This window comes from Arenimonas alkanexedens (assembly GCF_054781355.1).
The window spans coordinates 1-55,981 of the sequence record NZ_BAAGUO010000004.1; the positions used below are offsets into that span (position 1 = coordinate 1).

The 55,981-nt window shown below is 66.9% G+C and carries 50 protein-coding genes, 1 tRNA gene and 1 pseudogene (1 of these 52 cut by a window edge); 32 read left to right on the forward strand and 20 right to left on the reverse strand.

What is annotated here, in order from left to right; all coding sequences use genetic code 11:
- From ACYVGY_RS09725 to ACYVGY_RS09735, 3 genes and pseudogenes are all read left to right on the forward strand, one after another.
- Positions 1–121: pseudogene (locus ACYVGY_RS09725) on the forward strand (IS3 family transposase); the annotation flags it as partial.
- A gap of 42 nt (positions 122–163) precedes the next feature.
- Positions 164–1,471, forward strand: coding sequence for a glycosyltransferase family 2 protein (locus tag ACYVGY_RS09730; protein WP_460457298.1), 1,308 nt, complete (start codon positions 164–166; stop codon positions 1,469–1,471).
- Complete coding sequence (locus ACYVGY_RS09735) at positions 1,468–2,376, forward strand: hypothetical protein (RefSeq protein WP_460457299.1); 909 nt, start codon at positions 1,468–1,470, stop codon at positions 2,374–2,376. The genes ACYVGY_RS09730 and ACYVGY_RS09735 overlap by 4 nt, the downstream gene beginning before the upstream one ends.
- Before the next feature lie 62 nt (positions 2,377–2,438).
- Here the strand turns inward: ACYVGY_RS09735 and ACYVGY_RS09740 are convergent.
- A tRNA-Pro gene (locus ACYVGY_RS09740) sits at positions 2,439–2,515 on the reverse strand.
- A 129-nt stretch (positions 2,516–2,644) separates the two neighbouring features.
- Between ACYVGY_RS09740 and hisS the strand changes: the two genes are divergently transcribed.
- The gene (gene hisS / locus ACYVGY_RS09745) at positions 2,645–4,033 is read left to right on the forward strand and encodes a histidine--tRNA ligase (RefSeq protein WP_460457300.1); all 1,389 of its coding nucleotides are present in this window, start codon (positions 2,645–2,647) and stop codon (positions 4,031–4,033) included.
- Position 4,034: 1 nt separating this feature from the next.
- On the forward strand, positions 4,035–5,933 hold the full coding sequence (locus ACYVGY_RS09750; protein WP_460457301.1) for an HAL/PAL/TAL family ammonia-lyase: 1,899 nt from the start codon (positions 4,035–4,037) through the stop codon (positions 5,931–5,933).
- A gap of 9 nt (positions 5,934–5,942) precedes the next feature.
- On the opposite strand, the gene ACYVGY_RS09755 is transcribed toward ACYVGY_RS09750, so the two are convergent.
- On the reverse strand, positions 5,943–7,763 hold the full coding sequence (locus ACYVGY_RS09755) for a sensor domain-containing diguanylate cyclase (protein WP_460457302.1): 1,821 nt from the start codon (positions 7,761–7,763) through the stop codon (positions 5,943–5,945).
- Between the two features lie 101 nt (positions 7,764–7,864).
- On the opposite strand from ACYVGY_RS09755, the gene ACYVGY_RS09760 reads away from it, so the two are divergent.
- Genes ACYVGY_RS09760 through ACYVGY_RS09805 form a run of 10 tightly spaced genes read left to right on the forward strand, consistent with a single transcriptional unit; the run spans position 7,865 to position 16,929 of the window.
- Positions 7,865–8,188 carry a YerC/YecD family TrpR-related protein gene (locus ACYVGY_RS09760; protein ID WP_460457303.1) on the forward strand — a complete coding sequence of 108 codons (324 nt, stop codon included), beginning with the start codon at positions 7,865–7,867 and terminating at the stop codon, positions 8,186–8,188.
- 30 nt (positions 8,189–8,218) lie between these two features.
- The gene (gene hisG, locus ACYVGY_RS09765) at positions 8,219–9,118 is read left to right on the forward strand and encodes an ATP phosphoribosyltransferase (protein WP_460457304.1); all 900 of its coding nucleotides are present in this window, start codon (positions 8,219–8,221) and stop codon (positions 9,116–9,118) included.
- Positions 9,115–10,413: a histidinol dehydrogenase gene (hisD, locus tag ACYVGY_RS09770; protein WP_460457305.1), complete on the forward strand. Its 1,299-nt coding sequence runs from the start codon at positions 9,115–9,117 to the stop codon at positions 10,411–10,413. Before hisG ends, hisD begins: the two co-directional genes overlap by 4 nt.
- Complete coding sequence (gene hisC, locus ACYVGY_RS09775) at positions 10,410–11,492, forward strand: histidinol-phosphate transaminase (protein ID WP_460457306.1); 1,083 nt, start codon at positions 10,410–10,412, stop codon at positions 11,490–11,492. The genes hisD and hisC overlap by 4 nt, the downstream gene beginning before the upstream one ends.
- Complete coding sequence (gene hisB, locus ACYVGY_RS09780; protein WP_460457307.1) at positions 11,489–12,577, forward strand: bifunctional histidinol-phosphatase/imidazoleglycerol-phosphate dehydratase HisB; 1,089 nt, start codon at positions 11,489–11,491, stop codon at positions 12,575–12,577. Before hisC ends, hisB begins: the two co-directional genes overlap by 4 nt.
- The gene (gene hisH / locus ACYVGY_RS09785) at positions 12,574–13,173 is read left to right on the forward strand and encodes an imidazole glycerol phosphate synthase subunit HisH (protein WP_460457308.1); all 600 of its coding nucleotides are present in this window, start codon (positions 12,574–12,576) and stop codon (positions 13,171–13,173) included. Before hisB ends, hisH begins: the two co-directional genes overlap by 4 nt.
- The gene (gene hisA, locus ACYVGY_RS09790; protein WP_460457309.1) at positions 13,170–13,919 is read left to right on the forward strand and encodes a 1-(5-phosphoribosyl)-5-[(5-phosphoribosylamino)methylideneamino]imidazole-4-carboxamide isomerase; all 750 of its coding nucleotides are present in this window, start codon (positions 13,170–13,172) and stop codon (positions 13,917–13,919) included. The genes hisH and hisA overlap by 4 nt, the downstream gene beginning before the upstream one ends.
- Positions 13,913–14,689: an imidazole glycerol phosphate synthase subunit HisF gene (gene hisF / locus ACYVGY_RS09795; protein ID WP_460457310.1), complete on the forward strand. Its 777-nt coding sequence runs from the start codon at positions 13,913–13,915 to the stop codon at positions 14,687–14,689. Before hisA ends, hisF begins: the two co-directional genes overlap by 7 nt.
- Positions 14,679–15,290 carry a bifunctional phosphoribosyl-AMP cyclohydrolase/phosphoribosyl-ATP diphosphatase HisIE gene (gene hisIE, locus ACYVGY_RS09800; RefSeq protein ID WP_460457311.1) on the forward strand — a complete coding sequence of 204 codons (612 nt, stop codon included), beginning with the start codon at positions 14,679–14,681 and terminating at the stop codon, positions 15,288–15,290. Before hisF ends, hisIE begins: the two co-directional genes overlap by 11 nt.
- 43 nt (positions 15,291–15,333) lie before the next feature.
- The gene (locus ACYVGY_RS09805) at positions 15,334–16,929 is read left to right on the forward strand and encodes a calcineurin-like phosphoesterase C-terminal domain-containing protein (RefSeq protein ID WP_460457312.1); all 1,596 of its coding nucleotides are present in this window, start codon (positions 15,334–15,336) and stop codon (positions 16,927–16,929) included.
- On the opposite strand, the gene ACYVGY_RS09810 is transcribed toward ACYVGY_RS09805, so the two are convergent.
- Genes ACYVGY_RS09810 through ACYVGY_RS09825 form a run of 4 tightly spaced genes read right to left on the reverse strand, consistent with a single transcriptional unit; the run spans position 16,886 to position 19,758 of the window.
- Positions 16,886–17,872, reverse strand: a complete 987-nt coding sequence (locus ACYVGY_RS09810; protein ID WP_460457313.1) for a C13 family peptidase — start codon at positions 17,870–17,872, stop codon at positions 16,886–16,888. The genes ACYVGY_RS09805 and ACYVGY_RS09810 overlap by 44 nt on opposite strands.
- Positions 17,869–18,567, reverse strand: a complete 699-nt coding sequence (gene mtnC / locus ACYVGY_RS09815) for an acireductone synthase (RefSeq protein ID WP_460457314.1) — start codon at positions 18,565–18,567, stop codon at positions 17,869–17,871. The genes ACYVGY_RS09810 and mtnC overlap by 4 nt, the downstream gene beginning before the upstream one ends.
- Position 18,568: 1 nt before the next feature.
- A complete protein-coding gene (locus ACYVGY_RS09820; protein WP_460457315.1) occupies positions 18,569–19,126 on the reverse strand; it encodes a 1,2-dihydroxy-3-keto-5-methylthiopentene dioxygenase in 558 nt (185 codons plus the stop codon).
- On the reverse strand, positions 19,123–19,758 hold the full coding sequence (locus ACYVGY_RS09825; RefSeq protein WP_460457316.1) for a methylthioribulose 1-phosphate dehydratase: 636 nt from the start codon (positions 19,756–19,758) through the stop codon (positions 19,123–19,125). Before ACYVGY_RS09825 ends, ACYVGY_RS09820 begins: the two co-directional genes overlap by 4 nt.
- Positions 19,759–19,879: 121 nt before the next feature.
- Between ACYVGY_RS09825 and ACYVGY_RS09830 the strand changes: the two genes are divergently transcribed.
- The 3 genes from ACYVGY_RS09830 (at position 19,880) to ACYVGY_RS09840 (ending at position 23,308) form a co-directional block, all read left to right on the forward strand.
- Complete coding sequence (locus tag ACYVGY_RS09830; protein WP_460457317.1) at positions 19,880–20,194, forward strand: high-potential iron-sulfur protein; 315 nt, start codon at positions 19,880–19,882, stop codon at positions 20,192–20,194.
- A gap of 78 nt (positions 20,195–20,272) precedes the next feature.
- Complete coding sequence (locus ACYVGY_RS09835) at positions 20,273–21,661, forward strand: DNA recombination protein RmuC (protein ID WP_460457318.1); 1,389 nt, start codon at positions 20,273–20,275, stop codon at positions 21,659–21,661.
- An 84-nt stretch (positions 21,662–21,745) separates the two neighbouring features.
- Complete coding sequence (locus ACYVGY_RS09840) at positions 21,746–23,308, forward strand: alanine/glycine:cation symporter family protein (RefSeq protein WP_460457319.1); 1,563 nt, start codon at positions 21,746–21,748, stop codon at positions 23,306–23,308.
- A gap of 94 nt (positions 23,309–23,402) precedes the next feature.
- On the opposite strand, the gene ACYVGY_RS09845 is transcribed toward ACYVGY_RS09840, so the two are convergent.
- Positions 23,403–24,773: a sodium-dependent transporter gene (locus ACYVGY_RS09845; RefSeq protein ID WP_460457320.1), complete on the reverse strand. Its 1,371-nt coding sequence runs from the start codon at positions 24,771–24,773 to the stop codon at positions 23,403–23,405.
- 31 nt (positions 24,774–24,804) lie between these two features.
- Entirely contained in the window at positions 24,805–26,292 is a 1,488-nt protein-coding gene (nhaC, locus tag ACYVGY_RS09850) for a Na+/H+ antiporter NhaC (protein ID WP_460457321.1), read from the reverse strand.
- 94 nt (positions 26,293–26,386) lie between these two features.
- Here nhaC and ACYVGY_RS09855 point away from each other — a divergent pair, with 94 nt between their 5' ends.
- The gene (locus ACYVGY_RS09855) at positions 26,387–26,929 is read left to right on the forward strand and encodes an NUDIX hydrolase (RefSeq protein ID WP_460457322.1); all 543 of its coding nucleotides are present in this window, start codon (positions 26,387–26,389) and stop codon (positions 26,927–26,929) included.
- Between the two features lie 74 nt (positions 26,930–27,003).
- Here ACYVGY_RS09855 and efpL read toward each other — a convergent pair whose 3' ends face one another.
- The 6 genes from efpL to ACYVGY_RS09885 form a co-directional block, all read right to left on the reverse strand.
- Positions 27,004–27,567, reverse strand: coding sequence for an elongation factor P-like protein EfpL (gene efpL / locus ACYVGY_RS09860; RefSeq protein ID WP_460457323.1), 564 nt, complete (start codon positions 27,565–27,567; stop codon positions 27,004–27,006).
- Between the two features lie 97 nt (positions 27,568–27,664).
- Positions 27,665–28,435, reverse strand: coding sequence for an SDR family NAD(P)-dependent oxidoreductase (locus ACYVGY_RS09865; protein WP_460457324.1), 771 nt, complete (start codon positions 28,433–28,435; stop codon positions 27,665–27,667).
- Between the two features lie 79 nt (positions 28,436–28,514).
- Positions 28,515–31,103: a sensor domain-containing protein gene (locus ACYVGY_RS09870; RefSeq protein WP_460457325.1), complete on the reverse strand. Its 2,589-nt coding sequence runs from the start codon at positions 31,101–31,103 to the stop codon at positions 28,515–28,517.
- A 65-nt stretch (positions 31,104–31,168) separates the two neighbouring features.
- Complete coding sequence (locus ACYVGY_RS09875) at positions 31,169–32,062, reverse strand: hydroxymethylglutaryl-CoA lyase (protein WP_460457326.1); 894 nt, start codon at positions 32,060–32,062, stop codon at positions 31,169–31,171.
- The gene (locus ACYVGY_RS09880; protein WP_460457327.1) at positions 32,059–34,059 is read right to left on the reverse strand and encodes an acetyl/propionyl/methylcrotonyl-CoA carboxylase subunit alpha; all 2,001 of its coding nucleotides are present in this window, start codon (positions 34,057–34,059) and stop codon (positions 32,059–32,061) included. Before ACYVGY_RS09880 ends, ACYVGY_RS09875 begins: the two co-directional genes overlap by 4 nt.
- The gene (locus tag ACYVGY_RS09885) at positions 34,059–34,850 is read right to left on the reverse strand and encodes an enoyl-CoA hydratase-related protein (protein ID WP_460457328.1); all 792 of its coding nucleotides are present in this window, start codon (positions 34,848–34,850) and stop codon (positions 34,059–34,061) included. The genes ACYVGY_RS09880 and ACYVGY_RS09885 overlap by 1 nt, the downstream gene beginning before the upstream one ends.
- Before the next feature lie 123 nt (positions 34,851–34,973).
- Here ACYVGY_RS09885 and ACYVGY_RS09890 point away from each other — a divergent pair, with 123 nt between their 5' ends.
- From ACYVGY_RS09890 to ACYVGY_RS09900, 3 genes are read left to right on the forward strand one after another with little or no spacing between them, the layout of a single operon-like run.
- Positions 34,974–35,216: a FeoA family protein gene (locus ACYVGY_RS09890; protein WP_460457329.1), complete on the forward strand. Its 243-nt coding sequence runs from the start codon at positions 34,974–34,976 to the stop codon at positions 35,214–35,216.
- Complete coding sequence (gene feoB / locus ACYVGY_RS09895) at positions 35,217–37,049, forward strand: ferrous iron transporter B (RefSeq protein WP_460457330.1); 1,833 nt, start codon at positions 35,217–35,219, stop codon at positions 37,047–37,049. It begins immediately after the preceding gene.
- Positions 37,046–37,285, forward strand: coding sequence for a DUF6587 family protein (locus ACYVGY_RS09900; RefSeq protein WP_460457331.1), 240 nt, complete (start codon positions 37,046–37,048; stop codon positions 37,283–37,285). The genes feoB and ACYVGY_RS09900 overlap by 4 nt, the downstream gene beginning before the upstream one ends.
- Before the next feature lie 78 nt (positions 37,286–37,363).
- Here ACYVGY_RS09900 and ACYVGY_RS09905 read toward each other — a convergent pair whose 3' ends face one another.
- The 5 genes from ACYVGY_RS09905 to ACYVGY_RS09925 all read right to left on the reverse strand — a co-directional run bounded on the left by ACYVGY_RS09905 (position 37,364) and on the right by ACYVGY_RS09925 (position 43,292).
- Positions 37,364–38,971 (reverse strand): carboxyl transferase domain-containing protein, encoded by a 1,608-nt coding sequence (locus ACYVGY_RS09905; RefSeq protein WP_460457332.1) that lies wholly within the window; start codon positions 38,969–38,971, stop codon positions 37,364–37,366.
- Between the two features lie 127 nt (positions 38,972–39,098).
- Positions 39,099–39,482: a hypothetical protein gene (locus ACYVGY_RS09910; RefSeq protein WP_460457333.1), complete on the reverse strand. Its 384-nt coding sequence runs from the start codon at positions 39,480–39,482 to the stop codon at positions 39,099–39,101.
- A 155-nt stretch (positions 39,483–39,637) separates the two neighbouring features.
- Complete coding sequence (locus ACYVGY_RS09915) at positions 39,638–40,813, reverse strand: thiolase family protein (protein ID WP_460457334.1); 1,176 nt, start codon at positions 40,811–40,813, stop codon at positions 39,638–39,640.
- 150 nt (positions 40,814–40,963) lie between these two features.
- Complete coding sequence (locus ACYVGY_RS09920) at positions 40,964–42,121, reverse strand: acyl-CoA dehydrogenase family protein (protein WP_460457335.1); 1,158 nt, start codon at positions 42,119–42,121, stop codon at positions 40,964–40,966.
- Positions 42,122–42,191: 70 nt separating this feature from the next.
- Positions 42,192–43,292, reverse strand: coding sequence for a Glu/Leu/Phe/Val dehydrogenase dimerization domain-containing protein (locus ACYVGY_RS09925; RefSeq protein WP_460457336.1), 1,101 nt, complete (start codon positions 43,290–43,292; stop codon positions 42,192–42,194).
- A 457-nt stretch (positions 43,293–43,749) separates the two neighbouring features.
- Here ACYVGY_RS09925 and ACYVGY_RS09930 point away from each other — a divergent pair, with 457 nt between their 5' ends.
- The 8 genes from ACYVGY_RS09930 to ACYVGY_RS09965 all read left to right on the forward strand — a co-directional run bounded on the left by ACYVGY_RS09930 (position 43,750) and on the right by ACYVGY_RS09965 (position 52,476).
- Positions 43,750–44,307, forward strand: a complete 558-nt coding sequence (locus tag ACYVGY_RS09930) for a sigma-70 family RNA polymerase sigma factor (RefSeq protein WP_460457337.1) — start codon at positions 43,750–43,752, stop codon at positions 44,305–44,307.
- The gene (locus tag ACYVGY_RS09935; protein WP_460457338.1) at positions 44,304–44,777 is read left to right on the forward strand and encodes a cupin domain-containing protein; all 474 of its coding nucleotides are present in this window, start codon (positions 44,304–44,306) and stop codon (positions 44,775–44,777) included. Before ACYVGY_RS09930 ends, ACYVGY_RS09935 begins: the two co-directional genes overlap by 4 nt.
- 77 nt (positions 44,778–44,854) lie before the next feature.
- Positions 44,855–45,385, forward strand: a complete 531-nt coding sequence (locus ACYVGY_RS09940; protein ID WP_460457339.1) for a COG4315 family predicted lipoprotein — start codon at positions 44,855–44,857, stop codon at positions 45,383–45,385.
- A complete protein-coding gene (locus ACYVGY_RS09945; RefSeq protein WP_460457340.1) occupies positions 45,385–46,275 on the forward strand; it encodes a DUF3034 family protein in 891 nt (296 codons plus the stop codon). The genes ACYVGY_RS09940 and ACYVGY_RS09945 overlap by 1 nt, the downstream gene beginning before the upstream one ends.
- Positions 46,276–46,292: 17 nt before the next feature.
- Entirely contained in the window at positions 46,293–46,847 is a 555-nt protein-coding gene (locus ACYVGY_RS09950; RefSeq protein WP_460457341.1) for a group I truncated hemoglobin, read from the forward strand.
- A 99-nt stretch (positions 46,848–46,946) separates the two neighbouring features.
- Positions 46,947–47,588 (forward strand): hypothetical protein, encoded by a 642-nt coding sequence (locus ACYVGY_RS09955; protein WP_460457342.1) that lies wholly within the window; start codon positions 46,947–46,949, stop codon positions 47,586–47,588.
- Positions 47,589–47,895: 307 nt separating this feature from the next.
- Positions 47,896–51,639 (forward strand): methylmalonyl-CoA mutase family protein, encoded by a 3,744-nt coding sequence (locus ACYVGY_RS09960; protein WP_460457343.1) that lies wholly within the window; start codon positions 47,896–47,898, stop codon positions 51,637–51,639.
- 273 nt (positions 51,640–51,912) lie between these two features.
- The gene (locus tag ACYVGY_RS09965; protein ID WP_460457344.1) at positions 51,913–52,476 is read left to right on the forward strand and encodes a hypothetical protein; all 564 of its coding nucleotides are present in this window, start codon (positions 51,913–51,915) and stop codon (positions 52,474–52,476) included.
- Positions 52,477–52,688: 212 nt separating this feature from the next.
- On the opposite strand, the gene ACYVGY_RS09970 is transcribed toward ACYVGY_RS09965, so the two are convergent.
- Complete coding sequence (locus ACYVGY_RS09970; RefSeq protein ID WP_460457345.1) at positions 52,689–52,832, reverse strand: hypothetical protein; 144 nt, start codon at positions 52,830–52,832, stop codon at positions 52,689–52,691.
- A 70-nt stretch (positions 52,833–52,902) separates the two neighbouring features.
- Here ACYVGY_RS09970 and ACYVGY_RS09975 point away from each other — a divergent pair, with 70 nt between their 5' ends.
- Both ACYVGY_RS09975 and ACYVGY_RS09980 read left to right on the forward strand, forming a co-directional pair.
- A complete protein-coding gene (locus ACYVGY_RS09975) occupies positions 52,903–53,964 on the forward strand; it encodes an HNH endonuclease (protein WP_460457346.1) in 1,062 nt (353 codons plus the stop codon).
- Positions 53,965–54,987: 1,023 nt separating this feature from the next.
- On the forward strand, positions 54,988–55,981 hold the 5' portion of the coding sequence (locus ACYVGY_RS09980; RefSeq protein ID WP_460457347.1) for a hypothetical protein. It continues 128 nt past the right edge of the window; 994 of the gene's 1,122 nt are visible here — the first part of the coding sequence; the start codon lies at positions 54,988–54,990; the stop codon falls past the right edge of the window.

The following is a 55,981-nucleotide window of genomic DNA, read 5'->3' on the forward strand; positions in this document are numbered from 1 at the left end:
AGCGCGTGCCGACCTGTTCGACTACCTGGAGCGGTTCCACAATCCGCGAATGCGTCGTAGAGTTGCCCGGCGTGATCGGGAGTTTCAGACCTTAATCAAACCGTCCGCGGAAACGGGGTAGAACCCAACCGGTGTCCCTGCGCCTGAAAGGCGACGGTTCTACGTGCCGCTGCTGGCCAAGTACTTCCTCGGTGTCGGGCTCGCTACGGGCTGGATGTGCCTGAGTGTTTGGCTCTCGTTGCCCTGGCTGCGCGAGCTGGGCAGCGTGTTCGGCATGCCGCTGGCGCTTCTTTCGATCGCCTTCATTGCCTATGTGCCGGGCTTCATGAATGCGTTCCTGATCGGTTCGATCCTCAGTGATCGCCGGCCAAGCCGGGCGTCGCTGCAAAGGCATCCACCGATTTGCGTATTGGTTGCCTGCTACAACGAGGAGCAGAACGTCGCCGATACGCTCCTGAGCCTGTCCCTGCAAAGCTATTTCGGGCCGATGGAAGTCGTGGTGATTGACGATGGCTCCACCGACGACACGCTGGCCATTGCGCGTCGCGAATCAGAACGGCTTTCCGCTGGCGAATTCAGCATCCGTGTGCTGACCATGCCCCAGAACGGCGGCAAGGCGCGTGCGCTCAATCACGGGCTGGCCCAGACCCGTCAGCGCTTGGTGATCACCGTGGATGGTGATTCGTACCTGCGCCCCGACGCCGTCGCAAAGCTGGTCGAGAGATTCCTGGCCGACCCGCCCAATACGGTGGCGGTTGCTGGCGCCGTGCTGGTGCGTAACTCCCGCAAGAATTGGCTTACCCGCGCCCAGGAATGGGACTACTTCCACGGCATCGCCGCGGTAAAGCGGATGCAAAGCATGTACCACGGTACGCTGGTCGCGCAGGGCGCATTCTCGCTCTACACCCGCGAAGCGCTGGAGCAAGTGGGCGGCTGGCCGGAGTGCGTCGGCGAGGACATCGTGGTGTCCTGGGCACTGCTCGAGACCGGAGCGCGGATTGGTTACTGCGAAGACGCCTGCCTTTTCACCAAAGTGCCCGACCGGCTGGTGCAGTTCTCGCGCCAGCGCCAGCGCTGGTCGCGTGGCCTCATGGAGGCCTTCGCCCGCCACGGGCGGCTGCTTTTCAAGCCGCGCATGAGCACGCTTTTCATCTGGTGGAATCTGTTGTTCGTACCGATGGACCTGGTCTATACGCTGGTCTTTATCCCCGGCGTGATCGCGGCGTTTTTCGGCTACTTCTGGATCGCCGGCCTGATGACGCTGCTGGTGCTGCCGCTGGCGGCGCTGTGGAATATCATCATCTTCAGGGTTCAGCAGCGAATGTTCAAAGATCAAGAAATGCAGGTGCGCCGAAACATAGCGGGCTTCATCTTCTACACCTTGGGTTACACGATGATCCTGCAGCCGGTCTGCGTGATGGGCTACGCCTCCGAACTCCTGCGCCTGCGCAAGACATGGGGTACCAAATGAGGTCGCTGCTTCACGGTCTGGGTATGGTCTTCGCGGCCGCACTGGCCCTGCCGGCCCTCGCTGAGCCTGGCCCGGCGCTGCGGCCCGAACTGTTCGCATCGTCTGATTCGGACGGCAACCGCGGCCTGCGCACTGCCTTGGGCTGGGACGTGCAGCGCCAAGACATCGAGCATTGGTGGGGTTTCAAGGCTGAGCGCGCCCGGTTTTCCGGCGAAGGCTGGCGCGAGGCAGACGAGCGGCTGTTCGTTCGCGCCGCAGGTAGCCAGGGTCATTGGCGCTGGAAAGCTGAGGCCGGCACGGACGGCGATGACCTGTTGGGCAGCGCGAGCCTGTACAGCGACGAGGCTCGGCGGAAAGAGTTCTTCGTCGAGCGCGACGTCTTGGAGACCCGCGAAGGCCTGCGGCTGGGCCGGGTGCATACGTTTGCCGGCGCGGCCCTGGACTGGCCGATCACGGACCGCTGGAGCGCCAGCGGCTTGGCGGGGCTGCAGGACTTTGGCGATGACAACCTGCGCCGGCACCTGCGCGCGAACCTCGTCTACGCCCTGGTCCCGGAGCTGGGCCTGAGCCTGCAGCTGCGTCTGCGGCAGTTCAACGACAGCGACCCGCGCGAGCTCGACTACTTCGCCCCTGGCCGGTACTCGCAGGCGCTGGGCGTCGTGTCGCTGCGGCGCTTCGTGGGCGGCTACCAGTGGCGCGTGACGGCCGGGGCCGGGCGGCAGTCCTTCACGGGCGCGGCCTCCCAGGCTTCACGCCTGGTGGAGCTGGACTTCCAGACGCCCCAGAACCGGGGTCACTACCTGCGCGCCAGCGCCGGTTTCTCGGATGCTCCCGCCAACAGCGGTACGGGCGGGGATGGGTACAACTATCGCTACGTTCGGCTCGAGGCGGTCTGGAGCCTCTGACCGGGGCGGCGGCCAAAGAAAAAGGCCGGCTTTTGGGGCCGGCCTTTTGCTTTTGAATCGAGTGGTCGGGGAGACAGGATTTGAACCTGCGACTTCTACGTCCCGAACGTAGCGCTCTACCAGGCTGAGCTACACCCCGAGGGATCCGAGCCCGGCATTCTAGTGGTTAAGGGAGGAGCCGGCAAGCCCACGCTTGAGCCTTGTTCCCGGGGGCGGCTGTGGGCCGCGCCAGCCGCTAGAATATGGCATCACTCTGGAGTTGCCCGCCTTGATCAAGCCCCGTACCACGCCCGGGGTCATGGAGCTGCTGCCCCGTGACCAGATCGCCTTCCAGCGCATGCTCGACGTCATTCGCCGCAACTACGAGCGTTTTGGCTTCCTGCCGGTGGAAACGCCGGTCTTCGAACTGTCCGAGGTGCTGCTGACCAAGACCGGCGGTGAGACCGAGCGGCAGGTCTACTTCGTGCAGTCCACGGGCGCGCTTCAGAACGCGTCCGAAAGCGGCGGCGGCCAGCCCGAGCTGGCCCTGCGTTTCGACCTCACCGTGCCGCTGGCGCGCTACGTCGCCGAGCACGAGCACGACCTGGCCTTCCCGTTCCGGCGCTACCAGATCCAGCGCGTCTACCGCGGCGAACGCGCCCAGCGCGGCCGCTTCCGCGAGTTCTACCAGTGCGACATCGACGTCATCGGCAAGGACGCGCTCAGCGTGCGCCACGACGCCGAGATGCCGGCGGTGATCCACGCGGTGTTCTCCGAGCTCGAGGTCGGGCCGTTCACCATCCAGCTCAACAACCGCAAGCTGCTGCGCGGCTTCTTCGAAGGCGTGGGCATCGCCGACGGCGAGCGCCAGGCGCTGGTGCTGCGCGAGATCGACAAGCTCGACAAGCGTGGCGCCGAGGCCGTGCGCGCCACCCTGGTCGGCGACGACTTCGGTCTGGCCGCCGACGTGGCCGACCGCATCATGAGCTTCGTGCAGTCGCGTTCAAGCTCGCATGCCGACGCACTGGCCAAGTTGGCCGCGCTCGGCGACGGCAACCCGACCCTGGTCGAGGGCGTTGCCGAGCTGCGCGAGGTGGTCGAGCTGCTCAAGTCCTACGGCGTGCCGGAGAAGAACTACGCGATCAACTTCTCGATCGCCCGCGGGCTCGACTACTACACCGGCACGGTCTACGAGACCACGCTGGACGAACACCCGCAGATCGGTTCGGTCTGCTCGGGCGGCCGCTACGAAAACCTGGCCAGCCACTACACCAAGTCGAAGCTCCCCGGCGTCGGCATTTCCATCGGCGCCACCCGTCTGTTCTGGCAGCTGCGCGAAGCGGGCATCGTGTCCACCGCCGAAAGCTCGGTGCAGGCCCTGGTCGGCCTGATGGACGATGCCCGCCTGCCGGACTCGCTCGACATTGCCCGCCGCCTGCGCGCCGCCGGCATCAACGCCGAGGTGCAGCTGGAGGGCAAGAAGCTCGCCAAGCAGTTCCAGTACGCCGATCGTGCTGGTATCCGCTTCGTGCTGCTCTACGGTGAGGACGAGGCCGCGCGCAACGTAGTCAAGGTCAAGGACATGGTGTCCCAGGACCAGTACGAACTGGGTCGCGAGGAATTGGCGGCCGTACTCAAGGTCGAACTCGAACAGCAGCGCGCCATGGGGATCCGCTGACATGAAGCCCATCACCCTCGACGGCAGCAGCCTCAACCGCGCCCAGTTGGCCGAGATCGCGCTGGGCGCGCCGGTGCGGCTGGACCCGGCGCAGATGCCGGCCGTTCAGCGCGCCGCTGACTTCCTCGCCGAGCAGGTTCGTCGTCAGGAGCCCATCTACGGCGTCTCCACCGGCTTCGGCAGCAACGCCGACAAGCTGCTCGGCGCGCACCGCCTTCGCAGGGGCCTGCCGGGAGCGTCGGACTCGTCCGACAGCGTGCTCGAGGAGCTGCAGCACAATCTGATCATCACCCACGCGGTGTGCGTCGGCGAGCCGTTCGCGGCCGACGTGGTGCGGGCGATGATGGCGATTCGCATCAATACGCTGATGCGCGGTCACTCCGGCATCCGCGCCTCGGTGCTCGAAGCCATGGCGGCGCTGCTCAATGCCGGCGTGGTGCCGGTGGTGCCGCGCAAGGGCTCGGTCGGCGCCAGTGGCGACCTGGCGCCTTTGTCGCATCTGGCCATCGTGCTGCTGGGCGGCGGCGAAGCCTTCTACGGCGGCGAGCGCGTGTCCGGCGCCGAAGCCCTGCGCCGCGCTGGCCTGACTCCGGTGAAGCTGTCGCACAAGGAAGGCCTGGCCCTGAACAACGGCACCGCCCAGATGCTGGCCACCGCCGTGCTGGCGATCGAGCGGCTGGAAGAACTGCTGGACACCGCCGACCTGGCCGCGGCGATGACCCTGGATGCCTTCGCCGGCCGCCTGGGCGCCTTCGATCCCCATGTGCACGCCCTGCGGCCGCATCCCGGCCAGGTGCAGGTGGCCGCGAATCTTCGCGACCTGCTCAAGGGTTCGAGCCTGTCGAACATCGCGTATCACCTGGTGCCGCGTTTCGAGCAGTGGCAGCCGGAAAGCTGGGCCACCGCGGACCAGCAGGCGCTGGGCTTCGACATTGGCTGGGACTGGGTGCCGTTCAGCCAGCGCCACGGCCGCGAGCGCTTCTACCAGCGCTTCCGTCCCTTCCGTGGCGGCAAGAAGCACCAGCCGCAGGACAGCTATTCGCTGCGCTGCATCCCGCAGGTGCATGGCGCCGTGCGCGATGCGCTGGAACAGGCCAAGCGCGTGGTCGACGTCGAGCTCAATGCCGTCACCGACAACCCGCTGCTGTTCCCTGACCTCGCCGACGCCCGCGAGATCGAAGACCAGGTGGTCTCCGCCGGCCACTTCCACGGCATGCCGCTGGCGCTGGCGATGAGCTACCTCAAGGCCGCGATTCCTGTGCTCGCCTCCATCTCCGAGCGCCGCTTGAACAAGCTCGTCGACCCGGCCACCAACGACGGCCTGCCGCCGTTCCTGATCGGCAACGAGGACGGCACCGAAAGCGGCTTCATGATCGTGCAGTACACCGCCGCTGCCTTGGTGAACGACCTTTGCAGTCGCGCGCACCCGGCCAGCGTGTACTCGATCCCGACCAGCGCCAACGCCGAGGACCATGTGTCCATGGGCGCGAACGAAGGTCGCCATGTGCTGGAAATGACGACCGACCTGGCCCAGGTCTTGGGCCTGGAGCTGTACACCGCGGCACAGGCGCTGGACTACCGCCGCGACATGATCAACGCCGCCCGCCAGCTGGCCCGCGAGGCCGACGCCGAAGCGCTGGCGGCCAAGGTGCAGGGCGCACCGCTGCCCGGCCATCCGGACCGGCCGGCCTTCCTGGCCGAGGTCGAGGCGCTGCGCGCTGAACTGGCCGCGGCGGGGGAGTTCCAGCCCGGCCGCGCGGTGCAGGCGGCCTGGGCCGCGCTGCGCGAAACGATTCCCTTCATGGGTCGCGACCGCGCCATGGATGGTGATGTCGCCAGCGCCGTGCGGCTGGTCGAGGAAGGCCTGTTGCTGTCGGCGGCGCGCGCCGCGCAAGACTGACCGGGCCGCTCAGTCGGCGTCTTCGGCGGCGTGCACGCAGTTTCGGCCGCGGTTTTTGGCGGTGTAAAGCGCGTCGTCGGCCTTGTGCAGCACTTCGTCGGCGCCCATCCCGCTGCCCGGGCGCAGCAGGAATACGCCAATGCTGGCGCTGATACGGATGCTGTTGCCGGCGTAGCGCACCGGCTCGCCGCAGATCTTCAGCCTTAGCTGTTCGGCTACCTGCACCAGGCGGTCGGCCTGGATGTCGGGCAGGGAGACCACGAACTCTTCGCCGCCAAAACGGGCCAGCAGGGCGCCGTGCTCCAGCAGGTTGGCCCGCAGGCATCGGCCCAGCCAGCGCAGGCATTCGTCGCCGGCCAAATGCCCGTAGGTGTCGTTGACGTCCTTGAAGTGATCAAGATCCATCAGCAGCACGCCCACCGAATGCCGGTGTTCGTTGGCCTGCTGCATCTGCTGCTCGAACATCTCGCGGAAGTGGCGCCGGTTGAACAGGCCCGTCAGCGCGTCGCGCCGGTTGGATTCGCGCAGGCGCTGGTTGGCTTCCGCCAGCTGTTCAAGCGCGGTGCTGAGCTCGGAGGTGCGGCGGGCAACATGGCGCTCGAGCTGCTCGTTTTGCTCTCGCACCAGCCGCTCGTTTTCGTTGCGCAGGCGGGCGTAGCGGTAGGCCAGCGCGAACGACAGCAGGATCATTTCCAGTGCTGAACCGATCTGGATGGCGTATTCGGTGAAGAAATTCTTGTCCAGTACGCCAAACGACACGGCGGCGTACAGCGCCGTGCCCAGCAGCAGGAAGGCCCAGGCGAGCAGGAACACCTTCGCCGGGGCATAGCCGCGTCGAATCGAGGTAATCGCGACGTAAAGGATGAACACGGCGCCGGGGAAGACCGCCAGCGTCATTGGCCTCACCACGGTGCGGTACTCGAGCACGAACGAGGCCAGGCCCATCAGGACGAAGAAGCCGATCAGCGCGAGCGACACCTTGTTGGCGGTCGGCTGCCGCGTCTCGAGTTCGAGGAAGACGCGGCAGAATTGGTGCATGGCGATTTGCGATATGGCCATGGACAGCGGGATGGCGAGATTGGCGAACCAGGGCGAGCCCGGCCATAGATACTCGAAGGCGAGCCCGTTGAGGCAGAACATGACCAGTCCAAAGCCGCTGACGTGGCACATGTACCAGAAGTGGCTGGGATCCTTGAGCGACGCCCAGAGCACCAGGTTGTAACAGAGCAGCGCGACCAGGATGCCGTAGAACAGTCCGATGCCGAACTGGGAATCGCGCTCGAGCTCGGCAAAGGCGGTCGGGGTGTAGATCGCCAGCGGTACCTGCATCGAGCTGCGGCTGGACACGCGGACCAGCAACTCCACCTTGGTGCGATGCGGCAGGCTGACCCACACATTCGGATGGCGGTAGCGGATGCTGCGGGCGCTGAAGGGCAGGCTGTCGCCCGACGCCATGTGCTCGACCCGGCCATCGGGATAGCGCAGGTAGATGTCCACGTTGTCGAGCAAGGGGTAGTGCAGGGCCAACAGCCAGCGCGGCTCGGTCTGGTTGTGGTTGAAAAGTTCGCCATGGAACCAATAGGCGCCCTGAGTGAAACCAAAGGCAGCGCTGTCACCGGGCAACGGCTCGAACTCTGCGCGCGCGGCGCGCGAGAACATCGTGGCGGCGTCGGCGCGACCGCCCGGGTCGACCAGGTAGCTCAGGTGGGGTGTCAGGACCAGGCGTTCACTGCCGGCCTCGAGCACGGCGGGGCCGACCGCGGCATGGGCGGCGGCACTGATCAACAGCAAAAGGCTCAGCAACAGTGCAATGAGTCGGTTGCGCGGCACGTTGGTCTCCCCCCGGGACGGCTCCATTATGCGCGGGGCAGGCAGGCTGCGTTCCTGAAATTTTCCTTGCTTTTGTAATAACACGCTATTACATTAGCGCCATGAAGCGCCGCGACCCCGCCAATCCACCCCTCAAGCCCGATCTCCAGGGCTTGCTCCAAGCCCTGCAGAGCCTGCGTGATCCGGCCGAGCTGCGGGCGTTCCTGGAAGATCTGTGCACGCCGTCAGAGCTAGAGGCCATGGCCGACCGCTGGGGCGTGGTGCCGCATCTGGTCGCTGACGTCCCGTATCGGGAGATCCACGACCGCACCGGCGTCAGCGTCACCACCATCGGCCGCGTCGCCCGCTGCCTGGACCTGGGCGCGGGTGGCTACCGGCTTGCCGCCGAACGCCTGGGCCACCGCGCCGAAAGCGCTTCGCACTAAATCCCACTATTTCCTTACCCGGAGGGCGTCATGAGGACGCACGACCGTTTACGCATTGCCATCCAGAAATCGGGCCGTCTGTCCGATCCCGCCCGCGACCTCCTGGCTCGCGCCGGGCTGTCGTTCCGGGAAAGCCGCGACCGGCTGTTCTGCTATGGCGAATCCCTGCCCATCGACCTGCTGCTGGTCCGCGACGACGACATTCCCGGCCTGATCGCCGAGGGTGCCTGCGACCTGGGCGTGGTGGGTGGCAACGTGCTTGAAGAGCAGGCCTGCGAGCGCCTGGCCGACGGCCGCGGCGAAGCCTTCCGGCCGATCCGCGAGCTGGGTTTCGGCCGCTGCCGGCTGTCGGTGGCCGTTCCCAACGACTGGGAATGGACCGGTCCGGACCGGCTGGCCGGCCTGCGCATCGCCACCAGCTACCCGCAGCTGATGGCGCGCTGGCTGCGCGAGCAGGGCGTGGAAGCAACCCCGGTGATGCTGTCGGGCTCGGTGGAGATCGCCCCGCGCCTGGGCAAGGCCGAAGCCATTTGCGACATCGTTTCCACCGGCGGCACGCTGATGGCGAACCAGCTCAAGGAAGTGGCGGTGATCCTGGAAAGCCAGGCCCTGCTGGTCGCGCCTTCGCAGCCCTTCGATGACGAACGCTCGGAGCTGGCGGCGATGCTGCTGCGCCGCCTTGACGCGGTGATGAGCGTACGTGCGAGCAAACTGGTGCTGTTTCAGGCCCACCGCGACCAGGTTGCCGAACTGGTCAAGCTGCTGCCCGACGCCGAAACGCCGACGGTGATGGCGATCGAAGGCCAGCGCGACCAGGTCGCCCTGCAGGCGCTCTGCCGCAGCGCGATGACCTGGCAGCGGCTTGAAGACATGAAGCGTGCCGGCGCCTCCGGTCTGTTGGTCCTTCCCGTGGAGCAGATGCTGGCATGAAGCGGATCGAATGGAGCCGGCTCGACGCCGCCGCACGGCGAGAGTGCCTGGCGCGTCCCGGCGGCGGCGATCAGTCGGCGATCGAGGCAGCCGTGCGTCGCGTGTTCGAACAGGTGTGCGCCGACGGCGATGACGCGCTGCGCGCGCTGACCCGTCGCTTCGACAACGTCGAGCTCGCGGCCTTCGAAGTCAGTGTTGACGAGATGGCCGTCGCCATTGCCAGCGTGCCCGCCTCGCTGCGCGCGGCCCTGGCCGAGGCGCGCGAGCGTCTGTTGACCTGGCACCGCGCCGGCATGGCGGCGGAGTTCGAGATCGACACCGCGCCGGGCGTGCGCTGTGGCCGGATACTGCGCGCGATCCCACGCGTTGGACTTTATGTTCCGGCCGGCAGCGCGCCGCTGGTGTCCACCGCGCTGATGCTGGGCGTACCGGCGACGCTGGCGGGCTGCGACGAAGTCGTGCTGTGCACGCCGCCGCGGGCCGACGGCAGCGCCGACCCGGCGGTGCTGTTCGCGGCCCAGTTGTGCGGGGTGCGCCGGGTCTTCAAGCTCGGTGGCGCTCAGGCCATCGCCGCCATGGCGTTTGGCACGGCCAGCGTGCCGCGCTGCGACAAGCTCTTCGGGCCGGGCAACCGCTATGTCACCGCGGCCAAGCAACTGGCGGCGATGACGGCCGGCGGTCCCGCCATCGACATGCCCGCGGGTCCGTCCGAAGTGCTGGTGATCGCCGATGCCGGCGCGCCGCCGGTGCACGTCGCGGCCGACTTGCTGTCGCAGGCCGAGCACGGCCCGGACTCGCAGGTGATCCTGCTTACCGATTCCGAAGCGCTGATCACCGCCGTCGAGACCGAGGTCGCACGCCAGCTGGCCGAACTGCCGCGCGCCGCGATCGCTACCCAGGCGCTCGAGTTCGCGCGCCTGGTGAAGGTGGATGCGTTGGACGAGGCGTTCGCGATCAGCAACGACTACGCTCCCGAACACCTGATCCTGGCGCTGCGCGATCCGCGCGCCTGGCTCGATCAGGTCAGCTGTGCCGGCTCGATCTTCCTGGGCGATTTCGCGCCCGAGGGCTTGGGCGACTACTGCTCCGGCACCAACCACGTGCTGCCCACCAATGGCGCCGCGCGCGCCTGGAGCGGCGTTAGCGTGGCCAGCTTCCAGAAATCGATCAGCGTGCAGGAAGTCAGCCGCGCCGGACTCGCGGCCATCGGCCCTTGCGCCGTCGAGATCGCCCGTGCGGAGGGCCTTGAGGCCCACGCCCAATCGGTGCTTCGGCGCCTGGAGACCCGTCTGTGAGCGCCATCCTGGAACTGGTTCGTGACGACCTGCGTGACTTCGCGGGCTACAGCTCGGCCCGCCGCGCTGGCCTTAGCGGCTCGGTGTGGTTGAACGCCAACGAAAGTGCCTGGCGCAACCCCGCTGATGCCAGCCTGGGTGCGAATCGCTATCCCGATCCCCAGCCAGCCGCACTGCGTGAGCGCCTGGCTGCGATCTACGGCGTGCGCGCCGACCAGGTGCTGGTGGGGCGCGGCAGCGATGAGGCCATTGACCTGCTGGTGCGCGCACTTTGCGTTCCGGGGCGCGACGCGGTGGTGGTATCGCCGCCGGTGTTCGGCATGTACGCGGTCAGCGCCCGTTTGCAGGGTGCGCCGCTGGTGCAGGTGCCGCTGCGTGACGGCGAGGCCGGCTTCAGTGCCGACCTCGACGCCATGGCGGATGCCGCGGTGTCCGCCGGCGCGAAGCTGGTTTTCGTTTGCTCGCCCGCGAACCCGACCGGTCAGGCGATTCCGCCCGCCGACCTGCTGGCGCTGGCGCGCCGCCTTGCCGGGCGCTGCCTGGTGGTGGTGGACGAGGCCTACGGTGAATACTCCGACCAGGCCTCGGTGGCCGGCTATATCAATGAGCAGCCCAATCTCGCCGTGCTGCGCACCCTGTCCAAGGCGCACGCCCTGGCGGCGGCGCGCATCGGCTGTCTGCTGGCTGCGCCCGAGCTCGTGACCGTGCTTCGCAACTGCCAGGCCCCGTATCCGCTGCCGTCGCCCTGTGTGCAGCTGGCCCTGGCCGGCCTGTCCGAGCCGGCACTGGTCCAGACCGCCAGCCGGGTGATCACCGTGCGCGCCGAGCGCGAGCGCCTGCTGCACGAACTGCCGGGCCTGCCCGGCGTGCGGCGCGTCTATGGCTCGCAGGGCAACTACATCCTGGTGCGCTTCGAGGACGCCGAGGCGACGTTCGCGCGGCTGCTGGCGGCGGGCGTGGTGGTGCGCGACATGCGCAGCTCGCCCCAGCTGGGCGATGCGCTTCGCATCAGCATCGGCACTCCCGACGAGAACGACGCCTTGCTCCAGGCGCTGCAGGCGGGGAGGGTGGCGGCATGAGTGGCCAACGTATCCTGTTCGTAGATCGCGATGGCACGATCATCGAAGAGCCCGCTGATTTCCAGATCGACGCCTACGAGAAAATCCGCTTCGTTGAAGGCGTCATCCCGGCGATGCTGGTGCTGCGCGATGCCGGCTTCGAGTTCGTACTGGTCACCAACCAGGACGGGCTGGGCACCGACAGCTTCCCGCGCGAGAGCTTCGACGGCCCGCACGCGCTGATGCTTCAGATCCTGGCCTCGCAGGGCATCCACTTCCGCGAGCAGCTGATTGACGAAAGCTTCGAGCACGAGAACAAGCCCACCCGCAAGCCGGGGCTGGGCCTGGTGATGCACTACCTGCGCGATCGCAGCATTGATCTGGCCAATTCGGCGGTGATCGGCGACCGCGACACGGACCTTCAGCTGGCCACCAACCTCGGCTGCCGCGGCTTCAAGCTCAAGCCCGGACCGGACACCTGGGCCTCGATCGCGCATGCGCTGGCCGATGCGCCGCGGGTGGCGCAGGTGGAGCGGGTGACCAAGGAAACCCGGGTCCGGGTCGACATCGACCTCGACCGCAGCGCTGATCCGGTAGTCGCGACCGGGCTGGGCTTCTTCGACCATATGCTCGAACAGTTGGGCAAGCACGGCGGTTTCGCACTGCAGCTCAGCTGCAGCGGCGACCTGCACATCGACGAGCACCACACCGTCGAGGACAGCGCGCTGGCGCTGGGCCAGGCGCTTAAGCAGGCGCTGGCCGACAAGCGCGGCATTGCCCGCTACGGTGACTCGTCCGGGCAGGGCGCGATCACCCTGCCGATGGACGAAACCCTGGCGCGGGCCGCGGTGGATTTCTCCGGCCGGCCCTACTTCGTGTTCGAAGGCAGCTTCCCGCGCGCGGACGTGGGTGGCCTGGCTACCGAGCTGGTGCCGCACTTCTTCCGGTCGCTGTGCGAAACCGCGGGCCTGAACCTGCATCTTTCCGTCCAGGGCGAGAACACCCACCACATGGTCGAAGCCTGCTTCAAGGCCACGGCGCGGGCGCTGCGCCAGGCCATCCGTCGCCAGGGGCGCGAGCTGCCGACCACCAAGGGCGCACTGTGAGAGTCGTGCTGGTCGACTCCGGCGGCGCCAACATTGGCTCCGTGCGCTATGCGCTCGAACGCCTGGGCGTGGAGGCAGCCATGACGGCGGATGCCGACATCATCCGCAGCGCCGATCGCGTGATCCTGCCGGGCGTTGGCGCCGCCGCGCCCGCGATGGCGCGGCTCAATCAGCTAGGCCTGGTGCCGGTGCTGCGCGAGCTGCAGCAGCCGCTGCTCGGCATTTGCTTGGGCATGCAGCTGTTGTTCGATGGCTCGGAAGAAGGCGACGTGGACTGCCTGGGCCTGATTCCCGGACGCGTGCGACGCATGCCTGCATCGGCCGGCGTGCGGGTTCCGCACATGGGCTGGAATCGACTGCATCCGACGCGCGCCGACCTGCTGCTGGACGGCGTCGCCGACGGCGCCCAGGCCTATTTCGTGCACAGTTTCGCCGCGCCGGTCACCGACGATTGCCTCGCCAGCTGCGTGCATGGGCAGCCCTTTGCCGCCATGGTGCGGCGCGGCAATGTCGCCGGTGCCCAGTTCCATCCCGAACGTTCGGGTGCCGTTGGCGCCCGTTTGCTACAGAATTTCCTGCAGGGCCCGCCGGCATGAGTGACTTCGTTCTCTATCCCGCCATTGACGTGCGCGAGGGCCGGGTGGTGCGACTGCGCCAGGGCGACTACGCGCAGGAAACCCGCTATGTCGACGAGCCGCTGGCCTTGGCCGCACGCTATGCCGACGCGGGCGCGCGCTGGCTGCATCTGGTCGACCTGGACGCGGCACGTGCCGGCGGATACACGCTGGCCCCGCTGCTCGGTGAGCTCAAGGCCAAGACCCGGCTCAAGGTGCAGACCGGCGGCGGCGTGCGCAGCGAGGCGGATGTCGAGGCACTATTGGCGGCAGGTGCCGACCGGGTCGTGATCGGCTCGCTGGCCGTGCGCGAGCCGGGGCGCGTGGCGTCCTGGGTGTCGCGCTACGGCGCTGACCGGATCACGGTCGCGCTCGACACCCGTCGCAATGCCGAAGGCCGCTGGCGGCTGCCGGTACACGGCTGGACCGAAGAGGGCGGCCGCGAACTCGACGTTTTGGCGGCCGCTTACGACGAGGTCGGCCTTCGCCATTTGCTGTGCACCGACATCAGCCGCGACGGCATGCTCAGCGGTCCGAACTTCGATCTCTATCGCTACCTGTGTGAACGCTTCCCGCGCCTGCGGGTGCAGGCCTCGGGCGGCGTTGCGGGCGCCGAGGACGTGGCCACGGCGCGCGCCAGCGGCTGCGGCGGCATCGTGCTGGGCAAGGCCCTGCTGGACGGACGCTTCACCCTGGCCGACGTGATCGCGGAGCAGACCCCATGCTGAGCCGTCGTCTGATCCCCTGCCTGGACGTCAAGGATGGCCTGGTCGTGAAGGGCGTACGCTTTCGCGACCACGTGGTGATGGGCGCGATCGAGGATCTGGCCCTGCGCTATCGCGACGAGGGCGCCGACGAGCTGGTCTTCTACGACATCACCGCCAGCCCGCAGGGCCGCGGCGTGGACCGGGCCTGGGTCGAGCGCGTCGCCCGCATCATCGACATTCCGTTCTGCGTGGCCGGCGGCATCCGCTCGGTGGCGCAGGCGCGCGAGGTGCTGTTGGCCGGCGCCGATAAAATTTCAGTCAACACGCCGGCGCTTGAGCGTCCGGCATTGGTCGACGAACTGGCGGCTGAATTCGGCGTGCAGTGCGTAGTGGTGGGCATCGACAGCCTGCGCGACGCCGACGGCGAGTGGCGCGTCCGCGCCTACACCGGCGACCCGGACCAGACCCGCGCACTGCCGCGCCGCACCCTGGACTGGGTGGCTGAAGTGCAGCAGCGCGGTGCCGGTGAGATCGTGCTCAACTGCATGGGTTCAGACGGCGTTCGCACCGGCTATGACCTCGAACAGCTGCGCGCGGTGCGGGCGATCTGCAGCGTGCCGCTGGTCGCGTCGGGCGGTGCCGGTTCAGCGCGCCACTTCGCCGAGGTCTTCCTCGATGCCGATGCCGATGCCGCCCTGGCGGCCAGCGTCTTTCATTCCGGCAGCGTCCGGATCCCCGAACTCAAGAACGCCCTGCGTGCGCAGGGCATCGAGGTGCGCGATGTCGCCTGAGCAGATACAGGCCTTGGCCTGGGACAAACAGGGCGGCCTGCTGCCCGCCATCGTGCAGGACGCCGGCACCGGCCGCGTGCTGATGCTCGGCTACATGAACCAGGCCGCGCTTGAGGCGACGCTTGAAACCGGCCGCGTCACCTTCTTCAGCCGCAGCAAGCAGCGGCTCTGGATGAAGGGCGAGTCCAGCGGCGATGTGCTGGACCTGGTGCGGCTTGAAACTGACTGCGATGCGGACACCCTGCTGGTGCAGGCGCGGCCGCGCGGACCGACGTGCCACCTGGGCCGTGAGAGCTGCTTCCCCGCGGCGCCCGGCGACTTCCTGGCGGAGCTTGATGCGCTGGTGCAAACGCGCGAAAGCGAGCGTCCGGCCGGCAGTTATACGACCTCGCTGTTCGAAGGCGGCGTGCGGCGTATTGCCCAGAAGGTGGGCGAGGAGGGCGTTGAAACCGCGCTGGCCGCGGTGGTCCAGGACGACACGGCCCTGCTGGGCGAAGCGGCCGACCTCATCTTCCACCTCACCGTGCTGCTGCGCGCGCGCGGTCTGGGGCTGGATGCGGTGCGCGCGGTCCTGAGCGAGCGACACGCCAGCAAACGCTGAGCCGCGGCGGCGGGTAATAATGCGGTCCTCGCCGGAGGACCCCATGACTGCCATCGCCCGCGCCTTGCTATGCCTCGCCCTGCTGGCCCCCGCGGCCGCACAGGCGCTGGCGCCTCCCTGCAACGGCGGCCGGGTCTTCGATGACCGCGATGGCGACGGCCGGTTTTCGCGCGGCGACCGGCTGCTGCCCGACGTGCTGGTGTCCGACGGACTGCGTCTGGTCCGCAGCGACGCCGAGGGCCGGTATTCGCTGCCGGTCGAGGACGGGCGCACGGTGTTCGTGGTCAAGCCGGCGGGCTATGTCTTTCCGCTCGGCGAAGACGGCCTGCCGGTGTTCTGGCGCCACCAGCAGTCGCAGCCCGGTCCGGTCCTGAAGTTCGGCGGCATTCCTGCCGGCTATGTCGGCTGCCGCGACTTTGCACTGCGCCGCAGCGCCACCCGTCGTGGTCCGCTCGACGTGCTGGTATTCGCCGATCCGCAGACCAAGACCCGGGCCCAGGTCGACTTCTACGAGCGGGACATCATTGCGCCGCTGCTGGCCCGCGCCGGTGACCGGCCCGCGGCGGCGCTCGGGCTGACCCTGGGCGATGTCACCAACGACGACCTGGCGCTGTACCCGGCCTTGAAGGCAGCCACCGCCAGACTGCGCACGCCCTGGCTGCACGCCGCCGGTAACCACGACCTGGACTTTGATGCCGCCACCGACGACGACTCGCTGCGCAGCTTCCGGCAGGCTTTCGGTCCCGACACCTTTGCTTGGGAAGAGGTGCAGGCGAGCTTCATCGTCCTCGACGACGTGATCTACCTTCCCGACCAGTCGCCGGCCTACGTCGGCGGGCTGCGCGAAGACCAGTTCACCTGGCTGGCGGCCTACCTGGCGACGCTGCCGCGCGATCGGCGGCTGGTGATTGCCGCGCACATTCCCTTCTTCGACGAGCCGGGCCGCGAGACATTCCGGCGCGCCGACCGCGAGCGCCTTTTCCATCTGCTGGCCGGCTTCGAGAAGGTCCTGCTGCTTACCGGGCACGGCCACGTGCAGCGCCACCATTACCACGGCGCCGCCGAGGGCTGGCAGGGCGCGGCGCCGCTGCACGAGTACAACGTGGGCGCTGCCTGCGGCGGCTATTGGGGCGGCGCTGCCGATGGCGAGGGCCTGCCGGATGCACGCATGTCCGACGGCACGCCCAACGGTTACGCGAGGCTGCGGATTGATCGCCGCGGCGACTACGCGCTTCATTGGCAGGTGGCCCGGGGCGGCGACGAGGCGATGTCCCTGCACGCGCCGAAGGTGCTGCGCCGCGGGCACTGGCCGGGCGTAGGGCTGTTCGCCAACGTCTACATGGGCCAGGCCGACAGTCGCGTCGACGTGCGCATTGGTGACGGTGACTGGCAGCCGATGCGACGAGTGGATGCCCCCGACCCGGCGCTGGTGGTAGAAAACGTGCTGGACGATCTCGCCGCCGAGCTGCGCGGCCACGACCGCCTTCCGGAGGCCGAGGTCTCGACCCATTTGTGGCGATTCAATCTGCCCACCCACCTGGCGCCCGGCGAACACCGATACGAAGTGCGTGCCTTCGATCGCTGGCGCGGCGAGCTCAGGGCTTCAGGCGTCTATCGCCTGGTTGAAGTCGCGGACTAGGCGCGACGGTCTTGCTGTTTTCCGGCCCGGCGTCGTCGGCCTGGAAGGGATAGGGCAGGGCCGCGCCCGGGACGAAGGAGGCCTGCCAGGCGGCCAGGCGTGCACCGATGCGCTCACCGCGACGAATCTGGGGGCGGGAGGGCGGCAGGTCTTCGGCCAGCTCGCGCGCTTCAATCGCCGCACTTGCCTGCACGAAGGCGGCCTCGAAGTCGGCGGTGGCGTTCAATCCCTCGACCAGCCAGGCGCGCCCGAAGAAGGTGGCCACCGAATCGTTGCCGCAGCCGAACGAGGGCCGGTCGCGGTGCGCGGCCATCAACAGCAGGGTGTCGGGACCGCGAAGCGCTTTGGCAAAGCCACCGGCGTAGCAAGCCGAAATCACCAGCACGCGATGGCGGATGCCGGCGGCGTCGAGCGTCGCGCGAAGTTGCATCGGCGTCAGCAGGGCGTCGTCCCGGTCCTCGCGTCGCAGCAGCAGTTCGTGGGTTTCCGTGCCATGGGTCGTGAAGTAGGCCAGCAGCAGATCTTCCTCTGAATCCATGCGCGCCGCGATGCCGTCCAGGGCCTGCCGCAAGGTGTGGGCGTTGGCCTGCGGCAGCGGGCGGTCGGGTGGGCGCGTGGGATGATTGGCCAGCACGATCACGCGGTCGGCGGCGTCGAGCCGCTGCCCGGCGAGGTCGCGCAGATACTGCACTTCGTTTCGAAAGACCTGCTCGCTGCCGTCGCCGGCGAAGCCCAGCACGAACAGGTCAGGGTGTCCCGGGCGCTGCGGCGCCAGTCTGTCCAGCTCGGCCACGAGCAGCGGGTCGGGTGCGGGCGGCGCAGGCGCCGGTTTATCGAAGGTCTTTGCGAAGGCCGTGTCCGCGCCGGTCGCCGTCGCCAGCGGCAACACGGCCAGCAGCGCGACGGCGAGCCAGCCCCGCCAGCGCGGACGGCGACGAATCAACCGGCCTCCGGCGAGATCCCGGCGAAGCTCTCGACCCGGCGATGACCGCCGGCGGCCGCGCCGAGGCGCGGTTGGGGATAGTCCTCGCCGCGATCGACGAGGATCGTATCCATCCCGGCTTCGCGCGCGGCATCGAGTTCCTCGACCACGTCCGACAGGAACAGTATCTCCGAGGCCGGCACGCCCAGGCTGGCGACGATGCGGCGATAGCTGGCGTCTTCGCGCTTGCCGCCCACCTCGGTGTCGAACCAGTGCGAGAACAGCGGCTTCAGGTCGCCTGCTTCGCTATTGCCGAAGAACAGTTTCTGCGCCGGCACCGATCCCGATGAATAAACATTGAGCGCATGGCCCGCCGCATGCCAGCGCGCCAGCGCCTCGGCGGCATCGGGGTAGATGTGCGCGCGGAAATCGGCGCGACCGTAGCCGTCCTGCCACACCATGCCCTGCAGCGCCTTGAGCGCGGTGTGCTTGCGATCGGCATCTATCCAGCCCTGCAGGGTCTCGACCACCACTTCGTCCTGGCAGGCGCCACCGATCTCGGTGGCGACGGTGTCGAGCCAGCGCCGAACCTCAGGTTCACGACCCCGTGCGGCCACGAAGCCCGGCAAGGCCCGTCGCGCGTAGGGAAACAGCACGTCCTTCACAAACGAGATGCTGCTGGTGGTGCCTTCGATGTCGGTCAGGATGGTTTTCATTTCACCCCGCCTGCCCAGGCTCGTAGCGCGGGAAGCGCTGGGCGATGTCGGTGCCGGTGAAATGGCCGACCCAGCCGTTGGGCTCGGTGAAGAAACGGATGGCGACGAAGCTGGGCTCCGGACCCATGTCGAACCAGTGCGTGGTGCCGTCGGGCACACCGACCAGATCGCCCTGTTCGCAGCGGATCTCGTAAACCTTCTCGGCCACGTGCAGGGTGAACAGGCCGGAGCCGGCGACGAAGAAGCGCACCTCGTCCTCCTTGTGAAAGTGTTCTTCCAGGAACTTGGCGCGCATCGCCTCGCGGTTCGGGTTGTCCGGCGCAATCGACACCACGTCCACGGTCTTGAAGCCGTTCTCGACCACCAGCCGGTCGATGTCGACCCGGTAGGCGGCCATGACCTCTTCGGGCGTGGCGCCCGGCTGCACCGCCTGCGTGGCCTGCCACTGTTCGAAGCGAACGCCGATGTCGCGCAGGCGCGCGGCGATCGTAGCCAGGTCTTCAGTGGCTGACAGCGGCGTGGACGGATCGGCTTCAGCGAATATGCGGAGGCGGCTCATGCGTTCAGTCTCCTCAGGTCGAGCTCGCAGGAAAACAGGAATTCGAAGGCCTCCAGATGGCGGCGGGCTTCGGCCATGGTGCGGCCCCAGGCGTAAAGGCCATGTCCATCAATCAGGTAGCCCCAGAGCGGCTGGCGATCGAGCAGGTCTTCGACCTGGGCGGCGAGGGCAGGCATGTCCTGGGTGTTGGCGAGCACTGGCACGTCAATCGCCATCTCATGGGTGTGGTTGCCGTGGAAGGCCTTGAGCAGCTCATAGCCCGCCAGCGGCACGTGGCCCTGAGCGGCATACAGGCGCGAGGCGACCGTCTGCACGTGGGAATGCGTGTGCAGCACGCAGCCGATTTCCGGATAGCGGGCGTAAAGCTGGGTGTGAAGCAAGGTTTCGGCAGACGGCCGGTGCGGGGTGGCGACCGGCTGGCCGGCGAAATCAACCACCATAATGTCCTCGGCCAAAAGCCGGCCTTTGTCGCGGCCTGAAACCGTGATGGCGGCATGCCGATCGTCCATGCGCATCGAAAAATTGCTGCTCGTCGCCGGGGTCCAGCCCAGGGCCGACAATTCACGGGTATTGGCGACGATCTCGTTGACGCAGGTGGTCAGGCGGGCGGGGTCGAAAGGTGTGTTTTCCATGCCCGGAAGTCTAGCCCAAGCGGCTGGCGGCGTCGGCTTGACCTGCGTCAACGCTGCATTCACCCGAGAGGGCTACACTGCACCCAGCCATCGGACTCCTCCGTAGCCAGACGAGAACCTCATGAACACCCAGAACCCGTCCCGCCGCCGTTTCCTGGTCCATGCTGTCGTTGCCGCCGCTGCGCTGCCGTTCGCCAGCCGCCTGATCGGCACTGCCCAAGCGCAGGAACTCAAGCCGCTCCCGCTCGACAACGCCACCGCGATCGCCTTGGCCTATGCCGTGGACGCGACCAAGGTCAGCCACCCGAGCTTCAAGCCGGGCAGCAACTGCGCCAACTGCCAGTTCTTCACCGCCGCCAACGGCGCCTGCACCCTGTTCCCGGGCTTCTCGGTCCCGGCCGAGGCCTGGTGCAGCGCCTGGGCCATCAAGGCCTGAGTCCCGCCGCCGGCCGTCTCGGTCGGTGAGACGGCAAGGCCGTTAGAATCCCCGGCAACAACCTTGCCGGGGATTGCCTTGTCCGCTTCTGAATCCGTATTCCTGCTGCTGGGCCTGCTGGCCGGCCTTGCCGTGGCCAGCTTTGTCGCCTTGGGCTTCGCCCGGCGGCGCGCGGCCAGCGAACGCAGCGCTGGCCGCGCCGAGCGTGAGCCCGAGTTGGCGCGTGCAAGCAGCGAGCTGCAGGCGGCGTTGGCCCAAGTGGCTGAGCTGCGCGCCCGATTGGCTAGTCATGAAACCGACCATCGCCAGCTGCGCGAGCTTCGCGATGCCGGCGAAAGCCGCGCCGCCGCGCTGGAGGCCCGCCTTCAGGAGCAGCAGCAGTCGGCCGAGCAGCGCTACCGTGACCTGGAAGGCTCGCGCGAGCGCCTGAAGGCCGAATTCCAGGCCCTGGCGGCCGATATCCTAGAAGACAAGTCCAAGCGTTTTGGCGAAGCCAATGTGCTGCAGCTGGGGCAGTTGCTCAATCCGCTGCGCGAGCAGATCGACGGCTTTCGCAAGGTGGTCAGCGATTCCTACGAAAAAGAAAACAACTCCCGCGTCGCGCTGCAGACCCGGCTCGACGACCTGGTGCGTCTGAACCAGACCCTGGGCCAGGAGGCGCAAAGCCTCAGTCGCGCGCTGAGCGGCGACAACCGCAGCCAGGGCTATTGGGGCGAACTCAAGCTCGAGCGCCTGCTCGAGACCGCCGGCCTGGAGAAGGGCCGCGACTACCTCACCCAGGAAAGCTTCAAGGACGGCGATGGCGATCGCTACCGGCCTGACGCGGTGCTGCGCCTGCCCGAGGACAAAAGCATCGTCATTGACGCCAAGATGGTGCTGCTCGACTACCAGCGTGCCTGCGAGGCCGGCGACGACACCGAGCGCGAGCAGGCCTTCGCCCGCCACGGCCAGGCACTCCGCAACCACGTCAAGCAGCTGGGAGACAAGGACTACAGCCGGCTCGAGGGCCTGACCAGCCCGGACATGGTGCTGATGTTCGTGCCGGTGGAGGCAGCTTTCCTGGAGGCCCTGCGCCGGGACCCGCAGCTCTACGCCTATGCGTTCGAGCGCAAGATCATCCTGGTGGGCCCGAGCAACCTGCTTGCCTCGCTGCGGCTGGTGGCGCAGATCTGGCGTACCGAACACCAGAATGCCAATGCCAAGGCCATCTCCGATCGCGCCGCCACCCTTTACGACAAGTTCGTCGGCTTCGCCGAAGACCTGGGCAAGGTGGGCGAGGCGCTGCGCCGCGCCAACGACCTCCACGCGGCGGCCGTTGGCAAGCTGTCGCAGGGCAGGGGCAACCTGGTGCGGCAGGCCGAGATGCTGCGAGAGCTCGGTGTATCGCCCTCAAAGAGGCTGCCCGCGGCCCTGCAGGACCTCACGGACGAGGGCGACACCGACGCCGGCGACAGCCCGCCGGGCTAGTCCTTCCCGGGCTCCCTGGAGGGTCCGCGCATCCGGGCCGGATTAGGTAGACTCCGGAGCTGGTATCGGGGAGGAGCACCACGGATGTTCATTCGTTTCTGCATCATCAGCCTGCTGTGGCTGGCCACGGTTTCCGGGGTCCAGGCACAGGACGTCGCGGCCGCGCCCGCGACCGAGCCCACGCTTTCGCAACAGGTGGACGCCGCCGTCAGGCCCGTCGCCGACGCGGTGTCGGGTGCGATCTTCTATTCGGTGCGCGTCAGCGGGACTGACGAAGCGCCAGTGATGTTCCCGCTGATTGTCGGCTGGCTGATCCTCGCCGCGCTGATCTTCACGCTGTATTTCCGCTTCATCAACATCCGTGGCTTCAAGCACGGTTTCGATCTGATCCGGGGCAAGTATTCCGATCCGACGTCCGCGGGCGAGGTCAGCCATTTCCGGGCGCTCACCTCGGCCGTTTCCGGCACGGTGGGTCTGGGCAATATCGCCGGCGTTGCGGTCGCGATCACCATCGGTGGTCCGGGCGCGACCTTCTGGATGATTCTTGCCGGCCTGCTGGGCATGTCTTCGAAGTTCATCGAATGCACCCTGGGCGTGATGTACCGCATCGAAAAGCCGGACGGCACCATTTCCGGTGGTCCGATGTACTACCTCAGCCGCGGTATCGCCAAGAACTACCCGAAGGCGGCCGGCTTCGGCATGGTGCTGGCGGTGGTGTTCGCGGTCTGCACGATGCTGGGCGCGATTGGCGCCGGCGCAATGTTCCAGGCCAACCAGGCCTATGCGCAGCTGTCCAACGTCACCGGCGGCCTGCTTGAGGACCGCAGCCTGTGGTTCGGCCTCGTGTACGCGATCGTTGGTGGCTTCGTCGTCGTCGGCGGCATCACCCGCATCGGCAGCGTCACCGCCAAGCTGGTGCCCGGCATGGCGGCGCTGTATCTGATCGGTGCGCTGTTCGTCATCTTCACCAACCTGCCGCAGGTCCCGGGCGCGTTCATGGCCATCATCGACGGTGCGTTCACCGCCGAGGGCGTGTCGGGTGGCGTGATCGGTGCGCTGATCCAGGGCTTCCGCCGGGCGTCGTTCTCGAACGAGGCGGGCCTGGGTTCGGCCGCGATCGCGCACTCGGCGGTCAAGACCAATGAGCCGCTGACCGAGGGCTTCGTCGCGCTCTGGGAACCGTTCATCGACACGGTCGTGATCTGCACCATGACCGCGCTGGTCATCATCATCACCAACCAGCACATCGTGGGTGGCGCGGACGGCGTGCAGCTGACCTCGAATGCGTTCGCCACGGTCTCGCCCTGGTTCCCGTACGCGCTGGCCTTCGTGGTGCTGTTGTTCGCGTTCTCGACCACGATCACCTGGGCCTACTACGGCGCCAAGGCCGCCAGCTTCCTGTTCAAGGAATCGAAGGTGGCGCTGTACGGCTTCAAGTTCTTCTACCTGGCGATGGCGGTGGTGGGCTGCACGATGCCGCTGGCCAGCATCGTCGACATCGCGGACGGCCTGCTGTTCATCATGGCCATCCCGAACCTGATCGGCGTGTACATGCTGATGCCGGTGGTCAAGCGCGAGCTCACCAGCTACCTGGCCCGGGTGAAGTCCGGCGAGATCCCGCGCACCGACGGTGTCGCCGCGAAGTAAGTCTCAAGCCAGCTGCAAACGGAAACGGCGCGGATATCCGCGCCGTTTCTTTTTGTCCGGGGTGGACCCTCCCCGGACGGGGAGGATCGGGGGATCAGCCCAGGATCTTGGCGCCCAGCACGATCAGCACCAGCACGGGTGCGACGATGCAGATCAGGAAGCGCCAGATTGCGAAGCCGGCCTTCGAGAGCTGGGACAATTCGCTGCGGGCAATCTCGCGATTGAGGAAGTAGCCGGCGAAGATCGCTATCAGAAGGCCGCCGATCGGCAGCATCATGTCGGAGGCCACGAACTCGACCATGCCCTGCAGGTCCTTGCTGGAGCCGTCGGCGGCCGTGTACTTGACCTCTTTCCAGACGTTGAAGCCGAGCGCCGTCACCAGGCCGATGGCCCAGATGAAAAGCGCCGCGACCATCGCGGAGGTGCGTCGGGACATCTTGCCCATTTCGACCAAGAAGGCGGTCGGCGGCTCAAGCAGCGAGATCGACGAGGTCCAGGCCGCCACGAACAGCAGGCCGAAGAAGGCCACGGCATAGGGAATGCCGAAGGCCATGTCGTTGAACGCCAGGGGCAGCGAGGTGAAGATCAGGCCTGGGCCACCACCCGCCGGCGCGATGCCGAAGGTGAACAGCACGGGGAAGATCGCCAGGCCCGCCAGCAGCGCCACCGAGGTGTCCATCGCCGAGACCGTCACGGCCACGCGCGGGATCGAGATGTCCTTGGGCAGGTAGGCCCCGTAGGTCATGATGCCGCACATGCCCAGGCTCAACGAGAAGAAGGCCTGGCCCAGCGCCGCCAGCAGGGTGTCGCCGGTGACTTCGCTGAAATCGGGCTTGAACAGGAATTCAATCGCCTGGCCGACGTTGCCGGTGCTGATGCCATAGGCCAGCAGGCCCAGCAGGATCAGGAACAGCAGCGGCATCAGGAATTTCACGGCGCGTTCGAGGCCTTTCTCGACGCCCATCGCCACCACGCCCAGCGTTATCAGCATGAAGGCGCTGTGCCAGAAGATCAGGGTGCCCGGGCTGGCCAGCAGCGCGGTGAAGGTGGCGCCCGGATCACTGATCGCGGGACCGCCGAAGATCTGGGCGATGTACAGCCAGGTGTAGTGCATGGTCCAGCCACCGACCACGCTGTAGAAGCTCAGGATCAATACGGCGGCCACCATTCCGATCCAGCCGATGACGGTCCAACCCTTGCTGTGGCCACCCTCTCGCGTGAGCTTGCGCAGCGTGTTCACCGGGCTCATGCGGCCCTGGCGGCCCATCAGGATTTCCGCGGCCATGATCGGCAGGCCGACCAGCAGGATGCAGCCCAGGTAGATCAGCACGAAGGCGCCGCCGCCGTTGTCGGAAGCCAGGTAGGGGAAACGCCAGATATTGCCCAGGCCCACGGCCGAACCACTGGCGGCAAGGATGAAGGCGAGGCGCGAAGACCACATGCCGTGGATAGAGTTGTTTTCCATCATTCGCTGTCCGGTTCCGATGCAGTAAGGGTCAGTCGACGCGGCGGCTGGATACCGCACCGCCCAGTTCGAGTTTCAGGATCTTGAAACCGGTGTAGGCCAGGATGCCGGCCAACACTGGGTTCACCAGGTTGAAGAATGCGTAGGGAAGGTAGTCGAGCGTGGCGACGCCGAGGGTGGCGGCCATGTAGGCGCCACAGGTGTTCCAGGGCACCAGGGGCGAGGTGATGGTGCCGGCGTCTTCCAGCGCGCGCGAGAGGTTCACCGCCGCCAGGCCGCGCTTTTCGTACTCCGACCGGTAGATGCGGCCGGGCAGGACGATGGCCAGGTACTGGTCGGCCGCCAGCACGTTGGTGCCGAAGCTGGTGACCAGGGTCGCGATGATCAGCGAACCGGTGGAGCGGGCCATCTTCAGCACGCTGCGGATCAAACGCTCGAGCAGCCCGGCCTTTTCCATGATGGCGCCGAAGGACATGGCGCAGATCACCAGCCACACGGTATTGAGCATGCTGGACATGCCGCCACGGTTGAGCAGGGAGTCAATGGCTTCATTGCCCGATTCGCCCTTGTAGCCGTCGATCAATGAGGCCCAGGCGCCCTTGAGCAGGGCCATCGGCCGCGACAGCGCTTCGTCGCCCGCCAGCGCCACCACCAGCTCCGGCTGGAAGATGACGGCGAAGACCGCGCCCAGCAGCGCGCCGATCAGGATGGTGGGGTAGGCCGGGAAGCGCTTGACCGCCAGCCCGAACACCACCAGCAGCGGGATCAGCAGGTGCGGGCCGATCGCGAAGATGCGCGAAAGCTCGGCCGACAGGTCGTCGAAGCCGACGCTGGCCGTGCCGGCTTCCACGCCGAAGCTGAGATAGGTGAAGCCAGCCAGCGCGATCAGGATGCTGGGCACCGTGGTCCAGGTCATGTGCCGCACGTGCGCGAACAGCTCGCTGCCGGCGGCCGCCGGGGCCAGATTGGTGGTGTCGGACAGCGGCGACATCTTGTCGCCGAAATAGGCGCCCGAAATGACCGCGCCTGCGGTAATCGCCGGGTCCAGGCCGAGGCCCTGGGCCACGCCCATCAGCGCCACGCCCAAGGTGCCAGCCACGGTCCAGGAGCTGCCGATGGTCACTGCGACAACCGCGCAGACCACGCAGGCTGCCGGGTAGAAGAAGGATGGATGCAGAATCATCAGGCCGTAGTGGATCAGCGTGGGCACGGCGCCCGAAAGTATCCAGGAACCGATCAGCGAGCCGACCGCCAGCAGAATCAGGATGGCGTTGGTAGAGATCGAAATACCGTGGACGATGGCGTCCTGGATATCGTCCCAGCGCATGCCGTTGCGGATGCCAATGATGGCCGCGACGCCGCCGGCCAGCAGCAGGGCGATCTGGCTGCCGCCGTAGGCGGAATTGTCAGAAAACAGGTAGACCGACGTTCCCAGCAGCGCGAACAGAAAGACCAAAGGCAGGAATGCCTGCAGCAGGGTCGGTTCGCGGGCCTGCACGGCCGGAGTCGGTTCGGTCATTGGTAGCTCTCCCCAGAGTAATCGCCCGAGTTTACCCGAGCCGGCGCGGGCCGTGCGGGTATGCTGGCGCCCTTCGCCACCGTCTGGAAACAGCATGCACGACCGTTCGCCCCTGGCCCGTTTGTTCGACGACTACCTGGCCCGGAATCCGCAGGAGGCGGCCACGGTGGCCCTGTTCCGCGAGCTGCTGGCCGACCACGGGTCGGTGTTCGAGCGGGCGCGACTGGCCGGCCATTTCACGGGATCGGCCTGGGTGATCAGCGGCGACGGCCTGCGTGTGCTGCTGATGCACCACCGCAAGCTGGACCGCTGGCTGCAGTTGGGCGGCCACGCCGACGGCGACGCCGACCTGCCGCGGGTGGCGCTGCGCGAGGCGCAGGAGGAGTCCGGGTTGCTGGCGTTAACGGTGGACCCGGTGATCCTCGACCTGGACCGTCATCTGATACCGGCCCGCGGCACCGAGCCCGAGCACTGGCACTACGACGTTCGGTTCGTGGTGCGCACGACGGGTAGCGAGGCGTTCGTGGTGGGCGAGGAGTCGCTGGCGCTGGCTTGGAAGCCGGTGGCCGCGATCGCCGCGGATCCGGACGCGGATGAGTCACTGCGCCGCATGGCCAACAAGTGGCTGTCCCGCTGACGATGTAGGAGGGCCTTCAGGCCCGAAGCTTTTCCGCGAAGGGCTTCGGGCCTGAAGGCCCTCCTACAAAGTAATCAGACGCGGCCGCCGAATTCGCCGGTGCTGGTGCTGACCCAGATCTTCTCGCCGTTGCTGATGTACTCCGGCACCATGATCTCGATGCCGGTGTTGAGCTTGGCCGGCTTCGGACGCTTGGTGGCGGTGCCACCCTTGAGCTCGGGCGGCGTTTCGACCACTTCCAGCTGCACGCTGGGCGGCAGCTGCACCGCCACCGGCGCATCCTCGATCAGCTGGATGTAGCAGTCTTCCAGGCCCTCGGTGATGTAGCCGGCATCCTCGCCCACGACGTCGGCGTCGAGCTGGTAGGGCGTGTAGTCCTCGGCGTCGAGGAAGACGAAGGCCTCGCCGTCCTTGTACGAGAAAGTGGACGCGCGACGGCTGAGCTCGACTTCGCGCAGCTCGTCGTCGGCGCCTGCGCTCAGGTCGAACTTCACGCCGCCCGGCACGCTGTAGAGCGTGAAGCGGAACTTGACGTTGCCGCCACGACCCTGCGGTGAGCTGCGCTCGATGTCGCGCACCTGGTAGACGGTGCCGTTGTGCTCGATGACGTTGCCTTTCTTGGTGTCGCCAGCTTTCATTGCAGGTTCCTAAGGAGAATTGGCTTCGTGTCGGAGGGCCTTCAGGCCCGAAGCGCTTTGCGGAAAAGCTTCGGGCCTGAAGGCCCTCCTACAGGGGTTATTTCGGGGCCAGGCGGACGGCGCCGTCCAGGCGGATGGTTTCACCGTTGAGGTACTGGCTGCCCAGGATGTAGGCGACCAGGCCCGCGAACTCGGCCGGCTGGCCCAGGCGCGACGGGAACGGGATCGAGGCCGACAGCGACTGCTGCACGGCCTCCGGCATGCCGTCCACCATCGGCGTCCAGAAAATGCCGGGGGCGATGGTATTGACGCGGATACCGAAGCGCGCGAGCTCGCGCGCCATCGGCAGCGTCATGGCCACCACGCCGCCCTTGGACGCCGAGTACGCGGCTTGGCCGATCTGGCCCTCGTAAGCGGCGACGCTGGCGGTGTTGATGATCACGCCGCGCTCGCCGTCCGGGCCGGCATCGTTGTGCTGCATCAGGTTGGCGGCCGCCTTGGCGACATTGAAGCTGCCGACCAGGTTCACCATCACGGTGCCCGCGAAGTTCTTGAGCGGCATCGGTGCTTCCTTGCCCAGCACGCGGCCGGCGCCGAGGATGCCGGCGCAGTTCACGGCGACGTTGAGCCCGCCCATGAACTCGCGTGCGGCCGCGAGGTTGGCCTCGACATTGGCTTCGTCGGTAACGTCGGTGCGGAAGTAGCGCGCCTTGTCGGCCCCGAGTGCGGCGACGGCGGCCGCGCCCTTGTCGTCATTGATATCGAGCAGGGCGACCTTGGCGCCGCCGGCGACCAGCTGCTCGGCCACGGCCAGGCCCAGGCCGGAAACACCGCCGGTAATGGCGGCACGGGTGTCTTTGATCAGCATCGGGAACCCCTTTGGAAACAGCAGGCGATTCTACCAGAGCCCCTGTAGCGCGGCCTTTGCCGACGATCCGCGCGTGATGTCAGTGCCCGGTCTGGATTCCGACCTGGCGAAGATAGGCCGCGAAGTTGTCGGGCTCCAGGCCGGGGCTGAACAGGAAGCCCTGGCCGATGTCGATGCCGAGGCTGAGCAGGAATTCCCGCTGTGCGGGGCTTTCGACGCCCTCCGCCACCACGTCCAGACCGAGACCGCGGGCGATGCCGGCCACGGCCTGACAGATCGCCACGTCGGAGGGATTGGCGGGTACGCCCTGAAGGAAACTCTGGGCCAGCTTCAGGCCGTGGATCGGCAGCCGGCGCAGATAGTTCAGTGCGCTGTAGCCTTCGCCGAAGTCATCAATGGTCAGCACCACCCCCAAAGCGCGCAGCGCCTCGAAGGTATTCAGGGTGTCGGGCGCGTCCTCGATCAGCACGCGCTCGGTGAACTCAAGCTCCAGCGATGCGCCGGGCAGGCCGTGGTCGCGCAGTGCGCTGGCAATGATCTGCACCAGGTCTTCGGTCAGGAACTGGCGGTAGGACACGTTCACCGCCACCCGCTCAAGCGGCAGGCCGGCCGCGCGCCAGGCGGCCATCTGCCGGCAGGCCGTCTCGATCACCCAGGCGCCGATGCGGACGATATCGCCGGTGGTTTCGGCGTGGCTGATGAAATGGTCCGGCGGGATTTCGCCCAGAACCGGGTTGCACCATCGAATCAGCGCCTCGGCGGTGCGAACGCGGCCATCGGCCAGCGACACCAGCGGCTGGTAGACCAGTCGGAACTCGCCGTTGTCGAGCGCCCGGCGCAGCTGGGCTTCGATCTGGACGCGGTCGTGCTGCTGCTGCGCCAGCTCCGGATTGAATACCTGCCAGGTATTGCGGCCTTTTCGCTTCGCCGCATACATCGCGGCATCGGCGTTGTTGACCAACTGCTGCACGGTGCGGCCATGCTCGGGATGCCGGGCCAGGCCGACGCTGGTGGTGATGGTGAATTCCTCGCCGGCGTAGCGGAAGCTGTCGCCGAACGCGCGGGTGATGCGTTCGGCCAGCAGCTCGGCCATGCCGGCGCCATCGCGCGGGTTGGTGACGACCAGGAACTCGTCGCCGCCAAAACGCGACAGCAGTCCGGCGTCGCCGACGCAGCGCTCAAGACGCCGCGCGGCGTTCACCAGCAGGTCGTCGCCGGCAGCGTGGCCCAGCAGGTCGTTGACCAGCTTGAAACGATCCAGGTCAACGTAGATCACGGTCGTACCCGCGCCATCGTCGCCCAGGCGGCGTTCAAGCTCGCCCAGGATGCCGTCGCGATTGAACAGGCCGGTGAGCGGATCGGTGCGCGCCTGGCTGCGCAGTGCTTCTTCGATCTGGCGGCGCTGCGTGATGTCCTGAAGGGTGCCGGTGAGGCGGGTGCTCATCGGCAGGCGGCCTTCGGACTGGCCGATCAGGCGCGTCCAGTGGCGTTCGCCGTCGGGACGCTGCACCTCCACCTCCAGGTCGAAGCCGCCGCCGTCGCGCACCACGCTTTCGATGGCATCTTCCACCGGCTTGCGATGGGGTTCGGCGATCTGCTCCATCAGGTCGTGGAGATTGAGGGGCGGATCGTTGCGGCGGCCGATGATGCGCAGGGCCTCGTCGGTGAGATAGAGCCGCTGGCGGCCGCCGTCCCACTCCCAGCCGCCGATGCGGGCAAGGGCCTGGGCGCGCAGGAACAGGGCGCTGTCGCGCTTGAGTTCGGTCACATCCGAGAACAGCGAAATCACCTGGTAGGGCTTTTCTTCGCCCGGGTGGAACTGCGGCACCGACGTTGCCGAGATCCAGGTCAGCTGCTTGCGCTGGTGATGATAGAGGCCGAGCAGGGTGCTTTCGATGATCTGCCCGGTTGCGAGCGACCGCAGCGGGGGCAGTTCGCGGAAGCTGATCGGATAGCCGCGATGGTCGATGACCAGCCAGTCGTCGAAACGCAGGCCGGCGGCGATGTCCAGGCCATCGTCCAGCCCCAGGATGCGATACGCCGCGGGGTTGCCCGACAGCGGACGGCCGTCGAAGCCCTGGAACAGCACGCCTTTGTCGATCGCCACCAGCAGGGCGTGGTAGTTCAGCTCGGCCTCTTGGCGCAGGCTCAGGTCGCGAGCGACGGCGATGACGTGATGATGCGGGCCGTCGTGGAAGCTGGCCGAATGCACCTCGACCGGGAAGCGGCTGCCGTCGCCGCGCGTGTTGTTGACCTCGACGACATAACTCTCGTTTCGCGCCAGCGCTTCCAATACCGGGACCATGTGGTCGCTGGGCAAGTCCGGGTTGATCACGTGCACCAGCTTGCCGATCAATTCATCGCGCGGCCGCTGGTAGGCCCTCAGGCCGGCACGATTGAGGTCAACGATGCGGCCATCGGCGGCAATGATGCTGATCGGATCCGGCACTGCGTTGAACAGGCTCTGGTAGCGCAACTGGAGGCTCTCGGCCTCCCGATGCAGTCCGTGCAGTTCGGACAGCAGCTGCGACAGCAGCACCGGGTCGGGCGCCTCGCCCTTGGACAGGCAGCGCTCGAGTTGCGACACCAGGTCCGCATGGCGGGCTGTCGTGACCTCGCCGGGTGCGGCGGCGGCGAGATCATCGCGGGGCGGGTTGTCGGGTTCCATTCCGTCGTCGGTGGGCCATCGCAAAGGATGAGCCGAGCATACACCGGCGAACTGTCGTCGCCCTATCAGCCGGCGGCGTGCGTGACCTTGCTGCCCGAGCTGCGGCCCAGCAGGTTGGCGAGCCAGCGTCCCGTCTCCACCAGCCGCGGCAGGTCCACCGCGGTCTCGATGCCCATGCCCTGGAGCATGTAGACGACGTCCTCGGTGGCGACATTGCCGCTGGCGCCGGGCGCATAGGGGCAGCCGCCGGTTCCGGACACCGCGGCATCCACCACCGCCACGCCTTCCTCCAGGCAGGCCAGGATATTGGCCAGCGCCTGGCCGCGGGTATCGTGGAAGTGGATCGCCAGTGCGCTCATCGGAACGTGTTCCGCCACCGCACGCAGCATGGTGCGGGCGTTGACCGGTGTGCCGATGCCGATGGTGTCGCCAAGCGACACTTCATAGCAGCCGAGCTCATGCATGCGGCGCGCGACACGGACCACGTCGGCCAGCGGAACCTGGCCCTGGTAGGGGCAGCCGAGCACGGTGCTGACGTAGCCGCGCACCTTGACGCCGTCGGCGCGCGCGCGCTCGAGCACGGGCAGGAAACGCTCGATGCTTTCATCGATCGAGGCGTTGATGTTCTTGCGATTGAAGGCCTCGGAGGCGGCGCTGAATACCGCGACTTCCTCGGCGCCCACCGCGCGAGCACGCTCATAGCCCTGCAGGTTGGGCACCAGCACTGGATAGCTGACGCCCGGCGCACGACGGATGCCGGTGAATACTTCCGCGGCATCGGCCAACTGCGGCACCCATTTGGGGCTGACGAAACTGGTGGTCTCGATGCTGCGCAGACCGGTGGCCGACAGGCGGTCGATCAGCTCGATCTTGGCTGCGGTCGGGATCAAGGTGGCTTCGTTCTGCAGACCGTCGCGCGGACCCACCTCGACGATGCGGACGCTCACGGGCAGGCTCATGGCGCCTCCAGCTTGACCAGGACGGCATCGGATTCGACGAAGTCACCTTCGGCCGCCTGCACCGCGGCGACCTTGCCGGCGCGCGGCGCCTTCAGGCTGAGCTCCATCTTCATGGCCTCCATCACCAGCAGTTCTTCGCCCTCGGCGACGCTCTGGCCGACGCTGGCCTTCACCACGACGATGCGACCGGGCATCGGCGCAAGCACGCGATCGCCCTGGCCGGCGGCGGCATCGCCTTCGAAGCGGAAGGCCGGCACGCGTTCGAGCCGCACGCGGTGTTCGCCGTCGTGCACGCTGGCCGAACCGGCGTCGGCATTCGCGCGCATGCGTGACTGGCGGCCGTCGACTTCGGCGCCCAAACGGCCATCGGCGAAGCGGGCGCCGCGCACAATCAATTCGCGATCGCCGGTGCGCAGGCGGTAGTCGCCGGCGCTGCCCTGGGCGCGCACTTCGATGCGTTCGCCGCGATGCAGGAAGCACAGCAGTCGTTCGCCCGCGTGGCCAAGTCGCCAGCCATCGGCGATGGCCCAGGGCGTATGCGGGTCGGTGCCGCCGCTGGCGAGGGCGCGCGTACTGGCTTCGTCATGCAGTGCCGCCGCGGTGGCCGCTAGGGCCAGGTGGGCATCGGGCAGGGCAGCGTCGCGCGGCAGCACTTCCTCGAGATGGGCGTCGAGGTAGGCGGTGTGGATGCTGCCCTCGACCACCCGCGGGTGGCGCACGAGTTTTTCAAGGAAGTCGATGTTCGACTTCGGGCCGACGATCTCGCAGTCGGCAAGGGCTTCGCGCAGGCGGGCCAGCGCGCGCGGACGGTCCAGGTCCCAGACGATGAGCTTGGCAATCATCGGGTCGTAGAAGATGGTGACCGTATCGCCTTCGACCACGCCGGCGTCGAGCCGCACATGCGCCGAGGGCGTCGGCAGCCGCAGCCGCTCGAGCTTGCCGGAGCCGGGCAGGAAACCCTGCGAAGGATCCTCGGCATACAGGCGCACTTCGATGGCGTGGCCGTGGTGGCGCACGTCCTGCTGGTGCAGCGGCAGATGCTCGCCGGCGGCGACGCGCAGCTGCCACTCGACCAGGTCCAGGCCGGTGACCAGCTCGGTGACGGGATGCTCGACCTGCAGGCGCGTGTTGATTTCCATGAAATAGAAATCGCCCTGCGGGCCGACGATGAACTCGACGGTGCCGGCGTTGACGTAGTCGATCGCGCGCGCCGCCTCGATCGCGGCCTCACCCATGCGCAGTCGAAGTTCGGGGGTCAGGAAGGGCGAGGGCGACTCTTCGACCACCTTCTGGTAGCGCCGCTGGGCCGAACATTCGCGTTCGCCCAGGTGGATGGTCTGGCCATGGCGATCGGCGAAGACCTGGATCTCGATGTGGCGAGGTTCGGCGATATAGCGTTCAAGCAGCACGCGGTCGCGGCCAAAGGCGCTGGCGGCCTCGCGCTGGCAGGATTCCAGCGCGGCGGCGAACTCGCCGGTTTCGCGCACGATGCGCATGCCCTTGCCGCCGCCGCCGTGGGCGGCCTTGATCATCAGGGGATAGCCGATCCGGTCCGCCTCGGCCTGCAAATGGTCGGGGGCCTGGTCTTCACCGGTGTAGCCAGGCACCACCGGCACGCCCTGGTGGTGCATGAGCTGCTTGGCGCCGGCCTTGCTGCCCATCTTGCGCATGGACGCCGCGCTGGGACCGATGAAAGCGATGCCCGCGGCCTCCACCGCTTCGGCGAAGTCAGCGTTCTCGCTCAGGAAGCCATAGCCCGGGTGGATGGCCTGGGCGCCGGCGCGTTTGGCGGCGTCAATGATCGCGTCTGCGCGCAGGTAGCTGTCCTGCGGCCGCGGCCCGCCGATCGGCCAGGCTTCGTCCGCCAGCCGCGCGTGCTGGGCATGGGCATCGGCCTCGGAATAGACGGCAACCGTCCGGATGCCGAGGCGCCGGCAGGTGCGGATGATCCGGCAGGCAATCTCGCCGCGGTTGGCGATCAGGATCTTGTCGAACATCAGGAGGCAATCCAATTCGGGGGGCGTTTGTCCAGGAAGGCGGTCAGGCCTTCCTGGCCCTCGGGTGACACGCGCAAACGGGCAATGAGCGCGGCGTTGTCGATATCCAGTCGTTCGGCGGCCTCCGGCGTCATGCCGGCGCTGCGCAGGGCGACTTGCTTGGCTTCGCGCTGTGCGCGGGGTCCACCCTTGGCCCAGAAATGCAGGGCCCGGTCGACCGCGGCATCGAGCTCGGCAACCGGCGCAAGCACGTGCAGCAAGCCGATGGCCTGCGCCTGATGGGCATCAATCACTTCGGCGCCGGTAAACAGGCGACGCGCATGGCGACCGCCGATGGCGGCCACGACATAGGGTGAGATCACCGCCGGCACCAGACCCAGCTTCACTTCCGACAGCGAGAACTTCGCGCCCTCTGCGCCGATGGCCAGGTCACAGCAAGCCACGAGACCGACGCCGCCTCCGTAGGCCGAACCGTTCACCCGGGCGATGGTCGGCTTGGTCAGGAAGTTGAGCGTGCGCATGAGCTTGGCCAAGCGCAGCGAATCTTCGCGGTTCTCTTCCTCGCTGGCCTGCGCCATTCGGCGCATCCAGCCCAGGTCGGCGCCGGCGGAAAAGGTGCTGCCGTCGCCGGTCAGCACTACGGCGCGCACCGACGGGTCGGCATCCAGGGCCAACAGGGCGTCGGTGAGTTCGGCGATCAGGACGTCGTCGAAGGCGTTGTGGACCTGGGGGCGGGCCAGCGAGAGGCGGGCGGTGCCGCCACTGCGGTCCAGTCGGATGGCCTGGGTCATGCGGGCTCCTCGGGGCAGGCGCCCATGATAGCGGTTGGCCCCGGTTGGCCGGCACCCGCCCGCTATCCGCCGGCACGGGAATGGCATACAATGCGACTCATTCGCAACTGGAGTGGCGCAAGCATGACTCTTTCCGAACTGCAGGCCGGCCGTCTCGGCGTCGTTTCCGGGGTCCACGATCTGACGCCGGGCGACAGCGTGTCGCGGCGCTTGCGCGACCTGGGCTTCGTGGCCGGCGAGACCGTGCGCCTGGTCACCCGCGGGCCGATGGGCGGCGAGCCGCTCTTGGTGCAGGTCGGCTTCAGCCGCTTCGCCATGCGCCACGCCGAAGCCGCCCGCATCAACCTGCAGCCGCAGACCGCCTGAATGTCCGCGTTGAACATCGCCCTTGTCGGCAGCCCAAACTGCGGCAAGACGGCGCTGTTCAATCGCCTCACCGGCAGCCGCCAGAAGGTGGCCAATTACGCCGGCGTTACTGTCGAACGCAAGGAAGGCCTGTTCCGCACGCCGGGTGACCGCAGCGTGCGCGTGCTTGATTTGCCGGGCGCCTACAGCCTCGACGCCGCCAGTCCCGACGAAGCGATAACTCGCGATATCTGCCGCGGCACGCTGGCGGGAGAGCCGATCCCCGACCTGCTGGTGTGCGTGGTGGACGCGACCAACCTGCGGCTGCACCTGCGCTTTGTGCTTGAGCTGCGCCAGCTGGGTCGTCCGATGGTACTGGCGCTCAACCTGATGGACGTGGCGCGTCGCCGCGGCATCGTCATCGACGTGCCGGCGCTGCAGGCGCGCCTGGGTATCCCGGTGGTGGAAACGGTCGCGATCAAGCGCGAAGGCGCGGCGGGCCTGCTGGCGCAGCTCGACGAGGCTTTGCCGCCGGCCGCGCCCTCCGAGGACGACGGCGACCTGCACGCGCAGGTGTCGGCGCTGTTGGCCGAATGCGTGACCATGCCGGCGCATACCGGCAACCTTGATGACCGCCTGGACCGCTGGCTGCTGCATCCGGTGTGGGGCTTGCTGATCCTGAGCGCGGTGATGTTCCTGATGTTCCAGGCGGTCTTCAGCTGGGCCGGGCCGCTTCAGGACACGCTTTCGGGCTGGATTTCCATGCTGGGTGCGGCGGTGTCGGGGGCGATGCCCGAAGGCCCGCTGCGCAGTCTGGTCGGCGATGGCCTGTTCGCCGGACTGGGCACGGTGATGGAGTTCCTGCCGCAGATCCTGCTGCTGTTCGTATTCATCCTGACGCTCGAGGAGTCGGGCTACCTGCCGCGCGCCGCCTTCCTGCTGGACCGGCCGATGCGCGCCGCCGGGCTGACCGGGCGCAGTTTCATCCCGCTGCTGTCGAGCTTTGCCTGCGCCATCCCGGGCATCATGGCCACCCGCTCGATCCAGGATCCGCGCGATCGCCTGGCCACCATTCTGGTCGCGCCGCTGATGACCTGCTCGGCGCGGCTGCCGGTGTACACGCTGTTGATCTCCGCCTTTATCCCGCGCGAGAACGTGCTGGGCGTGTTCAACCTGCAGGGGCTGGTGATGTTCGCGCTGTATTTCGCCGGCGTCGCCAGCGCCATGGCGGCGGCCTGGGTGATCCAGCGCCTGCGCCGCGGCGAGGGCGAGCACGTGCTGCTGCTTGAGCTTCCCAGCTATCGTTTGCCGAACCTGCTCGACCTGGGCATCGGCCTGTGGGAACGCGCGCGCATCTTCCTGCGCCGGGTCACCGGCATCATCCTGTCCCTGACCGTGCTGCTGTGGTTCCTGTCGAGCTATCCGGCGCCGCCCGAGGGTGCGATCGGGCCCGCGATCGACTACAGCCTGGCGGGCCGTATCGGCCGCTGGATGGAGCCGTTCTTCGCGCCGATCGGGTTCAACTGGCAGATCTGCATTGCTCTGATCCCGGGCCTGGCGGCGCGCGAAGTGGCGGTGGCGGCGCTGGCTACGGTGTACGCGCTGTCGGCCGCCACCGATGCCGAGGCGATCGGCGCTCTGTCGCCGCTGATCGCTGCCGACTGGTCGCTGGCTACGGCGCTGTCGCTGCTGGTCTGGTACGTGTACGCGCCGCAGTGCCTGTCCACCATCGCCGTGATCAAGCGTGAAACCAACAGCTGGAAGCAGGCCGGTATCGCCACGGGGTATCTGTTCGCGCTGGCCTATCTGGCCTCGCTGATCACCTACCAGCTGGCGCGGGCCCTCGGCGCATGAGTCCGCTGCTGCAGACGGTGGTGGTGGTGGCGATCGTCGGCGCGAGTGCGCTGTCGCTGATGCGCACGCTGGCGCCGAAGCCGATGTGGCAGGCGCAAGCGCGGCTGTCTTATTGGTTGGAGCGCGAGTCGCGGCCGGCCTGGCTTCGCCGGCTCGGGCTCGCGCTGCGGCCGTCGATGCAGGCCACCGCCAGCGCCTGCGGCACCGGCTGCAGCACCTGCAAGGCCTGCAAATAAACCCTGTAGGAGGGCCTTCAGGCCCGAAGCTCTTGCGCGAAGAGCTTCGGGCCTGAAGGCCCTCCTACAGGGGCTTGCTTACATCCGGAAGACGCCGAAGCGCGCCTTCTCGATGGGGGCGTTGAGGCTGGCCGAGAGGGCGAGTCCCAGCACGCGGCGGGTGTCCGCCGGGTCGATGATGCCGTCATCCCACAGCCGCGCGGTGGCGTAGTAGGGGTGGCCCTGGCGCTCGTACTGGTCGCGGATTGGCGCCTTGAATGCCTCTTCTTCGTCGGCGGTCCAGGTCTTGCCGGCGCCTTCGATGCCGTCGCGCTTCACGGTAGCCAGCACGCTGGCTGCCTGTTCGCCGCCCATCACGCTGATGCGCGCATTCGGCCAGGTCCACAGGAAGCGGGCACCGTAGGCGCGGCCGCACATGGCGTAGTTTCCGGCGCCAAAGCTGCCGCCGATCACCACGGTGAACTTCGGCACGTGCGAGCAGGCCACGGCGGTCACCATCTTGGCGCCGTCCTTGGCAATGCCCGCGTTCTCGTATTTCTTGCCGACCATGAAGCCGGTGATGTTCTGCAGGAACACCAGCGGGATGTCACGCTGGTTGCACAGCTCGATGAAGTGCGCGCCCTTGAGCGCGCTCTCGGCGAACAGGATGCCGTTGTTGGCGACGATGCCCACCGGGTAGCCGTGAATGTGCGCGAAACCACAGACGAGCGTCTTGCCATAGCGCGCCTTGAACTCCTGGAACTCGCTGCCGTCCACCACGCGGGCGATGATTTCGCGGATGTCGAACGGGCGCCGCGTGTCCTTGGGGATCACGCCATAGAGCTCCTCGGCGGCGAACAGCGGCTCACTGGGCGGCTGCACGGCCACTGGCAGCGACTTCTTGCGGTTGAGGTGGCGGACGATGTCACGGGCGATTTCGAGCGCGTGCAGGTCGTTCTCGGCGAAATGATCGGCCACGCCGCTGACCGAGGTGTGTACGTCGGCGCCGCCCAGGGACTCGGCGTCCACCACTTCACCGGTGGCCGCCTTCACCAGCGGCGGGCCGCCCAGGAAGATGGTGCCCTGGTTGCGCACGATGATCGATTCGTCGCACATCGCCGGCACGTAGGCCCCGCCGGCGGTGCAGCTGCCCATCACCACGGCGATCTGCGGGATGTTCATCGCGCTTAGCCGGGCCTGGTTGTAGAAGATGCGGCCAAAGTGCTCCTTGTCCGGGAAAACCTCATCCTGCAGCGGCAGGAAGGCGCCGCCGGAATCGACCAGATACAGGCAGGGCAGGTGGTTCTCCATGGCCACTTCTTGGGCACGCAGGTGTTTTTTCACCGTCATGGGGAAGTAAGTGCCGCCCTTGACCGTGGCATCGTTCGCCACCACCACCACTTCCTGGCCGTGCACGCGGCCGATGCCGGTGATGACGCCCGCGGCGGGTGCGGCGTCGTCGTACATGCCACCCGCGGCCAAGGCCGAGAGTTCGAGGAAAGGTGAGCCCGGGTCGAGCAGGGCGGTGATGCGATCGCGCGGCAGCAGCTTGCCGCGTTCGGTGTGCTTGCTGCGGGCCTTGTCGCCGCCGCCCTGGGCGACGCGCGCCAGCTGGATTTCGAAGTCCTCGACCGCCGTGCGCAAGGCGTCGGCGTTGTCCTGGAACTCGGGCGATCGGGGGTCGACGTGGCTGGTGATGATGGGCATGCGCGCAAGCTCGGCGGGGAACTCGGTCAGTTTACGGGCCCAGCGCGGGAGCGCCTAGCATCGTCCGGACAAAAGAAAACGGGCGCGACTTGCGTCGCGCCCGTTCACTCTGGAGCTTGTCAGCAACTTACTCGTTGCTGGCGTCGTCAGCAGCTTCTTCCGCAGCGTCAGCCGCGTCGCCCGCCAGATCGGCAGCGGCGTCGGCCATGTCGGCAGCGGCGTCAGCCATCTCGTCGGCACCGGCGTCCATCGCGCCGGCAGCGTCGGCAGCGGCGTCAGCGGCCACGTCAGCGGCGTCGGAAGCGATGTCGGCGGAAGCGTCGGCAGCGTCGGCAGCGACTTCGGTCGCGGCGTCGGTGGCGGAGGCAGCAGCGTCAGCGGCGTCGGTGGCGGCAGCTTCGGCAGCAGCAGCGGCATCGTTCGCCGCGTCAGCCGCCTGCTCTGCCTGGTTCGAGCAGGCCGCCAGGGCCAGGCCCAGGGCCATGGCGAGCAGGGTCTTGTTAAAGGACATGGTGTTGTTTCCTCGTCTATACAAATTTGGACTATCAGGACGTGTGCCAGTCGGCACACGTGCACGCAATCTTGACAAGAACTGGGCCGGAGTCAAGCAGAATGCAACCTTAACGAAAAATATATGTTTGCCGGGCCCCAGAACTTGGCCCTGTTTCAGGGCAGTTCGATCGCCACCGCGGTGGCTTCGCCGCCACCGATGCACAGGGCGGCCACGCCGCGCTTGCCGCCCCGGCGCTGCAGGGCGTGGATCAGGGTGACCACCAGGCGAGCACCGGATGCGCCGATCGGGTGGCCCAGGGCGCAGGCGCCACCGTGCACATTGAGCTTCTCGTGCGGAATGCCCAGTTCCTTCATCGGGGCCATGGCGACCACGGCGAAGGCTTCGTTGACCTCGAACAGGTCCACGTCGGCCACCGACCAGCCGGCCTTGGCCAGCACGTTGCGGATGGCGGCGACCGGGGCCGTGGTGAACCATTCCGGCTCGTGGGCATGGCTCGCCTGGGCGACCAAGGTGGCCAGCGGGACCAGGCCTTGGGCCTTGGCAGCCTCTTCAGACGCCAGCACCACGGCGGCGGCGCCGTCGTTGATGGACGAGGACGCGGCGGCGGTGATGGTGCCGTCCTTCTTGAACGCGGGGCGCAGGCTCGGAATTTTGGCGATGTCGCAGCGGCCCGGCTGTTCGTCGGTGTCCACCACCACGTCGCCCTTGCGGCTGGCGACCGTGACCGGCGCGATTTCAGCCTTGAACGAGCCGTCGGCCTGGGCCGCCAGCGCCCGGCGCACGGATTCCGCGGCGTAGGCGTCCTGGTCGGTGCGGCTGAACGCGTACTTGTCGGCGCATAGTTCGCCGAACACGCCCATGGCCTGCTTGTCGTAGGGGTTGGTCAGGCCGTCCCAGGCCATGTGGTCGAGCATCTCGGTGCTGCCGAACTTGGTGCCGGTGCGCGAGCCCATGAGCAGGTGCGGGGCGTTGGTCATCGACTCCATGCCGCCGGCCACCACGACCGAAGCCGAACCGGCGCGGATCATGTCGGCGCCCATCATGATCGCCTTCATGCCCGAACCGCAGACCTTGTTGATGGTGGTGCAGCCGGTGGCCGTAAGCAAACCCGCGCCCAGGGCCGCCTGGCGGGCCGGGGCCTGGCCCAGGCCGGCGGGCAGGACGCAGCCCATGACCACCTCGTCGACCGCCTCGGCTTTCACGCCCGCCTGCGCGACCGCCGCCTGGATGGCCGTGGCCCCGAGCTGCGTGGCGGGCACGCCGGTGAACTGGCCCAGCAGGGCTCCGAGTGCGGTGCGCTTGGCACCCGCGATGACGACCTTGGTCATGGTGGCTCCGAAATGATGAGGATCAGCCCATCATTATAGCCGCTCCCTGTAGGAGGGCCTTCAGGCCCGAAGCCCTTCTGTAGGAGGGCCTTCAGGCCCGAAGCCCTTCGCCGGAAAGCTTCGGGCCTGAAGGCCCTCCTACAAGGTGCTTCAGGCGCGGTCTTCGAACAGCTCGCGTCCGATCAGCATGCGGCGGATCTCATTGGTGCCGGCGCCGATCGCGTAGAGCTTGGCGTCGCGCAGGATGCGGCCGGTGGCGTACTCATTGATGTAGCCGTTGCCGCCCAGCGACTGGATGCCCTCCAGCGCCACCTGCACCGCTGCTTCGCTGGCGTGCAGCAGGCAGCTGGCCGAATCCACGCGGCTGGTGTGGCCGGCGTCGAAATCGCGCGCCACCTGGTAGGCGAAGGCACGCGAAGACTGCAGCGACGTATACATGTCGGCGATCTTGCCCTGCATCAGGCCGAAGGTGCCGATGGCCTGGTCGAACTGCTTGCGCTCGCGCACGTAGGGCAGGGCGATGTCGAGTGCGGCCTGCATCAGGCCGATCGGGCCGCCGGTCAGGACGAGGCGTTCGGTGTTCAGGCCACTCATCAGGACCTTGACGCCCTGGTTCACTTCGCCCAGCACGTTCTCGGCCGGGATCTCGCAGTTCTCGAACACCAGCTCGCAGGTGTTGGAGCCGCGCATGCCCAACTTGTCGAGCTTCTGGGCGGTGCTGAAACCCTTCATGCCCTTCTCGACCAGGAAGGCGGTCATGCAGCGAGAGCCCGCGTCCTTGCCGGCGGTGCGCATGTAGACGATCAGCACGTCGGCCTCGGGGCCGTTGGTGATCCACATCTTGCTGCCGTTGGCGATCCAGACGCCGTCGCGCAGTTCGGCGCGGCAGCTCATCGAGCCCACCACGTCGGAGCCGGCGCCAGGCTCGCTCATGGCCAGCGCGCCCTTGAGTTCGCCGCTGCACAGGCCCGGCAGGTATTTGCGGCGCTGCGCCTCGTTGGCGTTGGCATACAGATTGGCCACGCACAGGTTCGAATGCGCGCCGTAGCTCAGGCCCACCGAGCCCGAGGCCCGGGAGATTTCTTCCATCGCCACCAGGTGGGCGAGGTAGCCCATGTCCGAACCGCCGTACTCGGACGGAACGGTCAGGCCCAGCAGGCCCAGCTCACCGAGCTTGGGCCACAGGTCGGCGGGAAACAGATTGTCGTGGTCGATCTGCGCCGCCCGGGGCGCGATCTCGGCGTCGGCGAAACGCCGGATGGCATCGCGCAGGGCATCGAGGTCTTCGCCAAGGGGAAAGGTACGCATGATGACTCCGTGTCAGGGGTAAGCAGGGAAGCATGACCGGGCCGACGTCGCGGCCCGGTCAAGGGCTTGCTTAGTTTCCGCGGCGACCCTGGAAACGCGGCGCCGGGGCGCCCAGATGCGGCAGGCGCAGCTTGCCGATGGCGCTGATGCGCTCTTCGGCCATGCGGTCGGCGGCCTTGTTGGTCGGGATGCCGTCGCGCTTGGCAATCTCGAAGATACGGCCGAGGTTGTAGTAGATGGTGCGCATCATGCGCATGGCGCGCTCGCGGTTGTAGCCGTCGATCTCGAGCGAGACGTTCATCAGGCCGCCCGCATTCACCGCGTAGTCCGGCGCGTACAGGATGCCGCGGGCGTCGAGCTCAACGCCCATCTCGTCGGTGGCCAGCTGGTTGTTGGCGGCGCCGCAGATAACCTTGCACTTGAGGCGGTCGAGCGTGTTCATGTTCACCGTGCCGCCCAGGGCGGTCGGCGAGTACACGTCGGCGTCAACGTCATAGATGTCGTCCAGGGCCACCGCTTCGCAGCCGAACTCGTCCACGGCGCGCTGCACCGAGTCCTTGTTGATGTCGGTGACGAAGACCTTGGCGCCGCGTTCGCGCAGCAGCTTCACGAACTCCATGCCGACGTGGCCTACACCCTGCACGGCGTAGCTGTAGTCGCCCACTTCTTCATTGCCGAACTTGACCTGGAGCGCAGCCATCAGGCCCTGCAGCGTGCCGTAGGCGGTGAACGGCGACGGGTCGCCCGAGCCGCCGTGCACCTGGTGCACGCCGGTGACGAACTCGGTCTCACGCAGCACGTATTCCATGTCGTTGACGTCGATGCCGACGTCTTCGGCCGTGATGTAGCGACCGCCGAGCGAATTGACGAAGCGACCGAAGGCGCGGAACAGCGCCTCGGACTTGTCCTTGTTCGGGTCACCCCAGATCACTGCCTTGCCGCCGCCCAGATTCAGGCCCGACACCGCTGCCTTGTAGGTCATGCCGCGGCTCAGGCGCAGCACGTCGTTGAGCGCCTCCGCCTCGCTGGCGTAAGGCCACATGCGGGTGCCGCCGAGCGCGGGGCCCAGCACGGTGTTGTGGATCGCGATGATGGCCTTCAGGCCCGCGTCCTTGTTGTGGCAGAAGACCACTTCCTCGTGGCCCGAGGTGGAGATGGTTTCGAAGATCATGGGTAGCTCCGGTCCGGCGGGTGCCGCGGGCCTGCGCTGAGGCAGGCGTGCGCGGTTACGTGAAAAAGTATCCGCAAGTTATTGAATTTATGCGCTTTATACTGGTCCGGCACTCGCTGCCCCAGGGCCAGGCGCGCCGTAGTGTAAAGCAATCGCTCTAAACGAACAGCGGCCCGGGATGACCGGTCCCAGCGCCCCGCTGCGTTCATATAAATGCTTGGCCGCCTTGTCTCTCCCCGGAAGGCCGCCGGCGAACACCCTGAAGCAGGGTTATTGGGCGGTCGCCACGCGATCGCCCATTTTTTTGGCTTTTCGCCGGTGGTCAGGGGCCGCGGCGGGCTTCACGCTACGTAGCCGTCCCAGCCAGCCCAATGGCGCCGTCTTCACGCGGACCCTCGCCATTTCCCTCCTGTTCGACACCACGGAAGCGACCTCTACGGGCGCAGACGAGGCCGCCATGGTGGCCTTGGTCGGGCGCATCCGTCTGGGTGATGCCGCGGCTCTGGGGGAGCTCTATGACCTGGCGCTGCCGCGGGTCTACGGCCTGGCCTTGCGCGTGCTGCGCCAGCCGCAGGATGCGGAGGAGGTCGTCAGCGACGTTTTCCTGCAGGTCTGGGACCAGGCCGGGGCCTTCTGTCCGGCGCGCGGGGCGGTCATGGCCTGGCTGCTGACCCTGGCCTGGAGCCGCGCGGTGGACAAGCAGCGCCGCGTTCGCCGGCAGCGGCTGGAAGTGCCGCTGCATCCGGACGGCCCCTGTGCCTCGTATAGCCCCAATGACTGGGTTGCCGATCCGGACTTCCTTCAGCGTCTGGGCAATGCCCAGACGGTTCAGCACGCGTACCGGGCGCTGACGCCCAGCCAACGCACCGTCATCGAACTAACTTTTCAGGAGGAACTGTCGCAGCCAGAGATCGCGCAACGCACCGGCCTGCCCCTGGGTACGGTGAAGTCGCATGCCCGCCGCGGTCTTGCGGCGATGCGTGCCGCGCTGATGGCTGAAGGTGGAACCGAATGAGCACCCATCGCACCGATCCCGAGCACCTGTTGCTGGCGGCCCTGGCCGGCGTGCTTCCGACGCAATCGCCGCCGCCGGCGCAGGCGCAGGCGCTGCGCGGCCGGATACTGGCCGCGGCATCGCGCACGCGCACCCAAGTCATTCGCGCCGACGAGGGCGAATGGGTGCCGTTCGTGCCGGGCATCCGTATCAAGACCCTGCGCCGCGATGCGGCCGAGGGAACCCAGACCAGCCTGTGGCGAATCGAGCCCGGCGCCCGGGTGCCGTCGCATCCGCACACGCGCGAGGAAGAGTGCCTGGTGCTGGAAGGGTCGGTCATCCACGACGACGTCGAGTATTTCCCCGGCGACTTCCTGCTTGCGCCCCCGGGCGAACACCACAAGCCGTTCCTGGCGCCGCGCGGGGCGCTGCTGATGATCCGCAGCGAGCTGATTCCCGACCTGGGCATGCCGCGCGCCAGCGACGACTGAAAAATATTCCGGTCGCCTGCATCCGCGAGCCGCCGCACCTGCGTACACCCCCATAACCCCGCTGCGGACACCGCCCGATGAATCGTTTGCTTGCCAGCGTGCTGGTCACGCTCTTCCTCTCCTGCCTGGCCCTGGGCGCGCGCGCCACGGCGCCCGTGAAGCCGCGTCCCCCATCCCCGGTGGATATCGCCCTGGCCAGTCCGGTGCCGGTCTGGGAGCGGGCCGGCATCCTGGTCGAGCAGGGCGGCCGCGCGCTCTACACCTACACCCCTGACGTAGCCGGCGAAAGCCGCTGCGACGCCAAATGCGAAGCGCTGTGGCCACCGCACTACGCCGAGCCCGGCGCCGAGCCGCACGGCCCCTTCACGATTGCACGCAGCTCCGACGGCCGCCCCGTGTGGGCCTGGCAGGGCAAGCCGCTGTACCGCTGGATCTCTGACCGCAAGCGCGGTGCGGCCGGTGGCGATGGCGTCGCCGACGTCTGGCACCTGGTAAGGGTGCCGGCCGAGCGCAAGGCCGAGGTCACCCGCTACTTCCCCATGCCGACGCCCCGACCGGGCACCAGCAACCGTTCTTCATCCCACTCCCAACTTCCGAGGCTGCGCTGATGACCCACCGACTCCCCATGCCCCGCCGCTTGGCGCTCACCTTGGCCCTGCTGGCCGCCGCCGGTGCCGCCCAGGCCCAAGACAGTGCCGGCACCAGCGGCAAACTGCTGCTCACCGGCGGCGTCAGCCAGGTGGAAGGCGCGGCCGGCGGCGGACTGACGCCCTGGGCCGTGATCGGCGGCTACGGCACCCGCGACCAGATCGGCGCGAACGCTTTCTATACCCGGGTCGGACTCGACGATTACACCCTCGACAGCTACGGCGTGCTGGTCGGTTTCTACGACCGGGTTGAACTGAGCTTCTCGCGTCAGGCCTTCGATACGGAATCGGTGGGCGGCGCGCTGGGTCTCGGCAACGGCTTCACCTTCACCCAGGACACCATTGGCGTGAAAGTGAAGATCGCCGGCGACGCCGTGCTCGAGCAGGATAGCTGGCTGCCGCAGATCTCGGTGGGCGCGCAGTACAAGAAGAACGACCAGCCCGGCGTGCTGGCCTTCGTGGGTGCGCAGGACGACAGCGGCGTTGACTACTACGTCAGCGCCACCAAGCTCTACCTGGCCCAGAGCCTGCTGCTCAACGGCACCGTGCGTTTCACCAAGGCCAACCAGTTCGGCATCCTGGGCTTTGGCGGCGACCGCAACGACAGCTACGAAGCCCAGTTCGAGGGTTCGGTGGCCTATTTGCTGAGCCGTAACCTGGCCATCGGCGCCGAGTACCGCACCAAGCCCGACAATCTTGGCATCGCCGACGAGGACGCTGCCTGGGACGTGTTCGTGGCCTGGGCCCCGATCAAGAACGTGTCGCTGACCGTCGCCTACGTCGACCTCGGCAACATCGTCATCCGCGACGACCAGCGTGGCGTTTACGCCTCGCTTCAGGTCGGCTTCTAAGTCCCCCGGAGCATCCTATGAAAACCCTGCTTTCGATTACGTTCGCCCTGCTGCTTGCCGCCGGCCCGCTGGCCGCCCAGGACCTGGCGATTTCCGCCGAAGACCAGGCGCTGCTCGACGAAGAGGCCCGTCTCGACGCGGCCGAAGCCGAGGCCGAGGGCGAGATGGTCGCCAATGATCCGTCCGCCCCGAACCCGGCGCCCGCCCATCCCGAACTGCGCCCGGTGCTGGAGCAGTTCGGCGGCGAAGCCGGCCTCACCGCGCTGATGGAGACCTTCATGGCCGGCCTGCTGGCTGACCCGCGCACCGGTCCGTTCTTCGCCAACTCCGACCAGGTGCGGGTGAAGCGCCAGCTGACCGAACAGTTCTGCGTGATCCTGGGCGGCGACTGCAGCTACACCGGCCGGGACATGAGGAGTTCACACCGCGACATGCAGGTCGGCCGCGGCGAATTCAACGCCCTGGTGGAAGTGCTGCAGGTGGCCATGAACCAGCACGACGTACCCTTCGCGGCCCAGAACAAGCTGTTGGCGAAGCTGGCGCCGATGCACCGCGAAATCGTTACCCAGTAACTGCCTTGGGGCGGCGGGGCCGGACGCCGGGAAGGGTCCGGCCCCGCTTTTTCTGCCGCCCCCGGTGCAAGTTCAGCCCCGCTTGCCTAGACTCAGCAAATGGCCGACCTGCTCATCGACGACCTCCCGGGAAGCCTCGGCTACGGCGCCGGGCTGCTGTACGGCCTGCCGCAGCCGCCGCGCTGGATGGGTGAGGTCAATCCCGACCTGCAGAAGTCCCTGCTGCTGCTAGACAGCGGCGAACTGCTGTTCGGGCAGTTGACGGGGCTGGACTGGGAAGGCGGCAACGTCATCCTGCGCGCCGGCGACGTGACCCATTCGAACCCGATCGGAAGCCTGCGCGGGATCATGATCAGCGCGGACACCCTGGGGCGGGCGGTGGCACCGCCGCTGTCGGTGGCCTCGACCCTGCATTACCGCGACGGTGGCGAGTGGCGGCTGTCGGCCCACAGCGCCAGCGCAGATCTTTTTGGCGCCGGTTTTTTCGCGGTGGACGAGGGCGAACTGCACGCGATTTTCGTGCCGTGGCGGGCCTTGGCCGAGCATCGGGTGACCTTCGAATCCGGGCTCGATGACCATCGGCGCGGACGGCTGCAGCGTGAAGTGGCGTTCCGGCGCGGCGCCGAGATCGATCGGCTGCGGGTTGCGCGGCTGGACCTGGTGGAGGCGGGTGGGCGCGAGGATTGTGATATCCGGCGTAGTGCGTTTGCGAAGGCGTTTTGTGAGGAGTTCGGGGGGTAGGTGTTTGCGGCGGTGATGGGGCGTTCCCCTCTCCCCAACCCCTCTCCCGCAAGGGGAGAGGGGCTTTAGGCCGCCGCAACCTGACGCTATCTCGGCTTGTGCGCCAGTGACTCCAACCCGCCGCGCCCTGACGCCCTCTCCCTTTTTGCGAGAGAGACTCCAGCCCGCCGCAACCTGACTCCCTCTCCCCTTGTGGGAGAGGGCTGGGGAGAGGGGGGAACGCCCCACCCAAGCCTTTCAATAGGGCGATCCATACGCTCAGCGCTACAATCAGGCCATTCCGCCCATTGCCGCACGAGCGAACCCCATGAACACCTCCGCCGACGCCTTGCCCGACACCCAGCCCGAGCGCAGCCCGCTGCGCTTCGTCACCGCCGCCAGCCTGTTCGATGGCCACGATGCCGCGATCAACATCATGCGCCGCCTGATCCAGGCTCAAGGCGTGGAAGTGGTGCACCTGGGCCACAACCGCAGCGTTGAAGACGTGGTGCGCGCTGCGCTGCAAGAAGACGCCGACGGCATAGCGCTGAGCAGCTACCAGGGCGGCCACACCGAATACTTCAAATACATGGTGGACATGCTGCGCGAGCGCGGCGCCGGCCATATCCGCGTGTTTGGCGGCGGCGGCGGCACGATTACGCCCGAAGAGATCAAGGAACTGCAGGACTACGGCGTCGAGCGCATCTACCACCCCAACGACGGCATGCAGATGGGCCTGGTGGCGATGATTGAAGACCTGGTGCGCCGCACCCAGGTCGCCGCCGACCAGGCGCGCAGCGCCGGCAAGGGCAAGGCCAAGGCGAAGAACGGCAAGCCCAGCCTGCCCAAGGTGTCGATTGACGACGAGATCAGCATCGGCAAGATGCTCAGCGCCATTGAAGCCGGCACCCTGGACGAAGCCCAGATCGCCACCCTGCGCAAGCAGTGGCAGCTGGCCGGCAGCAAGACCCCGGTCATCGGCCTTACCGGCACCGGCGGCGCGGGCAAGTCCTCGGTGACCGACGAGCTGATGAACCGCTTCCTGCAGCACTTCCCCGAGATGCGCATCGCCGTGATCTCGGTCGACCCGACCCGCCGCCGCACCGGCGGTGCGCTGCTGGGCGACCGGATTCGCATGAACTCGCTGCGCAGCCCGCGCATCTTCATGCGCTCGATGGCCACCCGCCGCCAGCACGTGGCCACCAATGCCGTGCTCAAGGACTGCGTGGCCTTCCTGCGCGGGCAGGGCTACGACCTGGTGATGGTGGAAACCGCCGGTATCGGCCAGAGCGATTCCGAGATCGTGGACCTGGTGGATTTCCCGGTCTACGTGATGACCAGCGACTTCGGCGCGCCCAGCCAGCTCGAGAAGATCGACATGCTCGACTTCGCCGAGCTGGTGGTGCTCAACAAGTTCGACAAGCGCGGCGCCGAAGACGCCCTGCGCGACGTGCGCAAGCAGTGGAAGCGCAACCGCGTCGCCTTCCAGCTCAAGGACGAGGACGTGCCGGTCTACCCGACCATCGCCAGCCAGTTCAACGACCCGGGCGTGAGCTGGATGTTCCACAACCTCTGCCGCCTGCTGCGCGAAAAGCTCAGCGCCCCTGTAGGAGGGCCTTCAGGCCCGAAGCCCTCCGCCGAAAGCTTCGGGGCTGAAGCCCCTCCTACAGGCAGCTCGCGCTGCGACTTCAATCCGAAGGTGGACACCAGTCTGAAGGAACCGCGCGCCACCGTGCTGATCCCCGGCGCCCGCACCCGTTACCTGGCGGAAATCTCCGAGCAGGGCCGCCAGATCAACGCCAGCATCGAGCGCCAGGCCGAGGCCGCCGACCGCGCCCAGCACTACTGGCAGTCGCTGCGCGACCTGGACGACGCCGACCTGCCGCGCCAGCTCGACCAGTACGATCCGCATCACCTGATCCTGCAGCGGGGACCGTCCGGGTCCTCACCCAGCGGCAGCGAGTATCCGACCTGCGGTGAGCGCCGCGGCGGCGGCGAGCGGCGCAAAGTCGTCTTCAAGTGGCAGCAGGCCCAGGGCGCCGCGGACGGCCGCGGACCCCAGGAAGAGCGCCGTAGCGCCAGCATCGACCGCAGCCTGGTCACGCTGCGCCAGCGCTACAACGACGCGGTGAAGGCGCTGAGCGCGGAGTCCGTTGGCCTGCTGCGTGAGTGGCCCGAGCGCCTGAAGTCGGTGACCGATGAGGTGACCGAATACAGCGTGCGCGGCAAGGCCATCAAGGTGGAAAACTACCGCGAGTCGCTGAGCCACCAGAAGATCCCAAAGATCGCCGCGCCCAAGTACACCAGCTGGGGTGAGCTGCTGACCTTCCTGGGCAAGGAAAACCTGCCCGGCGCCTATCCCTACACCGGCGGCGTGTACCCGTACCGCCGCACCGGCGAAGACCCGATCCGCATGTTCGCGGGCGAGGGCACGCCTGAGCGCACCAACCGGCGCTTCCATTACCTGTCGGTGGGCCAGCCCGCGGCGCGTCTGTCCACCGCCTTCGACAGCGTGACGCTGTATGGCGAAGACCCGGCCGAACGTCCCGACATCTACGGCAAGATCGGCAACTCCGGCGTCTCCATCGCCACCCTGGACGACATGAAGAAGCTGTATTCCGGCTTCGACCTGTGCGCGCCCAGTACTTCAGTGAGCATGACCATCAACGGCCCGGCGCCGATGATCCTGGCCATGTTCATGAACACCGCCATCGACCAGCAGGTCGAGAAGTACCTGCGCGAAGACCAGAAGCGCTGGGACGAAGCTCACGCCAAGATCGAAGCGTTCTTCGAGGGCAAGAAGCGGCCCGAATACCACGGGGAAATTCCGCCCACCAACGAAGGCCTCGGCCTGGGCCTGCTGGGCGTCACCGGCGACCAACTGGTGGACGCGGACACCTACGAGCGCATCAAGACATACACCCTCAACACCGTGCGCGGCACCGTGCAGGCCGACATCCTGAAGGAAGACCAGGCCCAGAACACCTGCATCTTCAGCACCGAGTTCGCCCTGCGCATGATGGGCGACATCCAGCAGTACTTCGTGGACAACAAGGTCCGCAATTTCTACTCGGTGTCCATCAGCGGGTACCACATCGCCGAGGCCGGGGCGAACCCGATCAGCCAGCTCGCCTTCACCCTGAGCAACGGCTTCACCATCGTCGAGTACTACCTGGCCCGCGGCATGACGGTGGACGACTTCGCGCCCAACCTGAGCTTCTTCTTCAGCAACGGCATGGACCCCGAGTACACCGTGATCGGCCGCGTCGCCCGCCGCATCTGGGCCCGCGCCATGCGCGAGCGCTACGGTGCCAACGAGCGCAGCCAGATGCTCAAGTACCACATCCAGACCAGCGGCCGCAGCCTGCACGCCCAGGAAATCCAGTTCAACGACATCCGCACCACGCTGCAGGCCCTGTACGCCCTGTTCGACAACTGCAACAGCCTGCACACCAACGCCTACGACGAAGCCATCACCACGCCGACCGAAGAAAGCGTGCGCCGCGCCGTGGCCATCCAGATGATCATCAACAAAGAGCTGGGCCTGAACTTCAACGAAAACCCCTGGCAGGGCAGCTTCGCCGTGGACTACCTGACCGACATGGTGGAAGAGGCCGTGTACAAGGAGTTCGAGGCGCTAAGCGAGCGCGGCGGCGTGCTGGGCGCCATGGACACCATGTACCAGCGCGGCAAGATCCAGGAAGAAAGCCTGTACTACGAACACAAGAAGCACGACGGCAGCCTGCCCCTGGTGGGCGTGAACACCTTCCTGCCCAAGGACCACGCCGGCGAAGTCACCACCACCATCGAACTCATCCGCAGCACCGAGCCCGAAAAGGCCGCCCAGATCGCCAACGTCCGCACCTTCCAGGCCGCGAGAAACTCTCTCGCCCCTGTAGGAGGGCCTTCAGGCCCGAACGGTTCTCGCCATGGCCTAGCCTACCTGCAAACCACCGCCCGCGACCGCCAGAACATTTTCACGGCGCTGATGGAAGCGGTGAAGACCCATAGCCTCGGGCAGATCAGCCATGCGCTGTATGAGGTGGGTGGCGAGTATCGGCGGAATATGTAGTTCTGAGTTTTTCGCCGAAGTTTCACAAGCGCTGATTCATCGCATCCGGCGCGCCTCTTCGCACGCCGGATGTGAGACAACCACTGGGTTGGCAGAATGAATTCATTGTTGGTCCGTGGTGACTCAAGGCGGCGCGGGGTGCACGGAGGCTCGGCCACGCATCTGCGCTTGGTATTCGTAGCGCGGGTGGCATTCAGCGGGGTCCTGGTGCTCTCGGCATCCTGCACCACCCCGCCAGGCTTCGGCCCCGACGTCATCCTCCCCGACGCCTCCATGCTGCGCCCCAACCCGGGCTGCGTGGTCGTGTCCTCTTCGCCCGCCGTGGCCTTGCCCCGTGCGCGTGATGGGGAGGGCGGCTACGTGGGTGGGTGGCACGCGAGCATGCGCTTTGAGGCTGATTGCCTCCCGCCGGCAAGCGAACCCTCGTCCTGGTGGCAGCCCTACCGGATCACTTTCGAGCAGACGTTTTCGCTGCCTGCTGAAAGGCCGGGCATCCCTCAGGAGTGGCGCGTTGGCTCGGCACTTCCTGTCGTTGACTGGGACCTGCCCAGGCGGTCAGTTGATGCCGCGAGCGGAGCCAGGGTCGATAACTGTGCGGTTTTGCTGGATCGCATTGAGTCTGAAGCCTTGCCCTGCGTACGCACCAAGGCGCCATATATCGGCGCCATCTTGCAGGAAGCATTGCAGAGAGACCGGGCCCAGTCGCGGAGCAAGATTGACGTCCATGACGACAACGACCTCAACGCCAAACGCTTGTCGCGCGACGGTATCTGCCTGCACCGCTGGCGGACGCTACAGCGTGACGTGCATGCGCCTGAGGCCTGCGTAGTCGACTAGACGGCGTCAGGGCTGGTGGCTTCCTGCCGGCTGGCCGGACGACCCGGCGCAGGCCCCGGTACCACCCTTCGTAGGCGACCCTCATCTTCCAGCGCCGCGGGCAGCGTGCCGGGAGCGATCTGGCCTTCCCCGGCACCGACGAGGCCGATCCAGGTGCCGCGCCTTCGCGCTTTGCTGCAATAAACGGCGAAATCGACCATTCGCAGCGCGCCCTACCAATCAATGGCCCGGTCCGGCCAGGTGGGCAGGGGCACGAAGCCCAGTGACGCGGCCACGCGCAGGGCCTGGCCTTCCACCTGCAGCGGCAGGTCGCTCATCTGTCGCAGCAGGCGTTCACGCAAATTGAGAGGCGGCACTTGCACAGCTTCCGTGGGGTGGATGCCGTGGGATAGGATTCCGTGGACCATTGCCAGCGCCGGAGATTCTGTGGACGACAAGATAGCGAAGCTCCGCAATTTCAAGGATGCCCAGGCCCTCGCGACCAATGCAGAGCGTCTTGGCGAAACTGCACTGGCCCAAATGGCGAGAGAGCGTGGGATCGAGCTGAAGGCTGCCCAGCGAGCTGCGCGCCGGAAAGTCGCGCGCGCGCCCAGTGCCGGTTCAAAGTCGCCTGCGCGTACCAAGGAGAAAGCAGACGGTGAGTCACTTTTTATCAATGGCGTCTTCGAGCAGGTTCTTGAAGAAATTGAGAGTGCTCAGCGCCCGGACCCGTCGCTGGTCTGCTACCTCCAGCCCTACAAGCCCCTCCTGATAGCGCGGTTCAAGGATTTCCCGCCCAGCGCACAGAACCCTTGGAAGCTCTATTTGTCGCTGACGAGATCCTTGGCGCTCGTCAGTTTCGAGGCGGATATCGTCTACTGGAAGGACAAAACAACGATTGCTCGGGAGGAGCTGGCTGAATTGAACCGTCATTTCAGTCTTCATCAGCCGTCAGAGAGTGGCGTTCACTTGGCCACCGCTGAGCGCAAAGAGGGAATCAATCTTCTGGGTATTGCCAATCTGAAGCGGATTGACCCGCCAATCGTTGTCTCGGCTTTCGCGAAGGTCAGCGATGACATGCCGTTAGGCGAGCGTACTCGCGCCGGCGGCTGGTCGTACGTCATTCCGCCAGCGCGGCGGGACGATTTCGAGGTTGTCGCTCAGAAGGTCTGGGATGAGATAACCGAGAAGGACGCCCTCAGGGCACGTAAGCGCAGCCGGAAGGAAAGACTTGAGCGTTTGGACAATGCTGATCCGCTGCCTGCGGTCTATAACGTGGTTAGCAAGGCTTTCCGACGCAATCAGGATGTCGTCGCCGAGGTGCTCGAGCGCGCAGCGGGTGTCTGCGAGGCCTGCCATTCACCCGCTCCGTTTGTTCGCGCCAAGGATGGGACGCCTTATCTTGAGGTCCATCACAACGTGATGCTGGCAGAGGGTGGTCTTGATACCGTAGACAATGCGTTGGCGCTTTGTCCGAACTGCCATCGGAGACGTCATTTTGGGGCGTAGTACGCTGCGAATCGGTCAGCTAATTTAAGGAAGCAAATCGCCGATTGAGTTGCAAGCCTTGCCCTGCCTCCGCGGCAAGGCGCCGCATATCGGCGCCATCTTGCTGGCGGCACTGCCGCGGAACGGGCCCAGTCGCGGCAAACGATTGAGGTCCATGACGAGAACGATCTCAACGCCAAACGCCTCTTGCGCGATGGTATCTGCCTGAACCGTTGGCGGACGATGCAGCGTAATTCGCGAACGGCTGAGGCCTGCTTAGTCAACAAGACGGCGTCAGGTCAGGGTGTTTCGTGCAAGCCGACCGGACGGCCCGGGGCAAGCTCCGGCACAACCCCGTTGCCGGAACCGAAGCTGGTGCGAGCAGCGCTTGTCGATGCCGACAAAGGAATCCGGTGAGCCGCAGGTGTGTTTCAGTAGCGAGGCCAAGCCCGTCTCCGACCTTGACCATCCCAGCCGGCCCGTGGATGCCGCGACCGAAGCCATGGGCAACAGCTGCGGCGTTGGATGCCGACCCCGCTGCAGGTCTGTTCATGGGACTGAATGCTGCGACGAACTGAAGTGATGCGCTGCGGCCCAAATTGACCGGGTGGCCCTTGCCTCGAACCGGCGGCCCCGGACACGCTTCAAGCGTGTGCGGGAAGCACTTTCGTTGTCGCCGGGGACGCGCTCCTGTCGGAAGGAAGCAAAGCGGCGAACACCGCAGCGCGTGATCGACCCTTCCGGCTGGCGTTGGCGAGCAGCGTGCGATTTATCTTACAAAAATGCGCTGCAATTTCTTCTCAAGACAAGCATGGGATGGGCGCAGTGTGGTCGCTCCGGGAACACTCCCTGGCTGTTCGCCGGGCCAATGATTCGATTGCAAATAGATGCGTGGGGCCGGGCGCGCACTTGTGTGCAAGCAATAGAACCACGTCCTGACCTCAGGGCGCCAGATGGCGCCCGAGCCGCTTCGTAAATGTCGGTGCGGTCGGCGGACAGTGGATCGCGGCAATGAACCCAACGCAGTAGCTATCGGAGAATGTTATGGCTGATGGAATCATCCCTTCCGCGCAGGCGGATATCGACTTTGCCGAAGAGGCGCTGACGCGCATCGAGGCCAATCTCAAAATACCGCTGCGCAAGATCATGGCCAGCGACAACTCAGGCGAAATGATACGCGCGCAGGCCTATGCCGCCATCCGCGTCGCCTGTCACGCGATGGCCGAACGGGAGTTTACTGCCGACGCCTCCGGCCTGGCCGAGGCGCGGCGCCATATCGATGCCGTCACCGACACGCAGAACGTTGTGCCTACGATCCTGATTGAGGAAAAGAACTTCAATGTCATCAAGAACTATGAGGGTGATCAGGTCCGCGACTACGTCAAGGGCGTAGTGAACGGCCTGTCGCTGATCAAGGAGGGTGAAAGTCCGGAAATGGTTGCGCTGCAAATCATTGGCACCGGGCTGGTCGGCTTTGGCGGCGCTTTTGCCTTCGGCCTGATCAGGTCGCTGGTGGCCAAGGAGGTGCTCAAAGTCGCGGTGAAGGCCGGGCTGAAGGCGGCGGGCGGGGTCGGTGCCGTGGTTGGCGTTGTCGCGGTGATCCTCGTCGAGCTGCTCCTGTATCTACTGCACGGCAACAAGAAGAATTTTGTCGGGATGATCTTCAACAATACCGATACGAATCTGGTGGTGAAGGACTGGCGCGCCGGGGTCGGCGGTGCGGACAAGGGCGATCTCTACATGGCCTGGGGTCACTGCAGCGGCTTCATGGAGGTTCATCAGGATGGCGATCTGTCCAAGCCCGCGCTTCAGTTGCCCGCACGTAGCGCCCCCGAAGAGCAGACCGGTCGCATCATTCAGGGGGGCATTTATTCGGGCGGCAAGAATTTTGGCCTGAAGGGCGCCGAGGGCGTCTTTGTAATGCAGCCGCTGGGCCAAACCAGCCCGCGCCTGGCCGTGCTGTTCGAGTGCCCTTATTTCGAGGACAACGGGGTCAATGTGGCCATCGACACCACGCATAAATCCGCCAGAACTTACT

Coding starts and splice junctions, on each gene's coding strand:
- ACYVGY_RS09735 (WP_460457299.1), top strand. CDS start 1,468: ATGAGGTCGCTGCTTCACGGTCTGGGTATGGTCTTCGCGGCCGCACTG.
- ACYVGY_RS09750 (WP_460457301.1), top strand. CDS start 4,035: ATGAAGCCCATCACCCTCGACGGCAGCAGCCTCAACCGCGCCCAGTTG.
- ACYVGY_RS09760 (WP_460457303.1), top strand. CDS start 7,865: ATGAAGCGCCGCGACCCCGCCAATCCACCCCTCAAGCCCGATCTCCAG.
- hisG (WP_460457304.1), top strand. CDS start 8,219: ATGAGGACGCACGACCGTTTACGCATTGCCATCCAGAAATCGGGCCGT.
- hisD (WP_460457305.1), top strand. CDS start 9,115: ATGAAGCGGATCGAATGGAGCCGGCTCGACGCCGCCGCACGGCGAGAG.
- hisB (WP_460457307.1), top strand. CDS start 11,489: ATGAGTGGCCAACGTATCCTGTTCGTAGATCGCGATGGCACGATCATC.
- hisA (WP_460457309.1), top strand. CDS start 13,170: ATGAGTGACTTCGTTCTCTATCCCGCCATTGACGTGCGCGAGGGCCGG.
- hisF (WP_460457310.1), top strand. CDS start 13,913: ATGCTGAGCCGTCGTCTGATCCCCTGCCTGGACGTCAAGGATGGCCTG.
- hisIE (WP_460457311.1), top strand. CDS start 14,679: ATGTCGCCTGAGCAGATACAGGCCTTGGCCTGGGACAAACAGGGCGGC.
- ACYVGY_RS09805 (WP_460457312.1), top strand. CDS start 15,334: ATGACTGCCATCGCCCGCGCCTTGCTATGCCTCGCCCTGCTGGCCCCC.
- mtnC (WP_460457314.1), bottom strand. CDS start 18,567: ATGAAAACCATCCTGACCGACATCGAAGGCACCACCAGCAGCATCTCG.
- ACYVGY_RS09820 (WP_460457315.1), bottom strand. CDS start 19,126: ATGAGCCGCCTCCGCATATTCGCTGAAGCCGATCCGTCCACGCCGCTG.
- ACYVGY_RS09825 (WP_460457316.1), bottom strand. CDS start 19,758: ATGGAAAACACACCTTTCGACCCCGCCCGCCTGACCACCTGCGTCAAC.
- ACYVGY_RS09830 (WP_460457317.1), top strand. CDS start 19,880: ATGAACACCCAGAACCCGTCCCGCCGCCGTTTCCTGGTCCATGCTGTC.
- ACYVGY_RS09840 (WP_460457319.1), top strand. CDS start 21,746: ATGTTCATTCGTTTCTGCATCATCAGCCTGCTGTGGCTGGCCACGGTT.
- ACYVGY_RS09845 (WP_460457320.1), bottom strand. CDS start 24,773: ATGGAAAACAACTCTATCCACGGCATGTGGTCTTCGCGCCTCGCCTTC.
- nhaC (WP_460457321.1), bottom strand. CDS start 26,292: ATGACCGAACCGACTCCGGCCGTGCAGGCCCGCGAACCGACCCTGCTG.
- ACYVGY_RS09855 (WP_460457322.1), top strand. CDS start 26,387: ATGCACGACCGTTCGCCCCTGGCCCGTTTGTTCGACGACTACCTGGCC.
- efpL (WP_460457323.1), bottom strand. CDS start 27,567: ATGAAAGCTGGCGACACCAAGAAAGGCAACGTCATCGAGCACAACGGC.
- ACYVGY_RS09865 (WP_460457324.1), bottom strand. CDS start 28,435: ATGCTGATCAAAGACACCCGTGCCGCCATTACCGGCGGTGTTTCCGGC.
- ACYVGY_RS09870 (WP_460457325.1), bottom strand. CDS start 31,103: ATGGAACCCGACAACCCGCCCCGCGATGATCTCGCCGCCGCCGCACCC.
- ACYVGY_RS09875 (WP_460457326.1), bottom strand. CDS start 32,062: ATGAGCCTGCCCGTGAGCGTCCGCATCGTCGAGGTGGGTCCGCGCGAC.
- ACYVGY_RS09880 (WP_460457327.1), bottom strand. CDS start 34,059: ATGTTCGACAAGATCCTGATCGCCAACCGCGGCGAGATTGCCTGCCGG.
- ACYVGY_RS09885 (WP_460457328.1), bottom strand. CDS start 34,850: ATGACCCAGGCCATCCGACTGGACCGCAGTGGCGGCACCGCCCGCCTC.
- ACYVGY_RS09890 (WP_460457329.1), top strand. CDS start 34,974: ATGACTCTTTCCGAACTGCAGGCCGGCCGTCTCGGCGTCGTTTCCGGG.
- feoB (WP_460457330.1), top strand. CDS start 35,217: ATGTCCGCGTTGAACATCGCCCTTGTCGGCAGCCCAAACTGCGGCAAG.
- ACYVGY_RS09900 (WP_460457331.1), top strand. CDS start 37,046: ATGAGTCCGCTGCTGCAGACGGTGGTGGTGGTGGCGATCGTCGGCGCG.
- ACYVGY_RS09905 (WP_460457332.1), bottom strand. CDS start 38,971: ATGCCCATCATCACCAGCCACGTCGACCCCCGATCGCCCGAGTTCCAG.
- ACYVGY_RS09910 (WP_460457333.1), bottom strand. CDS start 39,482: ATGTCCTTTAACAAGACCCTGCTCGCCATGGCCCTGGGCCTGGCCCTG.
- ACYVGY_RS09915 (WP_460457334.1), bottom strand. CDS start 40,813: ATGACCAAGGTCGTCATCGCGGGTGCCAAGCGCACCGCACTCGGAGCC.
- ACYVGY_RS09920 (WP_460457335.1), bottom strand. CDS start 42,121: ATGCGTACCTTTCCCCTTGGCGAAGACCTCGATGCCCTGCGCGATGCC.
- ACYVGY_RS09925 (WP_460457336.1), bottom strand. CDS start 43,292: ATGATCTTCGAAACCATCTCCACCTCGGGCCACGAGGAAGTGGTCTTC.
- ACYVGY_RS09930 (WP_460457337.1), top strand. CDS start 43,750: ATGGTGGCCTTGGTCGGGCGCATCCGTCTGGGTGATGCCGCGGCTCTG.
- ACYVGY_RS09935 (WP_460457338.1), top strand. CDS start 44,304: ATGAGCACCCATCGCACCGATCCCGAGCACCTGTTGCTGGCGGCCCTG.
- ACYVGY_RS09940 (WP_460457339.1), top strand. CDS start 44,855: ATGAATCGTTTGCTTGCCAGCGTGCTGGTCACGCTCTTCCTCTCCTGC.
- ACYVGY_RS09945 (WP_460457340.1), top strand. CDS start 45,385: ATGACCCACCGACTCCCCATGCCCCGCCGCTTGGCGCTCACCTTGGCC.
- ACYVGY_RS09950 (WP_460457341.1), top strand. CDS start 46,293: ATGAAAACCCTGCTTTCGATTACGTTCGCCCTGCTGCTTGCCGCCGGC.
- ACYVGY_RS09955 (WP_460457342.1), top strand. CDS start 46,947: ATGGCCGACCTGCTCATCGACGACCTCCCGGGAAGCCTCGGCTACGGC.
- ACYVGY_RS09960 (WP_460457343.1), top strand. CDS start 47,896: ATGAACACCTCCGCCGACGCCTTGCCCGACACCCAGCCCGAGCGCAGC.
- ACYVGY_RS09965 (WP_460457344.1), top strand. CDS start 51,913: ATGCTGCGCCCCAACCCGGGCTGCGTGGTCGTGTCCTCTTCGCCCGCC.